Consider the following 57,529-nt stretch of genomic DNA (forward strand, 5'->3'; position numbering starts at 1 on the left):
GAATTGACGGCGTTCAGATCGAGGAGCCGGAAGGCCCCGTGGGGCCGGCGCGGAAGCTGGTCGAGCGCATGATCGCGCCGCTGGTCGGGGTTCTGAACCCGACCGACGCGTTGCTGGAGCGGACGATTCTGAACGTGAACGAGTTGCCGGGCGTGACGCGTGCGACGGTCGTTCCGCAGCCGTCAGGCCCGGAATCGCGGGGCGGACTGGTGCTGCATGTCAATGTCGAACGCGACCCGTTCGAAGGTGTTTTCTACGCCGACAACAGGCAGAGCCCGGCGATCGGGCGGGGCGTCATCGGCGGAACGATCGGGTTCAACTCGTACAGCGAATGGGCGGATACGACCTCCATCTCGATCTTCAACTCGTTCGATGTGTTGTCAGACAAGATTCCGGAAACCGGCGAAACCGACGCGGGCGGCGATTTCGACGAGCGTACGACCGTGCTGGTCGCTCACCAGCGGGCGGTCGGGACCGACGGTTTGACGCTTCAGGCCACGGCGCTCTACAGCCGCACAAGGCCCGGCGACGAGATAAAGAAGATCGGCATCCAGGGGCGGCAGGTCCAGGCGACGATCGGGCTTACCTATCCTCTCGTCCGCTCGCGGGCGTTCGAGTTGAACGGCGGGCTCGGCCTCGAATATCTCGATTCGCAGACCGATATCTCCAATGGCGTGTTCCGGGTGTCGGACGACCGGCAGCGCGTCGGCGTGGCGCGCATTGACGGGGTCTACCGCGATCCGCTCGGCTACACGACATTCGCGGCCTCGCTTCGGCAGGGGTTCGATGTTCTGAACGCAACCGCGCCCGACGATCTTGAGCGAAGCCGTTTCGATGGCCGGAGCGTGTTCACGCTGGCGCGCGCCGAGGCCGAACGGCTTCTGATCGTGAATGACGATCTCAATGCCTATTTTCAGATCGGCGGGCAGTATTCCCTGACGCCGCTTCTCGCGGCGGAGGAATTCGCGATTGGCGGCATCACTTTCGGGCGTGGGTACGACCCGTCGGAGTTCACCGGCGACAACGGCGTCGGCGTAACCGGCGAGCTGCGTTACGTGAGCGACCTGAACCTTTACGACGTTGCATTCACGATGGAGACCTACGGCTTCGGCGATTACGGCGTGGTCTGGAATCTCGGCAACGGCGAGCCGCGAATGCAGCGCCTGATTTCGGCCGGCGGCGGGGTGCGGCTCTACCTCCCCGAGCAGGTGTTCGTGGAGGCGGAGCTGGCGTTCCCGGCCAACCAGCCGCTGACGAGGGTCGGCCCGGACGGCGAGCAGATCACCGGCCCGCGTTTCTTCCTGACCCTGTCGAAGCGGTTCTAGGGCGATGACGGCGCGGCGAGACGCGATGAGGGCGACCCGCCGCGCCACGCTCCTCCTGGCGCTCGCACTCGGGTTCCCCGGCGATGCGCCGGCCGGGCCGAAGGGTGGCGTGGTCGCGGCCGGCGACGCGCGGATCGCGACCAGGGGCGCGCGCACCACGATCACCCAGGGCTCCGACAAGGTGGTGATCGACTGGCGGAGCTTCGATATCGACGCGGGCGAAGCGGTGAAATTCCTGCAACCGGGCAAAGGCTCCATCGCGCTGAATCGCGTTCTCGACGTGCTGCCCACGAATATTCGCGGCCAGTTGCTCGCGAACGGATCGGTATGGATCGTGAACCGGAACGGCGTCACCTTTCACGCCGGCGCGATGGCCGATGTCGGCGGGTTGCTCGCGACCACCGCGGATATCTCCAATGCGGATTTCATGGCCGGCGACTACCGTTTCGACCGGCCGGGCGCGCCCGATGCGAAGATCGTCAATGAGGGGGAGATCACCTTCGCCGAAGGGGGAGTCGCGGCCTTCGTCGCGCCGGGCGCCGAGAACCGCGGCGTCATCGCCGGCAAGGTCGGCAAGGTCGTGATCGCGGGCGCCGAGACCTTCGCTGTCGATCTCGCCGGAGACGGGTTCTACGCCTTCGCGCTGGAGGACGGCGCGGGCCGCGCTGGCAACACCGGCCGCATTCACAATCCCGGCGGTTACGTCCTGATCACGGCGACCTCCGCGAGCGGACTGGTCGACAGCCAGATCTCCGTCGGCGGCGTCGTCGAGGCGCAGACGGCGGAGAAGCGAGGCGGGCGGATCGTGCTCTCCGGCGATGGCGGCGTCGAGGTTTCCGGCGTTCTCGACGCCACGGGGGCCGCGCGGCGGGCGGCGGGCGGCGCTGTGGAGGTCGCGGGCGACAGGGTCCGGGTGGCGGAGAGCGCTTCCATCGACGTGACGGGCGCGGCGGGCGGCGGAGCGGTCGGCGTCGACGGCGCGCGCGTCCTTGTCGCGAAAGGCGCGACGATCCTGGCGAATGGTTCCGATGTGGGCGATGGCGGCGCGATCACGGTATGGTCGCGCGAGGCGACGGCCTTCTCGGGCCGGGTCGAGGCGCGCGGCGGCGCGGGCGGCGGCGATGGCGGGTTCGTGGAAATTTCTTCGGCGGGGCTTTTGCGGTTCGACGGCGCAGCGGATCTCTCCGCGCCGAAGGGCGCGCGCGGAGAGTTGCTTCTCGACCCCGTGAACATCGTGATCGGGGCGGCCGGCGCTGACGACGCGGAACTTGACGATAATGAAATCCTCTTTGGCGACCTCGATGGCGAGATCGCGGATCTCACGCTGAGCGCGGCGGCTTTGAGCGCCGCGACCGCCGATGTGACCTTGCAGGCGACGAACGACATCACTGTGGACGCCGCCGTATCCACCGGGTTCGGTCTGAGCCTTGAGGCGGGGCGCGACATCGTTCTCAACGCGGATATCGCCGCGGCGGCGCTGACGCTGAGGGCGGACGCGGACTTCACCGTGACCGGCGGGCCGGCGGCTGACGGCGCGGGAACGATCCGGTTCAACGGCGGCGGGCTATCCGGGGCCGATGTGGCGCTTTTCGCGGGCGAGGCGCTTACGCTCGGGCGGATCGCGGCGACGGGCGAATTCGCGGTCGCGACCGCCGCGGGAGGGATCGCCCAGGGCGCGGGAACGGCGCTTTCCATCGGCGGCGCGAGCGTGATCGACGCGCCCGGCCAGGCGGTGACGCTCGATGCGGCGGGAAACGATTTCGGCGGCGCCGTGGCGCTGAACGCCGGCGGCGTCGCGCTGGTCGATATGAACGAGGTGAACATCGGCGTCTCGGATGTCGCCAGCCTCGATGTCGGGGCGGGCGGCGCGATCGGCCAGAGCGGCGCGTTGACGGTCGCCGGGAATGCGGCGTTCGCGGCGACGGACGGGGCGGGGAATTTCGACATCACGCTCGCCCTCGCCAATGATTTCGGCGGGCGGGTGGACGCGGCCGGCGCCGCCGTGACGCTGAACGACATTTCGGCGCTTCGACTAGGCGCTATCTCGGCGCTGACGCTCGATGTCGCTGCGAGCGGCGCGCTGACCGATACGGCGGGCGCGGCGATTTCGGTCGCCGGAGCCGCCTCCTTCGCGGCGACGGGCGGCGGTGTTTTCGATCTGACGCTCGACAATGACGATTCTTCCGACCGCCACGGATTTGGCGGTGCGCTTTCGGCCGCCGGACGGGACGTGACGCTGATCGGCGCGGGCGGGATCCAGCTCGGCTCGGTTTCCACCGTCGCCTCGGGCGGCGGCGGGTCGCTCCTCGTCGGCGCGCGGGCGGGTTCGATCACCGATGGCGACGCCGGCGCGCTGCGCGTGGAGGGCGACGCCGCCTTCGAGGCGACCGGCGCCATCCTTCTCGACAACGCCGGGCATGATTTCGACAGCGACGGGGCGGATGACGGGGCGGATGACGGGGCGCCGGGGCGGGATTTCGTGACATTCCTCGCGGGCGGCGCCGCCACGATCGTGGATTCGAGCGGGCTTTTCGTCTTCGACAGCGCAGCCATGGGCGACCTGACGCTCACCGCTGCGACGGGCGACCTGTCCCTCGCCGAAGTGACGGGGGCGGCGCTGGTCGGAACGGCCGAGGGGGGAATATCGGCCGTCGACATTAGCGCGTCCGGCGCAACGTTCGGCGGTGCGGGATCGGTCGCCGGCGCCGCCGTCGCCGGAGCGGGGGCCGTCGCGTTGGAGCGGGCGATCATCGGGCCTGGCGGCCTCGGCGCGGCCAGCGCGCGCGAGGTCGCGCTCAACGATGTCTTCGCCGATGGCGCGATCACGGTGCGCGCGCCGGTCCAGCGCTACGTCTATCTCCGCTCGGCCGGACTCGCCGCCGGGACGCCGGGCGATTTCAACGAGGGGATCGCCGGGGCCGCCGGGGATATCGACTTGCTGACCCTCGACCGGATGCGTTTCGGCGGCGATATCGCCATCGCGGCGGGGGAGGTCCGTTTCGGCTTCCTCGACGCGGGCGGCGACCTGACGCTAAACGCCGTGGCCGGCGACGCCGCAAAGTTCACCGACGCCGAGATAGACTACACCGGCGCGGGAATGAGCGGCACCACCATCGCGCTTGGCCGTTCGGCGGCGACGATGCAGGCGGCGGACGCCAACGGCGCCTTCACCGAACTGGTCAGCATCGCGGGCGACGCCAGCCTCTCCGCCACGGGCGCTATCGTCCTGACCCGCGGATTCGACGCCGATGGCGGCGCCTTCCAGGCGCATATCGATGGCGCTCTGGCTCTCACCGGCGCCAGCGCCGCGGTCGAGGATTCACGCGGCCTCATGCTCGGCGATCTCGACGTGGCCGGCGACTTGGCGCTTCGGTTCAACGCCGATGAAAGCGCGGGCGCAGGCGAGGCGCTGAGCCAAATCGCGGGAGGCGCGGTGCGCGTCGGCGGGACGTTGAGCGCCATCGCGGGCGTTCATGGCGGACCGCTCGATACAGCGGAGCTTGGCGATATCATCCTCGACAACGCGGCGAACGCGTTCAGCGACGTGAAACTGATCGGCCGGGACGCAAGACTGCGGGATGCCGACGGGTTCGCCGTCACCGGCGGCGCGCTCGGCGGCGACCTGCGGATTGGCGCCCCGGAGGCGGCGCAGGCGGGCGATCTTGTCATCGCCGAACTCTCGGCTGGCGGGATGCTCGGCTTCTCCGCAACGGGGGCCGTCGCGCTCGATCGCCTGTCGCTCGGCGGCGCCGGACCGTTCGCGCTGGATGGCGCGGCGGATGGGGGCGTCGCGGCGACGGATATTCAGGCGGCTGGCGGCGCGCGGCTCGCGTCTGCGCGCGGCGCGATCTCTGTCGCGCGCTTCGATCTCGGTGATTTCGACATCGTCTCCGGCGGCGCCCTCGCGTTGAGCGAAGGCGACCTTGGCGCGGGGCGCGCTATCGCGGGGGCGGGCGCGGCGCTTTCCAATGTGAGCCTGGCGACCGGCGCGATTGAGGCGTCGGGAACACTGTCGGCCGATGCGGTGCGCGCGGCGGGCGAACTGGACCTCACCGGCGTGGATGTGCGGATCGGCGCCCTCGATATCGGTGGCGCGCTGGGCGCAACGGCGACGAGCGGCGCGATTGCGCTGGCGACTGCGCGGACCAACGCGCCGGCGGATGTGGAGATCGCGGGTCCGGGCGCGCCGGAGCTTGGGATCGGAACCGTCGGGGCGGGGGATCTGCGTGTGAACGACAATATCGACGCCGGGGCCGGGACGTCGATTTCGCGTGATGATTTCGACCGTCGCGTCGAAGTCGTCGGGCCTGCGACGCTCTTCGCGACCGGGGACATCATGCTGCCGCGCGAAGGCGCGGGGCTCGACGGGCTCCACAACCGCTTCGTTGGCGCCGTGGCGCTGAACGCGGGCGGCGATGCTACGCTCGCCACGGTCGATGCGCTGACTCTGGCGGCTGGCGCGGTCGGCGGGGCGCTGACGGTTCTGACCAACAGCGATAACGCCGGCGCCGCCAACGGGCTCGGTCAGGGCGGCGCGCTCGCGGTCGGCGGCGCGCTCTCGATCTCCACCGGCGATCATGGCGGCGCGCCGATCGCGTCGGCGGGGCGGCTGGGAGATGTCGCGCTGACAGATGCGGGCAACCGGTTCGGTGGGGCGGTGTCTGTGGTGGCCGATGACGCGGCGCTGGTCGCGGCGGAGGGATTCGCGCTGAGGGATAGCCGGCTCGGCGGGGCGTTGAGCGCGCGCGTCGCGTCGAATTCCACCTCCGCCGGGCTGAGCGTGACCGACATGGCGGCGGGCGGTCCGGTTACGCTGAACACGGCCGGCGCGGTCGATCTGGCGAGGCTGGCGGTCGGCGGGTCCCTGACGGCGGAGAGCCGGGGCGCCCGTCTCGACGCCAGAGACATCAGCGCCGGAGCGACGGCGCTCCGGGCGGCGGGGGCGGTCGCCCTCGACGACATGACGCTTGGCGCGACGGAAATCGCGGCTGGCGGCGCGGTCAGCGCGACGGACATTCGCGCCGGGACGGTGAAGATCGACGCCGCGCGCGCCACGCTCTCCCGCGCGGTGACCGGGGCGACGGCGCTGAAGGTCGCGGGGGTGGCGAATGTCGACCGGTTGATAGCCGACGCGACAGTGATCGAGTCCGAGGGGGCGCGCGTGACGAACGCCCGGATCGCGGGGGCGTTGACGCTCGACGCCGGCGGCGGCGCGGCCACGCTAAGGGATCTTTCGGTCTCCGGCGCGGCGCGGATCGAGGCGGCTTCGATCGGCTTTGGCGGCGACGCCGGCGCGCGCGTTCATGTCGGCGGCCGGATGACCGCGCTCGCCGATGGCGGGATCGACCTTTCCGATCTCTCGGTGGGTGGGGCGACGCGGATGGTCGCCGACGGGCGCGCGACGCTCGATGATTTCGATATCGGCGATTTGACCCTGACAGTGGGCGCGAGCGCCGATCTCGGCGACGGGCGCCTCGGCGCGCTGGTTCTGCGCGCCGGCGGCGCGGCGGCGCTCGACAATCTCCGGCTCGGGCGGCTGGACGCGCGGGCGGCGACCGGGATGCGGCTCGACGGGCTGTCAGCGGGTGGCGCGGCGACGCTCTTCAGCGCCGGCGGCGATATCGGTCTCGGCGCGGTCGCCGTGGCCGGACGGCTTCGCGCTTCGGCGCCGGAGGGCGATATCTTCACTCTCGACAGCGATTTCGCACTCGGCCGGGTCGCAATCGATGGGCCGGGCGAAGCCAGGGTTCCGGAGGCGGTGGCGGAGGGGCCGGACGCCGATGCGCCGCTCCCGCTCCGCGTCGCTCCCGCGGGCCAGACGATCGTTCTCGGCGCCGAGCGGACTGCGGGTCTGCTTCACGTCGCCGGCGACACCTATCTCTCCGCCGGCGGCGATGTCGCGCTGGTCGATGATGTGCGAGGCGTGACGGGCGACAATGATTTCGGCGGCGGTGTCTCCGTCCTCGCCGCGCGGAACGTCATGCTGAACGACGCCAACGACATTGCGCTCGGCGCGCCGACCGGTGTTGCGCTCCCCGGCGGCGGGCGGGCGACGCGGAGCGGGATTTTCGCCGCCGGATCGCTCCGCGTCGAGGCGGGTGGAAAGATCAGCGACGCCGCGCCGCCGCGCGCGCGCCTCGAAATCGGCGCCGACGCGCTCTTCCTCGCCGGCGAGGATATCCGGTTGAACAATGGCGGACATGCGATCGCCGGCGCGGTTGGCGCTCAAGGGCGCGACGTCATCCTGACCGAGGCCGGCTCGATCGACCTCGGGCCGATCCGGGCCGGGCGCGATCTGCGCATCGTGGCGGGGGCCGCCGGCGCGACCGGCGATGCGGCGATCCGGCAGGTCGGTGTTGTCGATGTCGTCGATATGGCGGCGGCGGCGCCTTCGGCGCTCGCCGCCGCGCCTGGCGCGGCTGCGGCGCGGCGCCGGGGCGCCATCCGCGTCTCCGGCGACGCGGATTTCTCGACCGGGCTCGACCCGGCGCGCGGATTCGGGATCGTCGCCGCCGGGGCGGAGCGCGATCTCGTTCTGGGCAACGCCGGGAACATCTTCAACGGCGTGATCTCGCTCCGCCGGATCGCCGGCGATGCGGTGCTGACCGAGGAAAGCGCTGCGCGCTCCGCCGGCGGCGTCGCGACGGCGCAGCGCCTCGCGAATTGGGAGGTTGGCGGCTCAACCCTTCTGACGACAACGGACGACGTTGTCTTTCTGGGGCGACTTACCGCGCTCGAGGACGGTGCGGGGCCGCCGCCGCGGCTCGCTCGACCGAACGCGGCGGCTCCGCGCCAGCAGGGCGAGGCGGCGTTGCCGGAGAACCTTCTGCGGCTCTATCTCAATTCGGGCGAAGAGTTCCGGATCGACACGACCGGCGGCGGCTTCGCCCCGCGCGGCGGTTTCGTGCGCTTCGATCGGCCGGTCGACGGGCTGAACGATGCGCCGCCGGTCGGCTCCGCCGCCATTGCGACGGAGCGCGGCGGGCTTGGTTCGCTCTCCATCGCCGCCGGGCGCGGCGCGGTGCGTTTTCGCGATTTCGTCGGCGCGGCGAACCCGATCGGCGCGCTCGATATCAAGGGCGGCGCCTTTTTCGCAGGGTTCACTTTCGCGGAAAGGACGCCCGGCGGTAACGCCGTGCGGACGCGGTTCCTCTTCGATCCGGCTTTCCCGGACGATTACTTCTTCAGCGGACCGATCCGCATCAACGTCTCGGGTCCGCTTCTTGCGGCGCCGCCGCCGGGGCAGGTGGACGCTTTCGTCTCTTCCGACAGCTATTTCGGGATCAATACGCCGGCTTTCACCTTCGGCGACCTGATCGCGCCAAGCTCGGCCGAAGCCTATGGCTTCATCGTCAACACCCGTCAGCGCGCCGGGGGACTCTTTCCTGTGCCTCCCAGCCGCTCGCGGGAGTTTCAGTTCAACGACTGCGTCATCGGCGATGTCGCGGATTGCACGAACGTGCCGACGCCGAATGTCGTCAACCAGGTGCTGATCGTCGCGCCGCCGGTTCTCGACATCGACGACCAGGAGTTGCTCGAGTTGTTCGGCAGCTTCGGCAACGAGGAGCTTTGGGGCGTGCCGCAGAGCTTCTTCTCGGATTTCGTGAACACCGCCGCGCCATGCGAAGAGGGAAGCACATGCTGAAATATCCTGTTTCGGTTCTCTCTGGGCTGGCGCTGCTCGCGGGGTGCGCGGCGCAAAAGTCGGACGACGCGGCGACGCCGCTCGCGCTTCTGGCGAACGACGAAGGCGCGCTCTGCGACAGGGTGGACGAATTGCTTCTGAAGGGGCAGCGCAACAGTTTCGGCCTTCGGTTCGCGGAGGCGGAGAACGCCTTTTCCGAGCTTCTCTCGATCTACAGCCTCGAGCCGGTGAACCAACGCTGCCCGGATCGGCCCTCGCAGGCCTTCGTCCTGATGAACCAGGCGTTGGCGCATTCCAGTCAGGAGCGCTTCGCGACTGCGGACGGGCTGTTCGCGCGGGCGGAGGGCCTGCTGCGCGACGGCGCCGAGGTCCCGCCCGAACGGCTGACGCGCGAGCGCACGCTCTACACCGCCTATCGGGCGCAGGATTTGCTGAACCGCTCCGCCGTCATCGGCGCGCGCGAATTTGCGGAGGCGGCCGCGAACTCCTTCCCGGAAGAGGGGGTCGGCGCCGCGTTCGGCGCCTCCTTCGACGACCTTCTGATCGGCGGGTCGGACGAGGCGCGCCGCTCGATCGTCGATGAAGCCTCCAACAGCCACGCGCGGGCGCATATCCTCCTCCTTGAGGGCGATCTGCCGGGCGCGACCGAGGCGATCAACTACGCGCTCGATCTGGTCAATCTCGTGCCGCGCTCCGCCGCCGTCTATCGCCCGCGCTTTCTCGCCGAACGCGCGCTGATCGATTACGAGAAACGCGACTACGATGCGGCGCGCGCGGATGCGAGGGAGGCGGCGGACAGTTTCGCCGCGCTCTTGCCACGCTCGCCGCTGGAGGCGCGGGCGCGCACCAGCCTAGGCCGCGCGCTCGCCGCGCTCGGGCGGATCGACGAGAGCCTGGAGGAATATGAACGCGGCTTTCGCGTCTATGAGGAAACGCCCGTTATCGTCGAGTTCAAGGCGCTCTGGCCGTTCTTCCGGCTGGGACTGGCCGAGGCGGAGAAGAACCCCGCGCGGCGCGAGGAATACGCCGCGCGGATGTTCCGCGCCGCACAGGTCATTCGCCGCTCGATCACCGCGCAGACGGTTTCGGGGGCGGCGGCGCTTCTGGGGCAGGGCGACGACGCCAAGGCCGGCGCAGTCCGCGCCTGGCGGACGGCTGAGGAGAAATACGCGACGCTGAAGGCGCTGCAGATCATCCAGTTGCAGGACCCGCTGAACCAGAGCGAGCAGACCGAGCGCCTGGCGCGGGAGGTCGCGGACGCCGGGGCGGAGGTCGAGCGTCTGCGCGCGGCGCGCGACAGGATCGCGCCGGAATACCAGTCCGCCATCGCCTCGCCGGTCTCGCTAGGGGAGGTGCAGACGGCGCTGAGGCCGGATGAAGCGATGGTGCAGATCGTCTCGGGCGAGCCGCGCTCGATGATCTTCGTCATCTCGAAGACCGGGGTGACGGCGCGCTCGATCAAGGCGACGGAGGGGCAGTTCGCGGTGCTCGTCGCGTCGCTCCGGCAGGCGGTGACGGTCGGCGCCGGCGGCGTCGCGCCGGTCTTTCGCGCCGATTTCGCGCATATCCTCTACAAGCTGATCTTCGGCGAGGTGACGGATGAATTGGCGGGTTTCGACAAGCTGGTCGTCTCGACCTCTGGCGCGTTGCAGAGCTTCCCGCTCGAACTTCTTGTGACGACGGCGCCGGGCTCTGCGAACGCGGCCGACTGGGCTCTCAGAGGCGATTACACCGGGCTTCGATGGCTGAGCGCGGACAAGGCGATCTCCTATGTGCCGAGCCCGCGCAATCTCGTCGATATCCGCTTGCGCGCGGGGCTCAGCGCGGCGCCGCGGGCTATCGCGGCCTACGGGAATTTCGCCCCCGGCGTCGATCCCGAGAAGGTGCTGCGCCTCAATGACCTGCCGCCCAACTGCATCGGTCTGGCGCGTGCGATCGACACGGTGGGGAGCCTTCCCGGAACAGAGGCGGAGGTCGCGGCGGTCGGGGCCATCTTCGGCGCGGATGGCGAGGTGGCGACCGGGGCCGATTTCACCGAAGAGGCGCTGAAGGCGGCTTCGGCCGCGGGCCGGCTGGCGGAGTTCAAGGTGCTGCATTTCGCGACGCACGGCATTCTCTGGCCGACGCCGGACTGTTTCACCGATCCGGCGCTGACCGTCAGCGCGACCGGGGATCCGGATAGCGACGGACTATTGAGCGCGACCGAGATCCGTGCGTTCAATCTCGACGCCCAGCTCATTGTGCTTTCGGCGTGCAACACGGCCTCGACCTATCTCGCCTCGCTCGGGCGCAACGCCGGCGCGCGCGGCGATGTGGGGACGGGCGGCGCCGGGCCGACCACCGCCGCGCGGATCATTCGGGAAAGCGGCGCGGGGGGCGAAAGCCTCTCCGGCCTCGCGCGGGCGTTCTTCAGCGCCGGCGCGCGCACCGTGCTGGCGACGCACTGGCCGGTGGCGGACGCCGAAACGACGCGGCTGATCGCTTTCTTCTTCGAGCGGTTGAAGGGCGGCGGCGTCAGCTTCGCGGAAGCCCTGCGCGAGGCGCAGGCGCGGCTGCGCGGGGCGCCGGCCACTTCTCACCCGATCTTCTGGGGGCCGTTCGTGCTGATCGGCGACGGCGGGCTGGGGCTGGGCGGCGCCGGGCGGAGTTGAAGGGCGCCGGCGGGTCAGTTCACCGAGGAGAAGCTCCGGGCGCAGCGGCGGGTCAAGAGGGCGGCGCGCTCGACGTCGAGGTCCTCCATCGCGACGACGCCGACGCAGGCCTCGACCGCCGCCTCGCCGGCCCCCGGCCGGCGCAGCGGGCTCGCGACGCCGACGGCGCCGGTCTGCAACTCCCCCCTCGTCACGCTGAACCCGTCGCGCCGCGCACACCGCACCGCCTCCGGATCGGTCGGCTGTTCCGGCCGCCCGGAAAGGATCGCGATCCCCGCCGCGCCGGCGTGGATGGAATGGCGCCCGCCCAGCCGATAGCCGACCCGGAACGCGCCATGTTCCGGCTCGGCCACTGCGATCACCACGCATTCGGCGCCTTGCGCCACCGTGAGGAACGATGTCGCGCCGGTGTCTTTCGCGAGCGCGGCGAGCCGGGGCTGCGCGACGGCGCGCAATTGCGGCTCGAACCGCGCCGCGAGCGCCGCCACCCCGCCGCCCAGCCTGACGCGCCCCCCGCTCGGGCGGGCGACGAGGGCCCGCGCCTCCAGCGTCGCGACGATCCGATAGGCGATGGCGCGGTGAACGCCCAGATGCGCGGCGAGAGCGGCGACGGTCACGCCCTCCGGGTTCCGGCTCACGAATTCGAGCGTCTCCAGCCCGCGATCGAGGGTCTGCAACATGGCTGCGCCATCCTCCGCAACACTCGCGCCGGCGTCGCACCGGATTGCGAATGGTTCCGAATATTGATAACATCTGTGCGATAATAGAGACAATAAGGAATCGCGTTCATGACCGATGCCAGCATCGGCGTCTGTCCGTTCGACGGCGCGGCGGTTTCGCCCGAGGCCGCCGCCTTCGACGTTTTCGGCGCGCCATACCAGGCCGACCCGGCGGAGGCGTTGCGTTGGTCCCGTGAGCAGGAGCCTGTCTTTTACAGCCCCAAGTTCGGCTACTGGATCGTCAGCCGCTATGAGGACGTGAAGGCGGTGTTTCGCGACAACATCCTTTTCTCGCCCTCCATCGCGCTGGAGAAGATCGCCCCGGCCTCGCCGGAGGCGGGCGCGGTCCTGAAGCGCTACGGTTATGCGCTGAACCGGACCATGGTGAACGAGGACGAGCCGGACCACATGGAGCGGCGGCGACTCCTGATGGGCGCATTCCTGCCCGAGAAGCTCGAGAAGCACGCGCCGATGATCCGCCGCCTGACGACGGCGCGGCTCGACGCCATCATCGACAACGGGCGGGCCGATCTGGTGAAGGAGGTGTTCTGGGATATCCCGGCGACGGTCGCGCTGCATTTCCTCGGCGTGGACGACGCCGATATCGCGGAGCTCAAGTCCTTCTCCGTCGCCCATACCGTCAATACATGGGGCCGACCGTCGCCCGAGGAACAGGTTCACGTCGCCGAACAGGTCGGGCGGTTCTGGGAGGCGTCGGGGCGCATCGTCGCGAAGATGCGCGCCAACCCCGATGGCGAGGGCTGGATGTATGACAGCATCCGGCGGAACGCGACGCACCCGGATATCGTCACCGACAGCTATCTTCACTCGATGATGATGGCGATCCTCGTCGCCGCGCACGAGACGACCGCCCATGCCTCCGCCAACGCGTTCCGGCAGCTGCTTTCGCGGCGTGAAAGATGGGATGAGCTTGTAGAGACCCCCGATCTCATCCCCAACGCGGTCGAGGAATGCCTGCGCTACGCCGGGTCGATCGTCGCCTGGCGGCGGAAGGCGACGGCGGCCTGCCGGATCGGTGATGTACCGATCCCGGAGGGCGCGAAGCTGCTGATCGTCATGGCCTCGGCCAATCGCGACCCGGCGCATTTCGAGAATCCGGACGAACTGGACCTCTACCGCGACAACGCCGCCGACCATCTGTCCTTCGGCTATGGCAGCCACCAGTGTATGGGCAAGAACATCGCCCGGATGGAGATGCGGATATTCATAGAAGAGTTTACGCGGCGCATTCCGGGCCTTCGCCTCGTCCTGGATCAGGAATTCGCCTCGCTGCCGAACACATCGTTTCGCGGCCCCACCTCGCTGCTGGTGGAGTGGGACCCGGCGCAGACCCCCGAGCGGCGGGCGAAAGCGCGGCGCGCGACGAAGGACTTCGCCGTCGGCCCGCCGGTGCGGAGCGAGATTCTGCGCACGCTGGAAATCGCCGAGGCGCGGCGCGTTGGCGGCATCCTGTATCTTTCGCTTCGCGATCCGCGCGGGCGTTCGCTGCCGCGCTGGAGCGCCGGCGCGCATCTCGACCTGATCCACGGCGGGTTTCGCCGGAAATACTCGCTCTGCGGCCAGTCCCCCGATCGCTACGATGTCGCGGTGCTGCTGGAGGCCGAGGGGCGCGGCGGTTCGCGCCATTTCCATGAATCCCTGAGCGTCGGAGACGCGGTGCGCGTCGCCGGGCCGCGCAATCATTTCCGCCTGGACGAGCGCGCGCCGCGCTATGTCCTACTCGCCGGCGGCATCGGGATCACGCCGATCATCGCCATGGCGGATCGGCTGAAGGCGCTTGGGAAACCCTATGCGCTGCATTTCGCCGGCCGCGCGCGCGGCGCGATGGCGTTTCTCGACCGGCTGGAGCGCGAGCATGGCGACGCGCTGACCCTGCACGTCGCGGAAGAGGGGGGGCGCGTCGATCTCGCGACGCTGGTCTCCGGCCTTCCGGACGACGCGGAGCTTTACGCCTGCGGGCCGGAGCGGATGCTGGCGGCGCTGGAGGCGGAGTTTGCGGGCAAGCGTTCGGACGTGTTGCGCTCGGAGCGGTTCTCCTCCGCCGCCGCGGCGCTCGAACCCGAAAAGGAGCACGGGTTCGAACTCGTTCTACGCGACTCGGACCTTCTGCTGAAGGTCAGGCGCGATCAGACCGTGCTCGACGCGCTGGAGGAGGCGGGCGTCGATGTCGCCTGCGATTGCCGGGAGGGGCTCTGCGGCTCCTGCGAGGCGACGGTGCTCGAGGGAGAACTCGACCACCGCGACAATGTGCTGACCGCGAGCGAGCGGGCCAAGGGCGATCGTATCATCACCTGTTGCTCGCGGGCGAAGGGTGGGAGGATCGTGCTTGCGCTGTAGGCGACGGGCCGGCGGCATGCGGGGGCGCGTCGAAGATCCGGCGCGGCGAAGCAGAGGCTGTTATTGTGGCGGCGCGCGTCGTAAAGGCGTTCAATGGCCGGAAGCGAAGCAGCCAGACAAGATCAGGACGCAAAGGGAGAGGAACCCATGACATCCAGTTTCAGACTCGGCCTCGGCGCAATCGCCGCGGCCGCCGCCGCAGCTGCGGGAATGGCGACGCAGGCCGCGGCTGAAACCACGCTCAAGCTCAGCCATTTCCTGCCGACCGTTCACGGCATCCACACGGATTTCATCAAGCCCTGGACCGAGCAGGTGACCGCCTGCACCGATGGCGAGGTGCAGTTCGAGATCTTCGCCGCGGGCTCGCAGCTCGGCAATGTCGCGCGCCAGCAGGAGCAGGTCATGGCCGGCGTCGTGGATATCGCCCACGGCCTCCACGGCATCCCGCGCGGCCGCTTTCCGCGCACCTCGGTCATCGACATGCCGTTCCTGACCGACGACGCCGGAGCCGCCACCCACGCGCTCTGGACGATGCTTCCGGACGAGTTGGCGGAGGAATATGATGGCCTCAAGGTGCTGGCGCTTCACGCGCATAATGGCGGCCTGATTCACACCAGCGAGAAGAAGGTGGAGACGATGGAGGACCTCGACGGCCTCCGCATCCGCACACCGAGCCCGGCCGTGTCGGAGATGCTTACCTTCCTCGGTGCGACACCGCAGGGCCTGCCGCCGGGTCAGGTCTATGAGAGCCTGCAGCGCGGGGTCATCGACGGCACCGTGTTCCCGTGGGATCCGGTTGCATCCTTCGGCCTGAACGAGGTCTTGAAATATCATCTTGATGCAGGCGCTTACACAGTTTCGTTCTTCTTCGTGATGAATGAGAATTCGTACAACTCCCTCAGTGAGACGGCGCAGGCTTGCGTTGACAAGTATTCGGGCGACGCGCTGGTTTCGAATTTCGGCGACTGGTGGGACGCATGGGACGCGCCGGGCCGTCAGGGGGCGATCGACGCCGGCCACGAGATCACCGAGCTTTCCGACGAGGAGAGAGAGCGCTGGCGCGAGACGCTGGCCCCGATGATCGACGGCTATCTCGAGGAGCTGAAGGCCGACGGCGTCGACAACGCGCAGGAGATCTACGCGCGGATGCAGGAATTGGTCGCCGAATACGCGGCGTCCAACTGACGGTCGAATCCGACGCGCCGATGGATCGGGCGAGAGCCGGCCGAACCATCGGCGCGCGGAATCGAGAGGGGACAGATTGGTCATGAGACGGGTCGCGCATTGGCTCCGCCGCTTTCTTCGCGCGATAGCGGGGTTGGGCGTTCTCGCCTATGCGCTGGCGGCGCTCGTCACCGTCGCGGACATTCTCGGTCGCCAGGTCGGCGTCCCGATCGATGGCGTCGTCGACCTGGTGCAGCTCTTCGTGATGGCGGGGGCCTGGTTGGTGATGCCTTACGCGTTCATGGCCGGCGCCCATGTCGGCGTGGATTTCCTCGTCGGGGCCCTGCCGGCCGCGCCGGCGGCGGCGCTGCGGCTCATAGCGGCGACGCTGGCGTTCACCCTCCTCGCGCTCATGCTCTGGCAGGGCGTGCTGACCTACGAGACGCGCACGATGTTCGGCGACCGCTCGCAGCAGCTCGGCATACCGATCGCATGGTACTGGTGGCCCTTGCTCGCGGGCCTTGCGTTGTCGCTGCTGGGCGTCGCGCTCGCGGGCGCGGAAAGCTCCGATGCGAAGGCGAAACAATGAGCGCGGCGTGGCTCGGAGTTCTGGGGTTCATCGCGACATTGGGGCTGATCGGCCTCGGGCTGCCGGTCGCCATCGCGATGGGCGTGATCGGGACGCTGGGCTACTGGTGGCTCAACGGCTGGACCGGCGTCGCCTTTGTTCTCGGCTCGACGCCGTTCGAGTCGCTCTTTCCCTACTCCTTCAGCGTGATCCCGCTCTTCGTGATGATGGGGGTCTTCGCCTCCCATGCCGGGTTGTCGCGTTCGCTTTTCGACGTTCTCAACGGGTTTTTCGGGCACAGGCGCGGCGGGCTCGCGGTCACGACCATCGGGGCTTCGGCGATTTTCGGCGCGATCTGCGGCTCGTCCCTCGCCACCGTCGCCACGATCGGTCGCGTCGCCATGCCGGAGATGGAGCGTCATGGGTACGATCCGTCCCTCGCCTCGGCGACGGTGGCGGCCGGGGGGACGCTTGGCGTGCTGATCCCGCCGTCGATCCTGCTGGTGATTTACGGGCTGCTCACGCAAAGCTCGATCGGCGCGCTCTTCATCGGCGCGCTGCTGCCGGGGCTGCTCGGTGCGGTGCTCTACGCCGCCGCGGTGAAAATCCGCGTCGGACTGAAGCCTGAGCTTGCGCCGAAAGCCGAGCGCACCGGCTGGCGCGGACGCGCGGCGCTGATGGGGCGCATCTGGCCGGTGGCGCTGCTGTTCTGCGTGGTTATCGGCGGCATCTATCTCGGCTGGTTTTCGCCCACCGAGGCGGCGGCGGTCGGCGCCGTCGGCGCCTTTCTGCTTGCGCTTCTGAGCCGTAGCCTGACGCGGGAAAACCTGCGCGCCTCGGTCTACGAGACCGCCGCGTTGACCGGCATGATCTTCTTCATCCTGATCGGCGCCGCGATCTTCAACTTCTTTCTGGAGAACACCGGCCTGCCGCAATTTCTTATCGCCGCTATCGAAGGCGCCGGCCTCTCTCCGCTTGCCGTCATGGTGCTGATCCTCGCGTTCTATATCGTCCTCGGCTGTTTCATGGATGCGATGTCGATGATCCTGCTGACCGTCCCACTTCTCGCCCCGGTGGCGCTGGACATGGGGTTCGACCTCGTCTGGTTCGGCATCCTCGTGGTGACGGTGGCCGAGATCGGCCTGATCACCCCGCCGGTGGGCATGAACCTATTCGTGGTTCAGGGCACGTCGAAGAATCTTACACAGGGGGTGGTGGTGCGCGGCATCCTGCCTTTCATCGTCGCGGATATCCTGCGTCTTGCGCTGCTGGTCGCGTTTCCGGCGCTGGTTCTCTGGTTGCCGGGCGCCGGGCTCTGAACAGCCGGGGGCGCGTCAGTTGACGCGCCAGCGCTCCAGCACGTCGCGCCGGACCTCGACGCCGAGGCCCGGCCCATCCGGTACATGGGCGACGCCATCCTTCACGCGCACCGGCTCGACAAGCAGGTCCTGGCGGAAGGGGTGCGGGGTCGAATCATATTCGAGAAGCGGTTGGTGCGCGCCAAGACCGGGGGCGGAGGTGGGCAGTACGGCGAGAAGCTGCATCGCGGCGGCGAGGCCGATCCCGGTGCCCCAGACATGCGGCTGGTGGCGTGCGCCATGCGTCCAGGCGAGGTCGGCGATGCGTTTCGCCTCCGTCAGTCCGCCGCAGGAGGCGGTGTCGGGCTGGATGATGTCCATCGCGCGGGCGTCGAGGATGCGGCGGAAATCGTGCCGCGTGAAGCTGCACTCGCCACCGGCGATCGGGATGGAGGTGAACCGGCGTATCTCGGCATAGCCTTCGAGGTCCTCCGGCTCCACCGGCTCCTCGAACCAGCCGATATCCAGCGGCTCCATCGCGCGGGCGAGACGTTTCGCCTGCACGAGATCGCAGCCGTGATTGGCGTCCACAAAAAGCTCCGCGCCGCCGATCGCGCCGCGCAGCATCTCGACGAGGGCGATGTCGTCGGCGAAGCCGAACCCCACCTTGGTCTTCATCGCGGTGAACCCGGCCGCGAGATAGCCCTCCGCCTCCGCCTTCAGCATGACGTGGTTCTCCGCCCGGTCGTTCGTGCGGCGATAGAGCCCGGTGGCGTAAGCGCGGACGGAGGAGCGGACCGGGCCGCCCATCAGGCGGTGGACGGGCTGGCCGTAGGTCTTCCCGCGGATGTCCCAGAGCGCGATGTCGATGGCCGAGAGCGCCTGAATCGCCAGGCCGCGCTGGCCGTGATCGCGCCAGCCGTTGTAAATCTCCTCCCAGATCGCCTCACCCGCCAGCGGGTCGCGCCCGATCAGGCGCGGGGCGTAGAGCGTCTCGATGATCGCCGCGATGGCGAGCGGCGGGCCATAGGCGTCGCCCCAGCCGGTGATGCCGGAGTCGGTCTCCACTTCAAGGACGAGGCCGACGCGACGGTCGACCCAGGACTGTGAAAATGCGAAGGGCCGGTCGATGGGCGCTTCCAGGGCGTGCGCGCGGACCTTGATGATCTTCATTCCGAATCCACTGGGCCGAGCAACTCCATGCTCGGCATCAGGCCGAGAAGGTGTTTCGTGTATTCATGCGCGGGCGCGGCGAAGAGCTGTTCTGTCTCCGCAATTTCGCAGATCGCCCCATGGCGCATGACCGCCACCCGATCGCACATCTGGCGGATGACCGGCAGGTCGTGGCTGATGAACAGCATGGTGAGGCCGAGTTCCTCCTGCAGATCTTTCAAGAGGTTGAGGATCGTCGCCTGCACCGAGACGTCGAGGGCGGAGGTCGGTTCGTCGCAGATCAGGATGCGCGGGCGGCAGGCGAGGGCGCGGGCGATGGAGATGCGCTGGCGCTGGCCACCGGAAAATTCGTGCGGATAACGCAGCGCCGCGGCGGCGCCGAGGCCGACATGGTCGAGAAGATCGTCGATGATGCGCCGAACCTCCGTTTCCGATCCGGCGGTGCGATAGAAGCGGATCGGTTCTGCGACGATATCGAGGACGCGCATCCGGGCGTTGAGCGATGAATACGGGTCCTGGAAGATCATCTGGAGCGCGCGGCGGGCGGCGCGGGCTTCGGGCGCTTTCGGGCGGCTGCTGACGTCCTGCCCGAGAATGCGGATGGCGCCGGAATCAGGCCGGTGAAGCCCGGCGATGAGGCGGGCGACGGTGCTTTTCCCGGAGCCGGATTCGCCGACGAGGCCGAAGGTCTCACCCTCGCGGATGGTCAGCGTCACATCATCCACCGCCTTCAGCATCCTTCGGTTCTTCGGCAGGACCGCCCGTTGGAGGATGAAGGAGAGGTCGGCGTTCTCGATCTCGATCGCGGCGCCGCCGCCCCGGTGATCGGCCGAGGCGCCGAGCCAGTGATTGGCGATGTCGATGCGCCGGAAGGGCGTCGCGTCGCCTTCGATATAATCGACGGAGGTGAAACGATGGAGGCGCCGGTCGGCGCGCGGGACGGCGGCGATCAGGCTCTTCGTGTAGGCGTGGGCGGGGGCGCCGAGGATTTGCGCGACCGCGCCGGTCTCGACAATCTCGCCGCGATACATCACCGCGACGCGGTCGGCGATGGTGGCGATGACGCCGATATCGTGGGTGACGATGATGACGCCGAGCTCTCGCTCGCGGCAGAGCTGTTTCAGAAGGTCGAGGATCTGCGCCTGAATCGAGACGTCGAGCGCCGTCGTGGGTTCGTCCGCGATGACGAGATCAGGATCGCCCGCGAGGGCGAGCGCGATGACCACGCGCTGGCGCATCCCGCCGGAGAACTGGTGGGGATAGGCCTTGAGCCGGGCGCGGGCCTCGGTGATGCCGACATGTTCGAGCAATTCGATGGCGCGGCTGGTGGCTTGCGGGCCGCGCACGCCCATGGTCTTCTCGATGGTCTCGACAAGCTGGTCGCCGATGGTGAGCAACGGGTTGAGAGAGGTTTGCGGGTCCTGAAAGATCATGCCGATCCGGTCGCCGCGGATGCGACGCATCTGCGCTTCCGACTTGCCGCGCAGCTCCTCCCCCTCGAAAACGATGGAACCGGCGGAGACGCGCCCGGGGCGCTCCAGGAGGTCGATGATCGCGGCGCCGATGGTGGATTTGCCAGCGCCGGATTCGCCTACGAGGCCGAGCACTTCGCCGGGGTTCACGCTGAGATTCACGTCATGCGCGGCCCGGATCAACCCGCGCCGCGTCGGAAATTCGACGCCGAGGCCGGTGATTTCGAGAAGCGCGCTCACCGGAGCTTCGGGTTGAGGGCGTCGCGCATCCAGTCGCCGAGGAGGTTGACCGCGAAGACCAGGATGACGAGCGCGATGGCGGGAAAGAAGGTGATCCACCAGAGGCCGGAGAAGAGATATTCGTTCCCGACCCGGATCAGCGTGCCGAGCGAAGGCGTCGTCGGCGGAATGCCCTGGCCGAGAAAGCTCAGCGTCGCCTCAGCGATGATCGCCAGCGCGAGGCCGATGGTGGCGATCACCAGCACAGGGCGCAGCGTGTTGGGGAGAATATGGCGCGTCATGATGCGCCAGCCGGGCAGGCCGATGATCCGCGCCGCCTGCACGTACTCGCGGCTCGTTTCCACCAGCGTCGCGCCGCGGGCGACCCGGGCGAATTGCGGCCAATCGGTCAGCCCGATGGCGAAGATGACGACATAAATCGCGAACTCTTGCCTGAGCTCCAGGGGCAGCATGGCGCGGCCGATCCCGTTGATCAGGATGGCGAGGAGGATGCCGGGAATGGTGAGCTGCACATCGGCGGCGCGCATGATGACACTGTCGACGCCGCCGCCGACATAGCCGGCGATCAGTCCGAGCGCGACCCCGAGCACCATGCCGAACGCGACCGCGGCCATGCCGACAAGGATCGAGAGCCGCCCGCCATAGAGCAGCGTCGATAGCATGTCGCGGCCCTGATTGTCGGTGCCGAGCAGATAATCCGGGTTGCCGCCTTCGACCCAGACCGGGGGAAGCTTGCCGTCCCAGAGCGAGATCTCCGCCGGGTCGAACGGATTGTGGGGGGCGATGAGGGGCGCCGCGAAACAGGCGATGATGGCGGTGATCGCGATCAGCGCGGCGACCATCGCCGAGGGGGTGGTGATGAAGGACCAGAATATGTCGTTGTCCTTCAGCCGCGCCCATCGGGTCATGGGCGGGGCGATGCCGGGTTCGTCCGTGGCGCTCATGATCCCCCCAGACGGATTCGCGGGTCGATGACGAAATAGAGGATATCGACGATGAGATTGATGGTGACGAAGAGGAGTGCGACGAAAACAAGATAGGCCGCCATGATCGGCACGTCGACGAAATCGACCGCCTGGATGAACATCAGTCCGGTGCCGGGCCACTGGAACACCGTTTCGGTGATGACGGAGAATGCGATCAGCCCGCCGATGTTCAGCCCGATGATGGTGATGACCGGCACCAGCGTGTTGCGCAGCGCATGGACGAAATTGATCGAGCGTTCCGCGAGGCCGCGCGCGCGGGCGAATTTGATGTAGTCGGTGCGCATCACCTCCAGCATCTCGGCGCGCACAAGCCGGAGGATCAGCGTGAGCTGGAAGAGCGAAAGCGTGATCGCCGGAAGGATGATCGAGCGCCAGCCGTCCGCCGTCAGCAGCGAGGTTTGCCAGAACCCGAGGTCGACGACGCCGCCGCGCCCGGAGGAGGGCAGCCAGCGCAACAGCACCGCGAAAAGATAGATCAGTGCGATTCCGATGACGAAGGTCGGCAACGAAACCCCGACCAGACTGATCGAAAGCGTGGCGCGGCTGAGCCAGGTGTCGCGTTTTATGCCGGTATAGACGCCGAGCGACAGGCCGAGGACGAGGGCGATGATGGCGGAGACGAAGACAAGCTCGATCGTCGCCGGCAGCCGCTCGAAAATGAGCTCGCTCACCGGGCGCCTGATCCTGTAGGAGAGGCCGAAATCACCCGAGAGCGCGTTGCCCATGAAGCGGACATACTGGGTGATGATCGGATCCTCGAGGCCGAGCTGGACGCGGATCTGCTGGCGCTGTTCACGCGTCGCCTCCTGGCCAACCATGTTGTTGACCGGATCGCCGACGAAATTGAACAGCGAGAAGGAGATGCCCGAAACGACGGCCATCACCAGAACCGACTGCGCCAGCCGGCGAAGAATGAACGAGATCATCGCGTGACGATCCGGCCGGAGCGCGCGGAGGCGCCCCGGCCGTTCGGCCTATTTCGCGACGATGTAGCGCGGACGGAGCGCGTCGTCTGCACCGATCGGCACGTCGAACTTGTCCGAGATGCCCCAGGCGATGACCTGGTGGTGGATCGGCGCGTAGGGCGCGTCCTCCTTGATGATGGTCCACGCCTCGTCGATCAGGGCGGTCCGCTTCTCCACGTCCATTTCGGTCGCGATCAGGTCGGTGATCTCGTTGACGCGGGGATTGGAGTAGCCGGTGGCGTTCCAGGAGCCTTCACCGTCAACCAGGTAGGCGAAGACATAGTGGCTGTCGAGCGTCGGCACGCCCCAGCCGAGCATGTAGAAATCCGTCTCCCGGTTCTGGAGCTTCGGGAAGTGCTGGGATTTCGGGATCGCCTCGAGGTTCACCTTGATCCCGACCTTGGCGAGCATCGCGACCGCGGCCTGGCAGATCTTCTCGTCATTGTTGTAGCGGTCGTTCGGGCAGTCGAGCTGAACGGTGAACCCGTCCGGGTAGCCGGCCTCGGCCAGCAGGGATTTCGACAGTTCCGGATCAAAGGAGTAGGGGGGGTCGTTCTCGGGTGTGTTGCCGAGCACGCCCGGCGGCGTGATCATGCCGGTGGGGAAGGAAAGCCCCTCCATCACCACGCGCTTGATCGCCTCCTTGTCGATCGCATGGTTCACCGCCATGCGCACCTTCACGTCCTTGAACGGGTTCTTGCCTTTCACGTCGGAGGAGCGCAGCTCGTCCGAGCCTTCGTCCATGCCGAAGAAGATCGAGCGGATCTGCGCCACGGTTTTCACGCCAAGCCCATCGGTCGCCTTGATCCGTTCGAGATCCTGGAGGGGCGGGTCGAGGACGAAATCCAGCTCTCCCGAGAGGAGCGCGGCGACGCGGGTCGCCGCGTTCTTGATCGGCCGGTATTCGATCCTGTCGATATTGCCGGGGAATTCGCTGGCGCCCCACCACTCCTTGTTGCGTTCGAGAACGGTCAGCTCGTCCGGCGCGCGGCTCACCACGCGGAAGGGACCGGTGCCGTTGGCGTTGCGGACGGCGAAGGTCTCCTCGCTCGCGGCGTAGTCCTGCGGCGTCTCGACGTCATGCTCCTTCGACCAGTCCGAATCCATCATGTAGAGCGATGTGATCTCGTTCGGCAGAATCGGGTTCGGCCCCTTGGTGATGACCTTGACAGTGTGGTCGTCGAGGATCTCGACATCCGCGACGGAGGAGACCTGCTCCTTGTAGTCGGAGCTTTCCGCCATCGCCCGCTTGAAGGAGAACGCCACGTCCTCGGCCGTGAAATCGGCGCCGTCGTGGAATTTCACCCCCTCGCGAAGATGAAAGACCCAGCCATCGTTCCCGCCCTCCCACGAGGTGGCGAGTTCGGGTTGAAGATTGAGCTCCGGGTCGCGGGTGACGAGCGATTCGTAGATCTGCCCGTTCATCGCGATCGTCGGCCCTTCGTTCTGCGACATCGGGTCGAGCGTAAGCGCGTCGCCTTGGCTGGCCCAGCGAAAGACGTTCTCGGCTGCGGCCGGTGTGGCGGCCGCGAGCGCGGCGGCGAGCGCGAGCGCCGAGGCGCCGGTTAGCTGGATTCTTCGCATCAGTCTCTCCTTGTCGGTTCCGGCCGGGTTCAGCGGCTGGCGCCGCCCGGCTCTGCCGGGAATAGTAGGCGCTCGTGCGGCTGCGTCCAGCAATGAATGCGCCAGCGCGGTAAAAGTAGCGGGAGGTCGAAATGGACGAAGTTACAGTCGAGTGGCGGGCGGGGGAGACGCCGGACGCCGGTCGCATCGCGGTGGTGCGGTTCGATCGCGGCCATCGGGCGAATCCGTTGGCGCTCTCGACGATGCGGGCGCTGACCGAAGCGGCGCGTGGTTTCGAGGGCGATGCGCGGTTGGCGGCGGTGGTGCTGACCGGGCGGGCGGAAAATTTCTGCCTCGGTTTCGACCTGAAGGACGCGGAGACGGCGGCGCTCCTCGACCTGTCGCTGGCGGAGCGGCGGGAGGTTCTGCGGACCGGGCGGCGCATGTGCCGGGCGTGGGCGGAGATCGAGGCGCTGACGATCTCCGTGATATCGGGCTGGTGCGTCGGCGGCGGACTGGCGTTGGCGGCTGCGACGGATCTGCGCGTCAGCACTTTGAAATCAAATTTTTACGCGCCCGAGATCGAGCGCGGCATGAACATGAGCTGGGGCTCGATTCCGCGGATTGTCGATCTGGTCGGACCGTCGAAGGCGAAACGGCTCCTGATCCTCGCCGAGCGTATCGACGCGGAGCGTGCGGCGGCATGGGGGCTTCTCGACGAAATCGCTGAGAACCCGATGGAGGCCGCGCTGGCGATGGCGGCGCGCGCTGCGGCGATGCCGGCGGCGCCGGCGCGGATGATCAAGCGCGGAATCGACGCTTACGCCTCGGCGCTGGCGGAAAGCGCTAGTCACGCCGATTCCGACCAGTTCGCCCTGGCGCAGACCGGGCCGGATTACGCGGAGGGAGTCGCTTCGTTCATCGAAGGCCGCCCGCCCCGATTTCCGGGCTGAGGCGCACGGAAGAAGGCCCGGCCGCCGAGGGACTGGCGCCGGGCCTCTTCCCCCGTGTCGCGCTGGGGTGGAGCGCGCGCCTGCGGGTTGACCCCCTAATAGACGAATTTTCCGCAAACACAATTCAAAAGTGATTATCCGATAAAATTCTCTTACCATAATCTAGTTTATCTACAGTATGTTCTCATGTTTTCTTCAATTGAAGTTGAAGGAAGAGCCGTGCGCGCAGATGATCCGTTCGATCTCCGCCCGCGCGCCGCGGATCAGCGGAAGCGCGGCGCCGCATGCGTCGTCGGAGGTGATGACGATGATGTTCTCGTCGTTCACCAGATTCGCCGGGCCGGTATAGTTGAAGGAACCGATGACCAGTGTCGCTTCGTCGATCACCATCATCTTGTGATGAAGCTTGTTGACGCGGCCGTAGTCTTTCTTCACCCGCTTCAGATCGGCGCCCTCCTGGATCAAGCGGCGGGTGGGAGCCCACGCCTGGTTGCCCTGCATCCCGTCGAGTGCGCCGGCGATCTTCACTCCGGCGCGCATCGCCATCTCCATCGCGTCGTCGATGGCGGAGGATTGCGAGAAGGTGAAGATCGCGAAATCGATGCGGTCCATCGCCTTGTTGATGCGTTTGGCGATCTCCATTTCAGGGTTGTGCTCGGGCGCGAAGCAGATCTTGAAACGCACGCCGTCGACGACAATTTCGGGCGGATGGTCGCTATGGGTCGAGTCCCGGCCGAAATTTCCCTTCGCAATATCACTGAATTCCCGGCTGTAAATCTTTGCAATCTCACGAGATTCGATCGTTATCACGTGATTGAGATTGCCGCCCTGGCGGGCGCGGCCGACCCCGGTCGGGGTGAAGTTGGTGGAGCCGGTAAGCACCGACTCGCCGTCGCGGATGATGAATTTCTGATGGAAGATATGCGGGTTGAAGTCCGAGCGAAGCCAGATCGTGGTGCGCAGCGCGGCTGCGGCGAGGAGGCGGTTCGCTTCGCGGGGGCCGGCGCTTTCGAAGGCTTCCGCGACTGTCTTCGGGCGTCGGTTGGCGACGAGGTAATCCGCCTCCAGCACCATGCGGACCTGCACCTTGCGTTCGATCTCGGCGCGCAGGATCGCCTCCAGGATCGGCCGGCTCTCCAGTTCCTGCACCGCGATGTCGAGCCGTTTCGTCGCCCCGTCGATGAAGTCGACGATCGCCGCCTCGAGATCGTCGAGGCCGGGAGCGGCCGTGTCTGGGCCGAGATGGAATTTGATACGGTCGCCGATTTCGATAGGCATGGTGTGCTTCCCCTCGTTGCGGGGCGAACGCTAGCATGAATTCGCGTTACGGGAGAGGGGGACGCCGCCATCCGGCATCGCCTCGCTGCGTCTGGCGAGCGGCGTGGATCTGGGCGCGAGGCCTGCGGAGAACGCCGTGAGCGCGGAGGGGCTCCGCAATACACGCGGCGGCAATCTCGGCGCTCGATACAAGCTGTGCGGGTCCATGGCCGCGGCGGCCGGGGCCGAGCCCGGTCATCCGCCATGATGTGGACGTGCGCGATCGCACATGTCGATGGCCTGAACAGACAAGAGTCAGAACGCCATCTTTCAATATCATTCCTGATAGGTTATCTAAAAATCAGTGTGTTTCGTGTGTGTGGGTTGTTCCTGCGGCATGTTCGGCCGCGAAACTGTGGGAATCTACTCCATAAGTTGAGCTTGCGGCCCAAGTGGCGCGGAATAGTTGAATCTGTTCTTCGCTCCAGGGTGGCGAATCCGAAGTCCTTCCCGCATTGCGGGAAATTGGGGAGAATGAACGTGAATATCAAACATCTCTTGGCGGGCGTTGTAACCGCCGCTGCGATGGTGGGAAGTGCGCATGCCGCGACCTTCTCGATCGACATCTACAATTTCGACGCTAACGGCATCGAGGCGGACGCCGCCGCGACGGCCGCCAATGTGGGGGCGCAGACGCTTCTCGAAACCGTCAGCTACTCCGGCCCGCTCGATTTTTCGGTCGACGCGGCGAACGGCCTTTCGACGATCGGTGATTTCTTCGCTTCCGGTTCGGGTTCGGTTTCCGGCCTCTCAGCCGGCGTCGCCGGTCTGACGCTCAGCTCGGGCGCCGGCAGCAGTTCGGCGGTTTTCCGGACCACGACCTTCCTCGACATCACGGCGAACTTCGCGAGCGGGTTCTACGGCGACATCATGCACGATGACGGCATCAGCCTTTTCGATGACGGCATTCTCGTCACTGCGGCGTCGGCGCAGCCGCCGACGACCCAGATCACGACGGCCTACTCGTTCGATGGCGGGGCGTTCCGTCTGATTTACGCGGCGGCGAATGGCGACCCCTCGGTCCTCAACGTCTCGCAGGTTCCGCTTCCGGCCACCGCGCTTCTGCTCGTCGGCGCGATTGGCGGCCTCGGCTTCGTCTCGCGCCGTCGGCGCGCGGCCGCGGCCTGAAGATGAACTGGCGGCGCGTGGGCCGAAAGGTTCTCGCGCCGCTGCTCCGACCGGGCCGGGCGCAGGCGCCCTTTCCGCCCAACCGGTCCGACGATCTGCGGTTTCGCCGGATCAACGGCGAAGAAGCCCGCTCCGGATCACTCCCTTCGCTCGCCATCTCCTGAAGCGCATCTGCGCCTCGAACCTTTTCGCTTCACATTTCGCGCAGATCTTTCGCCCCCGCAGACGAGGTTATCCGTCAACCTGTCGCGAGGCGGCGAACGCGAAGGCGTGGTTTCGCGTTCAGATGCTGGTTTTCTTGAAAACCTGTTCGGGGATCGCGCAGATGATCGTCATTACCAGACGCCATATCGGCTTCACATAGACGACGTTCCGGTTTTTCGTGAGCGCCCGGACGACGCGATCGGCGACCTCTTCCGGCTCCGCCGTCAGGCGCGGGGGCAGGTCCATGCCCTCGGTCATCCGGGTCCGCACGAATCCGGGCTTCACCGTCATCACATGCACGCCGGTCCTGGCGAGGCGGTTCCGCAGCCCCGAAAGGAACGCGCTGAACCCGGCTTTCGCGGCGCCGTAGACATAGTTCGAAGCGCGGCCGCGATCGCCGGCGACCGAGCTTACGCCAACCAGCGCGCCGCCGCCCCGCGCCTCCATCCGGTTGGCGAGGATGGCGAAGATCGCGGCCGGCCCCTCGAAATTGCTGCGGATCACGCGCGCCGCCGCGCCGAGATCGATCTGACTCTCGGCCTGGTCGCCCATGAACCCGACGACCGAGACGGCGATGGCGGGCGGCTCAGGCAGGCCATCGACAAAGGCTTCGAGGGCGTCCGTCGCGAGCGCATCGTAGCTGTGAAGCGTTACGGAGATACGATGCCTGATCTCGATATCGCTCCGGTCCGCCTCCAGCGTGTCCGGCTGGCGCGCCGCGAGCTGGATCGCGCGGCCATCCATGGCGAAGCGATGCGCGAGCGCGCGGCCGATATCCGAGCCGGCGCCGAGAATGAGAACCGGTCCGTCATTCATAAGCCAAGCCTTTCCGATTGAGCCGAGGCGAAACGCCCGACGAGCCCCGCCGCTTCGCGCTGCTTTCGAAACGCTGCGGCGCGCTGGTCCGAGCACCGTAGCGTACGCGCCGAGATGCGGGCGTCCTTCGCGAGATAGAAGCGCCCACCATGCTCGACGGTGATCCGGTCGAGACGCTCGAGAAACGCGAGCGCCGCAGGGCTCGCGGGAAAATCGAGCGCCAGCGTGTATCCCTCCATCGGGAATGAAAACGCGCTCTCCTGCGGGCCGAAGCGTTTCAGCACCGCGAGAAAGGAGCCGCTGCCGGCGGTCGAGGTCGCCTCCAGAATCCGGGTCAGCCCGTCGCGCGCGCTCGCCAGCGGGATGACGCACTGGAACTGCACGAAACCACGCCGCCCGTAGATCCGATTCCAGTCCAACACCGAATCCAGCGGGTAGAAATAGCTGTCCCAGTCGATCAGCGTCTCGCCCCGGCTTTTCCCGCCCTTCTTCCAGTAAAGCGCGTTGAAGGCGCGGACGGTGAAACGGTTGAGCGCCCAGCCGGGCGCGTCGAACGGCGCGCGGAGCCGACGGCGGGCGGGTGTTTCGAACGGACGGTCGCGCCGGTCGGCGCTCAGGTCAGCCGGCGCCGCGTGTTCGCCAAGCATCAGAAGCGAGCGGCCGAGCGCGGCGCCTGTCGAAAGGCAGTCGATCCAGGCGACGGAATAAGTCCGGTCGGAGGTGGCCTCGAAAGCGTCCATCGCCGCGTCGAGATTGGCGACGACGAGGGTTTCCTGACGGATCCAGCCGCTCTTGACGGGAAGGAGCCGGATCGCCGCCCTGAGAATGACGCCGGTGAGACCCATGCCGCCGATCGTCGTCTCGAAGAGCGCCGGGTTCTCCGCCTTCGAGCATCGGCGTACGCCGCCGTCCGGCCCCATCAGGTCGATCCACTCGACGAATTCGCCGAACGCGCCCGCCACGTGATGATTCTTGCCATGGACATTGGCCGCGATCATGCCTCCGAGCGTAACGAATTTGGTGCCCGGCGTCACCGGCGGGAACCAGCCGCGCGACAGGAGCGCCGTTATGACATCCGCGAGCACGACGCCGGCCTCCGCCACCAGCAGGCCGGTCGCATCGTCGAAGGCGAGAAAGCGGTTCATGCGGCGCATGTCCACGACCGCATTGCGGTTCAGCGCGCTGTCGCCATAGGAGCGGCCCATGCCGCGGGGAATGATGGGCCATTCCTTCAGGGCGGCGGCCACGCCGGCCTCGTCGCGCGGGCGAATGACCCGGCAATCGATGGAGGGGAAGCGGCCCCAGCCGGATAGTTTCATGGCTGGGCCCGCCGTTCGGGGCGCGCCATCCCGGTTCTGAAGACGAAACGCAGATCAAGCTGATATTTGATGACATAGCCGATCGCCAGCCCGATGACGGCGCCCAGTTCACGCATCGGGTCGGTTCGCCAGATCAGCCAGAAGGCTGTCTCGAAGCCCCAGAACACCAGCGTCGTCACGACCCCCATGATCGTGTAGAGCGTGAACTTGCGGCCATGCGCGGCGAGGCCGGTCGAGCGGTCGTCGAAGATCCACCGCTTGTCGAGGATGTATTTCAGCACCAGCCCGGCCCCGGTCCCGGCGATCACCGCCATCGCGAAGCCGATCTCGCCATCCACCGCCGCGAGGACGAGGCGCTGCGCCGCGAGATTGGCCAGCGTCGCCAGCACGGCGAAGACTGAATAGCGGAAGACCAGCGTGGCGCGGGTCACAGCAGGCTGCCCGCGAGGACGAGCGCGCCAACGACGCCGCCGCAGAGCCGGCTGACCCGGTCGCGGACGGCGAAGACGATCGGATCGTCATCCATCTGCCCGCGATGCGCCCGCATCGCCATCCGGCTGACCCAGTAGAGCAGCACCGGTAGGACACCCCAGAGCAGAAGCGGTTGCGCGTAGAGCGTCCGAACCACCGGCGAATTCAGATAGAGCGCCAGAAGCAGGACCGAGCCGTAACCGGCGGCGATCGCCATCGTCGAGACAATGGGCAGATCGTCGCCACGATAGGCGCGCCCGGCGGCGCCCTCGCGGCCCGAGGCGATCGTATCGACGAGTTCCGCCTGCCGCTTCACAGCCGCCAGAGACAGGAAAAAGAACACCGAAAAACCGAGGAGCCATTCCGAAAGCGGAATGCCGGTCGCCGCGGCGCCGGCGATGATGCGTAGCGTATAGAGCCCGGCGAGGGTGCATATGTCGATCACCAGCCGGCGCTTCAACGCCAGGGAGTAGGCGGTGGTGAGAACGTAATAGGCGAACATGGCCGCCAGAAACTCCCACCGGCCAGGCAGAAAGGCGACGACGATCCCGGCAAGGAGCAGCAGCGCCGCCGCCATCGTCCCCCGTGACAGCGGCAATCTGCCGGAGGCGAGCGGCCGCTCGCGCTTGCGTGGGTGCGCCCGATCCGCCTGAAGATCGAGAAGGTCGTTGAGAAGATAGACGCTGGAGGCGACGAGGCTGAACGAAACGAAGGCGGCGAGCGCGGCGAACCAGGTCGCCGGCGTGAAATCATGCGCGGCGATGGGCGGCAGAAAGACGAGCATGTTCTTCAGCCACTGATGCGGGCGCATCGCTTTCAGATAGACGGCGGGCCCCGCCGGGGTCCGTTCCAGGTGACGGATCTCTCCGCCTGCGGTCGCGACCTTGCCGCGTGAGCGCCGGTCGAGACCGACGGCGATCGCGCGCCTGGCGCTGCGCCAGACCGGAAGGTCGGCGGCGGAATCGCCGATGTAGTCATAGCCGCCCGCGCCGTAGCGTTGGACGAGAAACCGCGCCTTCTCCTCTCCCTTGAGATTGCGCTCTCCGTCGGAGCCGTGAACTTCGTCGAAAAGGCCGAGATGGGCGGCGATGGCGTCGGCGTAGCCCTGGTCGGATGCGGTGCAAAGGACGACCGTCGCGCCATCGTGGCGCGCGGCGCGCAGAATTTCGAGAACCTCCTCGTCGTAGGGAAGGCGCGCAGGGTCGAGGTCCGTCGCGGTCCGGAGGCGCTGTTTCAGCGCGGCGCGGCCGTGACGGAGTTCGACGATGGCGGCGCCGGCGGCGCGCGGCTCGGCCGCGGCCGTGCGCCAGAAGGATTCGTAGAGAAGATCGGTCCGGATCAGCGTGCCGTCCAGATCGACGACCAGCGGCGTGTCGGCGGGCGAGGATGAAGGAACAGTGGTTTCGGTCATCGAATTCTCCCGAGCCATGTACCCGCCGGGCGCCGGGCGACGAAGCGCGCGCGTCCGATGATGACCGGCTGCGAGCCGGGCGTCGAGGCGCGAGCGGGATCAATACGCGAGGCGGCCGCGCCGCGCCAGTGCGGCGCCCGGTTCGGGCCGTGAACGCTGGGCGCGCGTCTCTTCACCGGGCGCTCAAGCGATGTTCACGGCGCCGCCGGGTCGAACGGGGCGTACGCGCCCGTCGCCCAGTCGAGGATCAGGATGCGGGTGAAATCCTTCGGATCGAATTCCGCGACGATGGTCGGCCCGAACTCCACATCGGGGGTGTTGCCGGCCGCCGGCCCGGTGGAGACGCTGGCGTCAGGAAACTCGTAGACGATCTCGCCGCCGCCGGGCAGGGCGCGCCGCGCCCCGTTCGCGGCGAGATCGGCGCGGTCGTCGGCCCAGAAGACCAGGAACCGGGCGCAGTCCGGCAAGGTCAGCGTTACGCGCACCCGGCCTGCGGCGCTGGGCGCGACATCCGGCGCCGGCGCGTCTTCCCCCTCGACGCAGCCAAAGATGCGCGCCAGGTAGGTCATCTCGCCCGGACGGCCCCAATGCGACATGAGCCAGCGTGGCGCGGGCCCGGTGACCGGCGCGTGGATCACCAGGAGCCGGTCGTTCGCGTTCGGAGGGGCGCTTTCGACAGCCGCCTGCAGCGCGGCGAAGATGCGCGGCTCTGGCTCGTTCGCGGCGCGCTTGATGTTCCGGAAATCCGCGACCGCCAGACTGCCGACGAACGCGGTGAGCGCGATCGCGGCGATCGGCCGGACAACGCCGCTGAAGGCGGTCGGCGCGCAGGCCAGCCGGGCGAGCAACAGGAGGAGGAAGGGATGCAGGGCGGCGGCGAAGCGCATCTCTGCGGCCACGAGCATGGCGAGGCCGGTCGCGCCGAGGGTCCAGACGACGATCAACCCGTCCGCATCCGAGACCCGGCCGCGGACGAGCCGGGTCAGCGTCCAGAGCGCCATCCAGGCGATGAGCGCGTCGAGGAGGAGATTCAGCGTAACCGCGAACGCCGCTCCGGGATGCGTCAGGATCGCGCCGGGGCCGGTTTGGAGCAGGTCGGTTGCGAACGCCTTGATGTCCGCAGCTCTCGCGATTCCGGTCGGAAAGATCGCCAGCCCCCGCGCGAGGCTTGTCGCCAGGCCCGTCAGGCCGTCGCCGGCGACGGCGTAAGCCCCGCCGGTGAGCGAGCCGAAGACCGCGACGCGCAGCGCGGCCCAGATGACGAGCGGGGCGATGACCAACGCCGCCCCGCGCAAAGAGCGCGCGAAGATGACCGCCCATAGCGCCGCCGCGAGCGGGGCGAAAAGGGCGATCTCCTTGGTGAAGACGGCCACGAGCAGCAGGAGCGAAGCGATGAGCCACCGCCGCCTCAGGCAGGCGAGCGCCGCGAGGAGCGAGAGCGCGCCCGCGAGGGCGTCCTGCTGGAAGGTGACGTAGAGCAGGCCCGGCGGAATCCATGCCGGCCCCAGCAGGATGACGACGCCGACGGCGTAGCGCGCCACGGGACCGAGGCCGAGCTCCGCGCCGAGCGTGACGGCGGCGCCGGCGGCGAGGCCGAGGACGAGGTAGACCGGCAGAAGATAGAGACCATAGGACGCCCCGAATACCAGATGGTCGAACCACATGAGAGCCTGCGAGACCGGGCGGAGAAAGTTGTAATCGCTCCCCTCGAAAAACTCGCTGTAGCCTGTGCCGATCCAGTATCCCGGCCCGAAATGGCGCGCCGTCTCGAATAACGCGACATCGTCGTGGCTAAGGGTCTTGCCGGTAAAGAATGCGGGATAGAGCGCGGCGTAGCAAAGGAGGCCGAGCAGGACGAAGAGGCCCGCATCACGAATTCCGTTCGACATTCTCAGCCTGTCTCCCCAACACAATGGCGCGGAAACTCGCACAGGGGGCGGGCCGTGTCGAGCCGGTTCCCCGGCCTCAGACTGATGCGCGCGCCAGTTTGCGGCGGATAATATTCCGGCTTTTCAAGTTCTACCCGAAGCAGCCGCACGCCAGGGCCGCGACCGAACACGGCGGCGGGGCTTGCGGTAGGGGATCTGCTCCGGTCGCGCCCGACGGCGGGGCGTCGGGTGCGCGCGCCCGGAACGAAACTTGCGTGCGCCGCGTTTTGGAAAAAGGGTGTCTGGCGCCGACCATATGGAAGCGCCTCGAACGGCGGGCGTAGGGATTCGAGCGGAACTCCACCGCATCGAGCATATATATTTGTCTGACGGGCGACGATTGGAAAGGTTGCCCGGCGGTCGCGGTGATCTGCGATTTTCGGTTCGCGGTGCGACAAGGCCGCCGGCGCCATGCGCGGAAGGGAAGCCAGAATGTCATTCAGAAGCCGCTATCTCACAGCTCCGATCATGCGCTGGGCCGAAGGCGCGTTGCCGCCGCTCTCCGACACCGAGCGCGAAGCGCTGGAGGCTGGCGACACTTGGTGGGATGTGGAGCTCTTCTCTGGCTCGCCGGACTGGTCCGTGTTGCTCGATACGCCCGCGCCCGTCCTGACGGAGAACGAGCAAGCCTTTCTTGACGGACCCTGCGTCGAACTTTGCGGCATGCTGGACGATTGGGCGATCACCAACGAAAACCGCGATCTTTCTCCGGAGGTCTGGCGGTTCATGCGCGAAAAGCGGTTCTTCGGCATGATCATTCCCGAAAATCGTGGCGGTCTCGGCTTCTCCGCCTATGCGCAATCTGAGGTGATCCGGCGCATTTCCACCCGCAGCATCACCGCCGGGGTGACGGTGATGGTGCCGAATTCGCTCGGGCCGGGCGAACTCCTGATGCAATACGGGACCGACGCGCAGCAGGATTGCTGGCTGCCGCGCCTCGCCAGCGGCGAGGAGACGCCCTGTTTCGCCCTCACCAGCCCGGAGGCCGGCTCCGACGCCGCCGCGATGGTGGACGACGGCGTTATCTGCAAGGGCGAACACGAGGGTGAGAAGGTGCTCGGTATCCGCCTTAACTGGCGCAAGCGCTATATCACGCTGGCCCCGGTGGCGACGGTGATCGGCCTCGCCTTCAAGCTCCGCGATCCGGAGGGGTTGCTCGGCGGCGCCGAGGATCGCGGCATCACCGTCGCGCTGGTCCCCGTCGATACGCCGGGGGTCGTCACCGGGCGCCGGCATGTGCCCTGCGGTCAGGCGTTTCAGAACGGGCCGACCGAAGGGCATGACGTTTTCGTCCCCCTGGATGCGATCATCGGCGGCGAAGAGCGGATCGGTCAGGGCTGGATGATGCTGATGAGCGCGCTCGCCGCCGGCCGCGGCATCTCGCTCCCCTCGCTCGGCGCCGCCGCGATCGCCTTTGGCGCGCGGACGACCGGCGCCTATGCGCGCGTCCGCCGGCAATTCGGCATCCCGGTTAGCAAATTCGAAGGCGTGGCCGCGCGGCTCGGCCGGCTCGCCGGGCTTTCCTACCAGATCGACGCCGGGCGGCGGCTGACCTGCGCCGGGCTGGACGGCGGGCGCAAGCTGGCTGTGATCTCCGCGATCATGAAGGCGCACGCGACCTTCCGGATGCGCACCGCGGTCAACGACGCGATGGACGTTCATTCCGGCAAGACGGTGATCGACGGGCCGAAGAACTATCTCGGCAATCTCTACCGCGCGATCCCCATAGGCATCACCGTCGAGGGCGCGAACATCCTGACCCGCAACCTGATCATCTTCGGCCAGGGCGCGATCCGCTGCCATCCGCATCTCCTGGACGAGATGCTGGCGCTGGAGGAGCCTGACCGGAAGCTGGCGTTGGAGCGTTTCGACAAGGCGTTCTGGGGCCATGTCGGCCATGCCTTCGCGAACGCTGGGCGCGCCTTCGTGCGGAACTGGAGCGGCGGGCGGATCGGACCGGTTCCGCCGGGCGCCGGAGCGATCGCGCGACATTACCGGCGCGTCGCCCGCTACGCCGCCTCGCTCTCGCTTGTCTCCGACCTCGCGCTCCTGACGCTTGGCGGAGGGCTGAAGCGCAAGGAGATGATCTCGGCCAGGCTCGGCGACGTGCTCTCAGAGCTTTACCTGATGACAGCGGTTCTGAAACGGTTCGAAGACGAGGGCCGGCAGGAGGCCGATATCGTCCTCGTCGACTGGTGCATGGCCTCGGGCGCGGCGATGGTCGAGAAACGCTTCGCCGAGGTGTTGCGGAACCTGCCCTCACGTCCGGCGGCCTGGCTGGCGCGCATCGTCATCGGCTCCTTCGGCGCCCGCGCGCGCGGCCCGGACGACGCGACCGTGCTGGCCTGCGCCGCGCTGCTGACCGAGCCTTCCGCGGCGCGCGAGCGCCTTACGGCGGGCGTCTATTGCGGCGCCGGGGGTGACGAGGTGAAGACGTTGGAGACCGCTTTCGATCTCGTGGTTGAAACCGAACCGCTTCGAAAACGAATGGCCGAAGCGAAAGTCGCGAGCCCGGACGAAGCCGAGGCTCGCGGCGTGCTTTCCCCGGACGAGGCGGCGCGGCTCCGTGAGGCTGACGCCGCCGTCGCCGAGGTGGTTGAGGTCGATTCCTTCGCGGCGCAGGCGCTCGCCCCGTCGATCGATATCGAAAAGGAACGCGCTGCCGCGGCGGGGGCGGCATGAGCCGCCCGGTCCATGTCGCCGATGACGCCTGAACGCCAGGCTCAGCCGTTCGGCTGCGATACGCGGGATCGCGTCAGCCTCGACATCCGCCTCCCGGTCGGCGCACTCTCTCCGAGTGCGGCTGAGGGCGCCCATGCCGGAATCGCCCAGCTGGTTGCGCGATCGGGTCGCGGCAGGTTGGCGCGGGGCTCATGCGGGGGCGCGGGAGTTATGAGTAAGACGAAGACGACAAGTCGAAGAAGCAGACATGAGAGACCGGCCGATCGCGCCGGTGTTCAGCGCCGCCGCCGCGCGCCTGCGTGACGGCGTGGCCGTGAACGCGGATATGGTCTACGCGGCCGGTGAGACGCTTCAGTCGCTGAAGGCGAAGCATGGCGAGCGTTTTCGTCCCGATCCGGGCGTGGATCGCCTCCGCGCGCGCGCATGACGGCGCGACCGGAGCGCCATGATGACGCGCGTCGTCTCGCCGAGCGGATCATCGCGCAGACCGGCGGCGATGTCAGGCTCGGCCTGCCGCTCGGCCTCGGCAAGGCGCCGCATGTCGCCAACGCGCTTTTCGAGCGGGCGCGCGCGGACCCATCGGTTCGGCTGCGCATATTCACCGCGTTGACGCTGGAGGCGCCGTCGGGCGCTGGCGATCTCGAGCGCCGTTTCGTCGAACCGATGGCGGAGCGGCTCTTCGCCGGTTGGCCGCGCCTCGCCTATGTCGATGCTTTGCGGGGCGACGGGCTGCCGCCGAATATCGAGGTCAACGAATTCTTTCTTCAGGCGGGCGCGTGGCTTTCCAGCGCGCGGGTCCAGCAGTCCTACACCTCGATCAATTACAGCCGCGCCGTGGCGATGCTGCGCGCGGTCGGGATCAATGTCGTCGCACAGCTCGTGGCGCCCGACCCGGAGGGTGGCGACCGGCTGAGCCTGTCCTCGAATCCGGACCTCACGCTGGATATGCTGGACGTGATGCGGGCGCGGGGCGGCCCGTGCCTGCTTGTCGGGCAGGAAAACGCGGCGCTGCCGTTCATGCCCGGCCCCGCGGCGCTGGAGGCGACAGAGTTCGATCACCTTCTCGCCGGCGAATCCAGCGAATTCCCGCTCTTCGCGCCGCCGCACGCGCCTGTCTCCGCCGCGGAGCATGCGATCGGGCTTCGCATCGCCGGGACGGTTCCCGATGGCGGCACGGTGCAGATCGGCATCGGCTCGATCGGCGACGCGCTCGGCGCGGCGCTGATCATGCGCCATCAGGCGCCGGCGCTGTTTCGCGAGACGCTGGACCGGCTCTGCGGCGGGCCGGCCGGCGCGCTTCGCCATGACGGGCCGTTCAACGAGGGCCTCTATGGCGTGAGCGAGATGTTCGCGCCCGCATTTCAGGCGCTCTTTCGCGCCGGCGTCCTGAAGCGGCGCGCAAAGGATGGCGCGGTGCTCCACGCCGCGTTTTTTCTCGGCCCGGAGGCGTTTTACCGTCAGCTTCGAGAGGCGCCGCCGGAAGAGCGCGCCCTTTTCCAGATGCGGCCGATCTCTTTCACCAACACGCTGGATGGCGACAGGGCTGCGAAATCGCGCGACCGGCGCGACGCGCGTTTCGTCAACAATGCGATGGCGGCGTCGCTTCTCGGCGATGTCGCCTCCGATACGCTCGAGGATGGGCGGGTGGTCAGCGGCGTCGGCGGCCAGCACGATTTCGTCATGCAGGCGCTGGACCTGCCGGACGCCCGCGCGATCATCGCGCTGACCTCCACGCGTTGGGCGAAAGGGGCGATCCATTCCCGCATCGCGCTGAGTTGTGGGCGCGCGACGCTGCCGCGCCATCTTCGCGACGTGATCGTCACCGAATACGGGCTCGCCGATCTCAGGAACCGGTCGGACGCGGACTGCGTGGCGGCGATGATCGCCATCGCCGACGACCGGTTCCGCGCAGGACTGGCCGACGCCGCCGCGCGCGCCGGCAAGCTCGCGCCCGGCGGCGCGGGCGAGAGGGTCGCGCCAAACACGCCCGATCGTATCGAGGCGGCGCTCGCCCCCGCCCGGCGCGCCGGCTGGTGCGCGCCGTTTCCCTTCGGGACGGATTTCACCCCTGAGGAATGCCGGCTTCTGGGGCCGCTGAAACGGCTGCGCGGCGTCGCGGCGCGCCCCCTGGATCTGGCCCGCTTCGCCGCCGCCGCCGTTTTCGAGCGCGCGCCGTCGGAGGAAGAGGCCCCGCTGCTGAAACGTCTGTCGCTCGACGGCGCCTGGACGCTGCGCGAACGGCTCATGGCGCGCATGGTGTTGCGGGCCGTGCGGGCGGAGGCGACCGGCCAGACCGGATGAGGGGACTTGCGCGGCGGCGGCGGCGGGATTAGCCCGTTGCGGATGATCGGCGGGAGCAGGACGATGGCGGAAGTGAAACCGGCGGGCGGCGCGAAGGCGAAGCGGGATATTTTCGCCGGAGACGACCCGTACGCGCTGGCGCGGGCGTGGCTGACGGAAGCGGAGGCGACGGAATTGAACGACCCGTCCGCGGCGGCGCTCGCCACCGCGGACAAATGGGGCCTGCCGAACGTGCGGATGGTGCTGTTGAAAGAGATCGAGGCGAACCAGGCGAAGGGCGGCTTCGTCTTCTACACCAACCATGAGAGCGCCAAGGGGCGGGAGTTGGCGGAGAACCCGCAGGCGGCCCTGGTGATGCACTGGAAGTCCCTGCGCCGGCAGGTGCGCGTGAGGGGGCCGGTGGAGCCGGCGCCGGCTGCGATGTCGGACGCATATTACAATTCCCGCGCCTATCAGAGTAGAATCGGAGCCTGGGCTTCACGTCAGTCGCGCCCGCTAAGAAGCCGCGCGGCGCTGATGGCGGATGTGGCGAAATACGCCGCGCGCTTTCCGATGAAGCCGCCGCGCCCGCCGCATTGGGGCGGCTACCGCATCCGACCGATCGAGATCGAGTTCTGGGCCGACGGGGATTTCCGGCTGCACGACCGGTTCCGCTGGACGCGGGTCGGCCCGAAGGCGACCGAGTGGAAGGTCGAGCGGCTGAACCCGTGACGCGGCGGGCCTTCGCGCCTATCTTGACGGCATGATGGATGACCTGACCCAGCCGACGATCCCGTTCGACAACAGCTACGCGCGGTTGCCGGAGCGGTTCTTCACCCGGCTCGACCCGACGCCGGTGAAGGCGCCGGCGCTGATCCGGGTGAATGAGCCGCTTGCGGCGGAGTTGGGGCTTGACCCGGCGCAACTCGCCGCCCCGGGCGGCGTCGCGGCGCTTTCGGGGAACCGGCCGCCGGCGGGCGCGGCGCCGCTCGCCCAGGTTTACGCCGGGCACCAGTTCGGCGGCTGGTCGGCGCAGCTTGGCGACGGGCGGGCGATCCTGCTTGGCGAGGTCGTGGACCGGGCCGGGCGACGGCGCGACATTCAGCTCAAGGGCTCTGGCCCGACGCCCTATTCGCGGATGGGCGACGGGCGCGCGCCGCTCGGGCCGGTTTTGCGCGAATATATCGTTTCGGAGGCGATGGCGGCGCTTGGCGCGCCGACCACGCGGGCGCTCGCGGCCGTCGCGACCGGCGAGACGGTGCTGCGCGAAGATGGCCCGCTCCCGGGCGGCGTGATCACCCGCGTCGCCGCGAGCCATATCCGCGTCGGCACGTTCCAGTATTTCGGCGCGCGGCGCGACGAGGACGCGCTGGCGCGGCTGGTCGATTACTGCATTCGACGCCACTGGCCGGAGGCGACGGGCGCGGCGGGGCTCCTGGAGGCGGTGATCGCGGCGCAGGCGCGGCTGATCGCGAAATGGATGAGCCTCGGCTTCATCCACGGCGTGATGAACACCGACAACATGGCGATCTCCGGCGAGACGATCGACTATGGGCCCTGCGCCTTTCTCGACGGGTTCGATCCGGCGAAGAAATTCAGCTTCATCGATCGGCAGGGGCGCTACGCCTACGCCAACCAGCCGGGGATCGGGCACTGGAACCTCTCGCGGCTGGCGGTGGCGCTGATCCCGCTGCTGGGCGAGACGGAGGAAGCGGCGGTGAATGTCGCGCAAGGGGCGCTCGACGCTTATCCAGGCCTCTTCGAAGCGGAATGGCGGCGGCTCTTCGGACTGAAGCTGGGGCTTGAAGGCCCGGATGCGGGGCTTGCGGAGGAACTCCTCGCGCTGATGGCCGCCGAGGGTGTGGATTTCACGCTGACGTTCCGGCGGCTCGCCGATGCGGCCGCGGGCGAGGAGGATGCGCTTCGCTCGTTGTTTGCGGACGGCGCGGCGCTGGACGCATGGCTCGGGCGCTGGCGCGCGGCGCCGGGAGCGCGGGACGCCGCGGCGATGCGCGCCGCGAACCCGCTCTACATCCCGCGCAACCATCTAGTGGAGCAGGCGATACGCGCTGGTTATGCAGGCGACTACAGGCCTTTCGAGGCGCTTCTTGAGGTGTTGTCGAACCCGTTCGATATGCAGGAGGGGCATGAGCGTTACGCTGCGCCCCCGGCGCTGGATGAAGTGGTCGCCAACACTTTCTGTGGAACCTGAAAACGACCGGAGTGGAGACGAACGGCGGTGTTCGCGGCGCGCTCCGCGGCTTGCCGCCGCCCCCGGCCCGCCCTAGACTCGGCTCAGCGACGGGCGCGCCCCGCAGCCGAGCCCGTGACCGTCCTGGAGGCGCCCCATGCCCGACCGCAAGACCCTTCTCCTGACCGGCGCCTCGCGCGGGATTGGACATGCGACCGTGAAGCGGTTTTCGTCGGCCGGCTGGCGCGTCATCACTTGCTCGCGCCAGCCTTTCCCGGAGGATTGCCCCTGGGAGGCGGGAGAGGAGGACCATATCCAGGTCGATCTCGCCGACCCGAACTCGACCATCGAGGCGGTGGAGGAGGTCCGGCGGCGACTGAAATCCGGCAAGCTGGAGGCGCTGGTGAACAACGCCGGGATCAGCCCGAAAAACGAGGACGGCGGGCGGCTCGACACGTTCTCCACCGATCTCAGGGCATGGGGGCAGGTCTTTCACGTCAACTTCTTCGCTCCTGTCGTGCTGGCCCGCGGGTTGAAGGCGGAGTTGGCGGCGGCGAAGGGCGCGGTGGTCAACGTGACTTCGATCGCTGGCGCGCGGGTCCATCCGTTCGCCGGGGCGGCCTATTCGACATCGAAAGCCGCACTGGCGGCGCTGACGCGGGAGATGGCGCATGATTTCGGGCCGCTTGGGGTCAGGGTGAACGCCATCGCGCCGGGCGAGATCGAGACGGATATCCTGTCGCCGGGGACCGAGAAGATCGTCGAAACGTTGCCATTGCGCCGGCTTGGCAAGCCGGAGGAAGTGGCGCGGACGATCTACTATCTCTGCACCCCGGAAAGCTCCTATGTCTCGGGCGTCGAGATCGAGATCAACGGCGGTCAGCACGTATGACGGCTTGCCAAGCGGGACGAGACGCCCGATCCTGCGCCTAGCGGCGGAGAAACGTCGAGACAGGGAGCGGCGCAGATGCGCGGACGATTCGAACTCATCACGCTTTGCGGAGCGACGATCGGGGCGATTTACCTGCTGAAATCACATTTGGATGGGATTCCGCAGATCAGAACACATCACGCGACGATGGCGATCGCCTTCGTCGCCATCGCCTATGCGCTCGCACATGTGCTGGAGCAGATATCGAGGCGGGATTGAGAGCGCTCCTTCTGAAGATCGGGCGGCTCGCGCCTTTTCGCAATTTCGTCACCTTTCCCGGGCTGATCAGCCTTTCCGGCGTCGTGATCGCGGCGGCGACGGTGTGGGCGGACACGCATCTGATCGAATATGCGAAGAGCCTCGGTCTCGCGATGTTCTCGGCCGCCGTCGCGCAGACGGTGCTCTCCACCCTCGCCGGCGCGGCGATGACGGCGCTCAGCCTCGTCTATTCCATCGTGCTCGTCGTCTTCACCCTCGCTGCCGGGAATATCGGGCCGCGGCTTCTGGAGCGGTTCTCACAGGACCGTGTCAATCAGATCGCCGTCGGCGTGCTTGGCGCGCTTTTCCTTCATTCGCTCATCGCGCTCGCCTTCACCGAAAACGCGGACGGTTTCTTTTCCGTCGCCGCCGCCTGCATTCTGGCCGTGCTGGCGTTGCTTCTTCTACTCGTCTTCGTCGACAAGGTGTCAGGCCGGGTGACGATAGACGAGGAGATCGCGCGCATCGCCACCGATCTCGACAAGCAGTTCGCGCGGGAGGACGCGCGGGTCAGCGGCGTCGCCGCGGCCAGTCTTGTCCGGATCGACGGGCCAGAGACGGCGATCACGGCGCGCAAATCGGGTTATATCAACCGCATCGCCGTCGAGGCGCTGGTCACGCGCGCCGCCAGTCTCGATTCGTACGTCGATTTCAGCGCCCGAGCCGGCGATCATGTGCTGAAGGGGGATCGCATCGGGGTCGCGATGGCCGGCGATCACGCGACGATGGCGGAGACCGCCGCCGGGGCGCTCACATTTGGTTTGCGTCGCACGGCGGAGGGTGATCTGCGCTTTTCGGTCAATCTCCTAATCGAGATCGCGCTCCGCGCTCTCTCACCTGGCGTCAATGACAGCTATACCGCGATCGCCTGTATCGATCGGCTGACCGCTTCCTTCGCACGGGCGGCGGAAGGCGGCGTGCATTCCGGCGTCTATTGCGACGCGGCGGGTGCGGCGCGGGTCTTCGTGCCGCGCAGCGGTCTCGGCGACCTGATCCGGGCGAGTTTCGATCCTCTCAGGCGCGCCGCGCGCGGAAATGGTCTGATGCAGGAGGCGCTCATCCGGGCGCTCGGCCGGCTTCGCCCCTATCTTTCCGAAACAGCGCAACGCGAGACCGAACGGCAGATCGCGCTGGTCGTGGAGGAGGCGGAGGCGTCCGACATGTTGCCGGCCGATATCGGAAGCCTGACGGCGCTGGCCGTGGCGAGCGGCGACGGCGAAAGAGGTTCCCGAGTCGAATCTGACCGCCACGGCTGAGGGTGTCCGGACGGCGCGCCACACGTTGATTGGCTCGCGGATGGCGAAATTGGGTGTCACCTAGCGCGATGCGAGCAGCCGAGGACGGCGTCGCAGGCGTGACGCTCTTTCCGCATGGCGGCGTCGACCTGACGTGATGCGAGAATTCCGGCGATGCGGCCGCGCCGAAACGCATCACCTCCGACCGTCCCCGGATGCGACGAAAAACGGGATGCGCCGCAGGCACGATGCGTTCATCGCGCGCCAACGGGACGTTTCACTTTCTCACGCCGAGTTCAGACGAGTTGTGTGGCGTCGCACATTCCGGCGCGCATGATGGACGCGGATTTGAAACCGAAGACGCGAAAATGGCCCGCCGGCCATCCGCATAAGGGAGAGAGAAAATGAACCAGTCCGGTGCACTCGCGGTCGCGGCGGCCGCTTTTACTCTGATCGGGTTCGCCGGGGAGGGGCGGGCGGCGGATTGCACGGCGCCCGCCGATCCCTACGACCTCAGCCATGAGCAGGCGAACGCCGTGTACGAATGCCTCAAGGATGATCTTTACGCGGGTTATCAGCAGGGCGACAAGGGTTGGATTCCATCCGAGATGGTGAGCGGTTATCGCAAGTGGGGCGCGGCCACGACAGCGCCGGCGAACCCGGGCTTTCATGGCGGCAGGTTCCTTTTCACATATGTGAACGAAACCGGTTTCGACGCCTACACCGAATACGCCGAAGACCCTGATATTCCGGCGGGAACTAAGATCGCGAAGGAGAGCTTCACGATCGGCGAGGATCTTTCTGTGAAGCCAGGGCCGCTTTTCCTGATGGAAAAGGTCGCCGCCGGCGTCTCGCCGGAGACGAATGACTGGTATTACATGATGGTCGCCCCCAACGGCGCGCCGCAGGCCATCGACGTCGAGACGGCATGCAGCGCCTGCCATATGGAGAATTACGGCTTCCAGGGCGGACTTGGCTATCCGATCGAGGACGTGCGGCTGCCGAAGTGACGCCGCGCCGCGCGCGCGATCTCCGGCCCGCGCGTCAGCGCGGGTCCAGCGGCTTCACCCGCAATTTGGTGATGCGATGGCGCTCGCGGGCGAGAACCTCGAAGCGGAAGCCGTGGAACGAGAAGATCTGGCCCGCGTCGGGGATCGTCTGGGCTTCGTGAATCACCAGCCCGGCGACGGTGGTCGCCTCGTCGTCGGGAAGGTCCCAGTCGCCGAAACGATTGAGGTCCCTGATGGTCATTTCGCCCTCGACCTCGATCGAGCCGTCGGAGCGTTTGGCGAGCGTCGCCTCCTCCGGATCATGCTCGTCTGAAATGTCGCCGACGATCTCCTCCAGGATATCTTCGAGCGTGATCAGGCCCTGAAGATCGCCGTATTCGTCGACAACGAGCGCGAAATGGCTGCGCCGACGCAGGAACTCCCGCATCTGCTCGTCGAGCGAAGTGGTGTCAGGAACGAACCAGGGCTCCATCGCCACCGCCATGACGTCGAAGTTGTCGAGCGCGGCGCGGCCCGGCGCAGCGGCGCGGGCGAGGCGGTCGACTTCGCGTAGCAGATCCTTCGCGTGGATCACGCCGACGATGTTCTCCGGCTCGTCGCGCCAGACCGGGATGCGGGTGTGCGACGAATTGAGGAAGAAGGCGACGATCTCGTCCGGCGCGGCGTCGGCGTCGATCGTTTCGATGTTGCGCCGGTGGCGCATCACCTCGGAGACCTCGCGCTCGTTCAGGTCGAGCGCGGCGAGAAGCCTGTCGCGGTCGTCCTTCTCCACGCCGCCCTCGGAGTGATGGAGGTCGATGGCGCCCCTGATCTCCTCGTGCGCGCCGAGGATGCGGGCGTCGGGATCGGCGCGAACGCCGACGACACGGAGCGCGCCGCGGGCGAGAACCCGGATTACGCCGACGACCGGAGCGAAGAGCCGCACGAAGATCGAGATCGGTTTCGCGACCCGAAGCGCCGCGGTCTCCGGGCTGGTAATCGCATAGGTCTTCGGCGTGACCTCGGCGAAAACCAGAACGAGAAACGTCATCACCAGCGTCGCCCAGGCGACGCCAGCCTGCCCGAAATGCCGGGTGAAGAGATGCGTCGCGAGAGAGGCGGCGAGGATATTGACGAGGTTGTTGCCGAGCAGGACCGCGCCGATCAGCCGTTCGTTATCCTCTGTCAGTTTCAGGGCGCTCGCGGCGCCGCGCTCGCCTCTGCCGGCGAGCCGGTGCAGAGCCGCGCGGCTGACCGCCGTCAGCGCGGTCTCCGAGCCGGAAAAGAATGCGGAAAGCAGAAGAAGACCGATAATCGCGGCCACCGTCCACAATGTCGCGGGGTCCATTGAATTCTCCTCGGCGGGGTCAGACCCGCGATATTAGGCGTGGGAACGACGCGATCAAGCGGCGGTGCCCTTCGGTCCAGTCGTCATGGATGCGAAAACCCGATCCCATGCGCACCCTCTAGCGCGGATCGCCGACGCTGGCGAGAGCCCCGCCCGGCAAGCCGGCGAGCGCGAACGCCGCGCGTCTTGACGCGCGCGGGCGGGGGGCGCCTGATGTGCGGAGAGACGGATTGGGAGACGATAATGGCCGAAACGGTGCTGCTGGTCGGATGCGGGAACATGGGGCGGGCGATGCTGGCCGGGTGGATGGCGGCGCGGCCGAACCTGAACGCGCATGTGGTGGAGCCGGACGCGGGGTTGCGCGACCAGGCCGCAGCGCTCGGCGCGGCCGCGGTCGCGGCGCCCGGCGATCTGCCGACGGATCTTGCGCCCGAGTTGGTCTTCCTCGCGGTGAAGCCGCAGGTGATGCCGGCGGTGCTGCCGGATTACGCCCGTTTCGGGGGCGCGAGCTTCGTCTCGATCGCGGCGGGAACCACCGTGGCGACGCTGCGCGACGGGCTCGGGGCCGGGGCGGCGGTGATCCGCTGCATGCCGAACACGCCGGCGGCGATCGGCGCGGGGATGATGGTCTGCTACCCGACGCCGGAGGTCGGCGCGGAGGCGAAGGCGCTGACGGCGGCGTTGCTGTCCGCGTCCGGCGAGGTCGACTGGATCGACGACGAAGCGCTCATGGATGCGGTTACGGGGGTTTCGGGCTCCGGCCCCGCCTATGTCTTTTATCTGATCGAAACGCTGGCGGCTGCCGGGGCCGCCGCGGGCCTGCCGGAGCCGCTCGCCGCGAAACTGGCGATGCAGACCGTGATGGGCGCGGGCAAGCTGGCGGCGGATAGCGGGATCGCGCCGGGCGTGTTGCGCCAGCAGGTGACCAGCCCGGGTGGCACCACGGCGGCGGCGCTCGACGTGCTGATGGCGCCGGACGGGTTGCAGCCGCTGATGACGCGCGCGGTCGAGGCGGCGCGGGCGCGGGGGGCCGAACTCGCGAAAGGGTGAGGGAGACCGGACTTCAGGATGCGGGCTTGTGCGCGCCGGGGTGAATGTGGAATGTCGGCGCATGACGGACGAAGAGAGGAGACCGCGATCATGAAAATCACCTGGCTTGGCCATTCCGGTTTTCGCATAGAGGCGGCGGATCAGACTCTCCTTATTGACCCGTGGCTCCGCGGCAACCCGAGCTTCGACGAGGCGGATTTTGACGCTGCGATCGAAGGCGCGACGAATATCCTGATCAGCCACGGCCATGGCGACCATTCCGGCGACGCGGCGGAGATCGCCCGCGCCACCGGCGCGCCGGTCGTCGGCATCTACGACTGGACGACCTGGCTCGAGGAGACGGAGAAGGTGAAGGTCGTCGGCATGAACAAGGGCGGCACGGCGAAGCTGGGCGATGTCGCGGTCACGATGGTGAACGCGACGCATTCATCCTCGGTGATGGTCGAGGGGCGCCCGGTCTACGCTGGTCATGAATCCGGCTTCATGATCGCCGCCGAGGGCCATGTGATCTATTTCATGGGAGATACCGATGTGATGGCGGATATGGGGGTTTTCGCGGAGCTTCATCAGCCGGATATCGGCATTGTCCCGATCGGCGGACATTTCACGATGGATCCGCCGCGCGCCGCCTTCGCCTGCCGGAAGTTCTTCGAATTCAAGACGATCATTCCCTGCCATTATCGAACTTTTCCGCTCCTTGCTCAATCGGCGACGGACATGGAAGTGCCCGGCGCCAACATCGTCGAGCCGGAGGTGATGAAGGCGATTACGATCTGAACGCAGCCCCAACGATTGCGCGCTCCGGACGTTGCAACGAACAGGCGATCGATCCATCATCGATCCTGAGGAGAGCCGAGATGAATATGCGTTCCCGACTGCCTGTCCCGCTTGTACTGTTCGGAGCGCTGTTCGCCGCGGGCGCGATCGCGCAGACGGCCATCGAGACCGATGAACTGACGCCCGCCGGCGAGCGGGTGGAGATCGGGGGTCCGGTCGGCGGCCCCGAAACATCGCCTTTCCTGACGCCGGGTTTCGACGCGGGCGTATACAGCAAGCCGCGCTACGGGCGGTATGGCGACTCTTCAGACCGGATCGGCGCGGCCAATGATTTTGACTTCGATTCGCTTCTGACGCCCGGCGCGCGCGGCTCCAAGCGCAGCATGGCGGGGCGCGGAACCGATCTGCGGTTCGATGTCGATCGCTAGAGCGGCGCGCGCAGGGTCGACTCTCCTGCTCATTCTCTTCATGGCGGCGCCCGCCGGCGCGCAGGTCGTTGAGGGCGAGGCGCCCGGCGGACCGGACGCCGGTGTGGCGGGCGCGCGCCCCGAAGCGCCGGAGCCGGATACGGATCGGCGACTGAATCGTGACGAGACTCCGACTGAGCGGCGCGCGCGAGAGACCCGTGCGACTGTCTTCGACGAGCACGGCCGGCACCGCGATCCGCGCGAACAGAACTCCCGCGGGAGCGGGGTGGCGGTGGACCGTCTGCGCCGCGACCAGCGCCCAGACTACAGCGTCGGTCCGGGGGTGAACATCATTCGCCGGCAACCCTGAGCTGAAGGCGCTCCTGTCAGGGCTCACGCTCATGCCGGGCCGCGCGAGAGGGGGCGATTCCGGACTGAGCCGAAACGCTCTTGCCGCGACGCTCGCGGAAGAAGCGGCGTAGCAGCGTGGCCGATTCCGTCTCCGCCACACCATCGTAGATTTCGGGCTTGTGATGGCAGGTCGCCTGCGAAAAGAAGCGCGGGCCGGAAGCGACGGCGCCGCCCTTCGGGTCGGTCGCGCCGTAGTAAAGCCGGCTGATCCGCGCGAAGGAGATCGCGGCGGCGCACATCGCGCAGGGCTCCAGCGTCACATAGAGATCGAGACCGGGCAGGCGCTCCGACCCAAGCGTCGCGCAGGCCGCGCGGATCGCCAGGATTTCGGCGTGGGCCGACGGGTCGTTCAACTCGCGTGTGCGGTTGCCGGCTGCGGCGATGATCTTCCCGCCCGGCTGCACGATGACCGCGCCAACCGGCGTCTCGCCCCGCGCCGCCGCCGCGCGCGCTTCTTCCAACGCCGCCTGCATGTGGGAGGTGAAACCGGTCATCCTGCGCTCTTCATCGACGAGATGATTTTAGTCGCTTCGTCGATTGGCGCTTTCACTTCCTTGCCAAGCGGCACGTTGTCGGGCGCCAGCGCGGCCGTCGCGCGCTTCAACTGGTTGAGATCGCCGTCGGCCAGGACGAGCGTGCAGGCGCGCGAACGATAGAAGGCGGAAAGCCGGAGCGCGTAGCGATAGAGGTTCAGGAGGGCGGTGGCGAGAAACAGCAGGACGAAAATGATGCCGAACCGCATCAGCCCGGAGGCGAGAAGAGCGTTGCGCTCCCGACCTTCGGTGCGAATGGCGGGTTCCTTCAGGCGTGCTTCGGCCAGTTGCGAACGAGCCCGCTTGAGCGAGCCCACATCCGTCGCGCCGCGCATCGTCTTGATCAGCTCCTGCTGCGCGTTATGGTCGGTGTTGAGGGCGCTGATCCGGGCGTCAATTGACGCGAGTCGGACTGTCCGCGCCTCCGCAGCGTCGGCGCCGCCCGGTTTCCTTGTGCCGAAGATTTCCGACATCTCACTGTAGGCCGTTTCGATTTTCTTCGACAGTTTCGCGGCCGACGCCTCGGCCAGGTCAAGCGGCGTCTGCGCTTCGCGGACCAGAACCTGCGCCTGTGCGCCGCGGTCGAAGGCGGCGTTGCAATGGCCTTTGAAATTCGTTTCGAATGTCAGCGCCGGATCGGCTCTCAACGCCATGACGTTTGTCGTGGCGCTGGCCGGGCTAGCGTGATCCGGGGCGGCGCGACCCGGCGCACAGAGATATGATAGCCGAATGCCCGAAATGGCGGTCAGTAGTATTTCAAAAAAATATGACCACTCCCGCTGTGGGTGTCGATCAGCATCTCCAAATAGAATGAGCGGATCGTAGCGACTTGAAGATAATTTCAAAAGCAGAACTATGATCAATACAATCAATAAAAATGTCCATAATCGCCTTTCGTTTGAAAAGAATATTGGTATTTTTGACCAATATACGGCAAGCGCGGCGATATTGATGGCCATCAGGGGAATCGGCGGGACGGATATCACCACACCATTTGACGGGAGATTTACATTGAAAGCGACGCTGGGCGTCACCAGAACGCCGGCTGCGATCCGGATTATCGGCGCCCGGATCGTCAGCCAGATCCGTTTTAGAGCTTTCATTGTCCCCCCGGGGAGCCTATGCGGCTGAAATGCAGCAGGATGACGATAACACAAGCGAACGGATCGCGAAGCGGCTGGCGCGGGCCGGCGTCGCCTCGCGCCGTGAGGCGGAGCGGATGATCGAGGCCGGGCGCGTGCGCGTCAACGGCGAACGGATCGACAGCCCGGCGCTGAATGTGACGTTGAGCGACCGGATCGAGGTTGATGGCGCGCCGCTCGCGGCGGCCGAGCCGCCCCGCCTCTGGCGTTACCACAAGCCCGTCGGGCTGGTGACGACGGCGCGCGACGAGAAGGGCCGGGCGACAGTGTTCGAGAAGTTGCCGGAGGATTTGCCCCGCGTGATGAGCGTCGGGCGGCTCGACATCAATTCCGAAGGGCTCTTGCTGCTCACCAATGACGGCGAGTTGAAGCGGCGTCTGGAGCTGCCGTCCACGGGCTGGACGCGGCGCTATCGGGCGAGGGCGCATGGCCGGATCGATGAGGCGGGCCTGGAGCCGCTTCGGCGCGGGATCACCATCGAGGGCGAGCGCTTTCAGCCGATGGTGGTCTCCGTCGAGCGGGTGCAGGGTGGCAATCTCTGGCTCTCCCTCGCGCTGAAAGAGGGGCGGAACCGAGAGATCAGGCGGGCGCTGGAGGCGGTCGGGCTGGCGGTGAACCGGCTGATCCGGGTCTCCTACGGCCCGTTTCAGCTCGGCGATCTGGCGGCGGGCGGGGTCGAGGAGGTCAAGTGGAAGATCCTGCGCGATCAGCTTGGCTTGAAGCGTGACCCCGATACGCTGCGCGGACCGGCGGCCAAGACGCCGGAACCCGATGTGGAAACGAAACGCGGGCGCAAGCCGGGCGCGAGATCCGACGCCAAGCCCGGACGCGATGGTGGAGCAAAGCGCCCGCCGGGGGCCGGCCGCGGTCCGAAGCCGGGCGGCGAGACCGGCGGGAAATCCGGCGCTAGACCCGCATCTCGGCGCGGTAGCCCGCGCGGAGCGCCGCGAGGGTCGAGGCGGGGGTGAGAAGCGTCAGCGGCGCTTTCGGCGCGGCGGGCGCATAGCCGGTGAACGACCAGCGATGAAAACCGGATCCGTCGAACAGGAAGGCGTCGCCGCCAGCCGCGACCATTGCGCCGGGGGCGAGATCGGCGTGCGCGACGGTCGGCCCCTGCGCACGGCGTTCCATCTTCAGCACCGCGTCCATTTCGTCGGCCGTCACGCGCGCGCCGCCTCGCCCGGCCGCCCATGCGGCGGCGAAGGCCTTCGCCGCATCGCGGCGACACTCGTAACAGGGGCGATGACCGGCGGCGAGCGCGGTCGCCTCGTCGAGAAAGAACAGTTCGGTATAGCCGTCGCCCATCACCGTCCGGCGGCGCCCCTTGAATTCCAGCCGGCATATGATCCAGCGTGGCGAGGCTTGACGCCGCACGATCCGCCAGTCCCGATGGATGCGCCCGCCGCGATTGCCGAGCCAGCCGCCTTGCGCGGCGGCGGCCACGATCTCGCCAAAGGGCGTGACCCGGTTCGGCAGCGGCGAGGGACGGCTGGACATGGTGCGAAGGCTCGTCGAAATACGGGTGAATGACCAGTCCAAATCATAACGCACGCCGCCTGGGCCAGCCCGACATGGTGGTGATCCATTACACGGGCATGAAAACCGCCGCCGCCGCCCGTGCGCGGCTCTGCGATCCGGGAGCCGAGGTTTCGGCGCATTGGTTGATCGACCTTGACGGCGGCTCCGAGGCGCTCGTGCCCGAGGACCGCAGGGCGTGGCATGCCGGGGTTTCATCCTGGGAGGGGGAAAGCGACGTCAATTCCCGCTCGATCGGGATCGAACTCGTCAACCCCGGCGTGGAACACGGATATCACCCGTTTCCCGAGCCGCAGATGGCGGCGTTGGAGCGGCTACTGGCCGGGATAATGGCGCGCTGGTCGATCGAGCCGCGCAATGTCGTCGGTCATGAGGACGTGGCGCCGGGACGCAAGATCGATCCGGGTGAGAAATTCGACTGGGCGCGGCTGGCGCGGCGCGGGTTATCGGCCCGAACCGGCGTGCGCGTGTGAGTTTCGTCGGGCTGGTCGTCCTCGCGGCGACGCTGGCGGGGGCGGGGCTGTTTCTCTCGCCGTGGATGCTGCGCTCGGAGCTCTGGCGGGCGACGGTGACGCCGCTCGCCTCGATCATCGGCTCGGGCTTTCTGGTGCTCGGCCCGATCCTCGCACACGCGTTCGGAATGTGGGCGACGACGGCGATGGCGGCGCTTTGCATTGCGGCGTGGGGATTCGGAGCGGCGATCCGTTACAACATCGCCTACGCCGAGCCGCTACCGGAGGGTGAAGATGTTCTGGTCGATCGCCTGGAGACATTTTCCGGCGCGGCGCTGGCCGGCGCCTATATCGTGTCGGTCGCCTATTATCTCAACCTTTTCGGCGCGTTCGGCGTCAGTCTAACGCCCTTCAACGGTGCTTTCGAGGGGCGGGCGCTCACCTCCGCCATGCTGATCGGTCTGCTCGCGCTTGGCTGGTTCAAGGGCTTCACCGCGATGGAGAAGGTCGAGATGTTGACCGTGGCGATCAAGCTGGCGGTGATCGCCGGGCTGGTCGCGGGTCTCGCGGTCTACTTCTTCGATCGCGCGGGCGCGGGCGCGCTGAAATTCTCCGCCCCGCATCTGGGGCCGTGGGCCTCGTTCACGCTTTGCCTCGGGCTGATCGTCACCGTGCAGGGGTTCGAGACGGCGCGCTATATCGGCGGAGCGCACACGGCGCCGGTGCGCATTCGGGCCATGCGGCTGGCGCAGGGCCTCGCCGTGGTGATCTACCTCGTCTACACGGTATTCCTCTCTTTCAGTTTTTCCGTCGATCCTGGCGCGCTTTCCGAAACCGCGATCATCGACATGATGGCGGTCGTGGCGCCGCTCCTGCCGTTCCTGCTGGTCGCGGCGGCTTTGGCCGCGCAGGCGAGCGCCGCGATCGCCGACGCCGGCGGGGCCGGCGGGCTCGGCGCCGAGCTGACCGGCGGACGGCTCTCGCCGAAGGCGTCCTATGCGGCGCTGGTTGCGGCCGGGCTGGCGCTGACCTGGGGGTCGGACATTTTTACGATCATCTCCTACGCCTCGCGCGCCTTCGCGTTCTATTACGCGCTGCAGGCGACGATCGCCTGCCGTTTGGCGCTGAGGCGGGACGAGCGGCCGAAAGCGATGATTTTCGGGCTGATCGCGGCGCTCGGGCTCGCGGCGGCGATTCTGGGCGCCCCGGCGGAAGGCAAGGCTGGGTAGCGCGCAGTGCGTTGACCGCGCCCTCGGCCAAGGCTATCTGAACGGCGCGGATGGCTGGATAGCCGCGCCCCTTCGGGGGTGAGGAACGTCCGGGCAGCATGGAGAGACGGCGCCGGGCAACACCCGGCCGGGGCAACCCGAGGGAAAGCGCCACAGAGAAGAGACCGCCCATGTTCCCGGCTCGCCGGAGGCGTGCGGCAAGGGTGAAACGGTGGGGTAAGAGCCCACCGCGCCCCCGGTGACGGGGGCGGCATGGCAAGCCCCGCCGGCTGCAAGATCGAATAGGGTCGGCTGCGCCGCCGCAAGGCGGGGCAGGGGGTCTCCGCCCCGCCGACCGGGTTGATCGCATGAGGCGCGCGGCGACGCGCGTCCCAGATGAATGGCTATCTATCGCGCGAAAGCGCGGGGACAGAACCCGGCGTAAAGGCCATCCGCGCCTTCCCCGCCCCGGACGGGTCAGAGGCCCGCCAACAGCATCTGGCCGGGCGCCGCCACCGAATGAGCGTGAAATGAAAGCGCCATGAAGGCCGCAACCATGAGCGCGGCGAAGGCGGCGGTGCGTAAGCTCATGCGTCCGTTCCCTATCGTTCACGAGGGTTTTCGCAAAATTCGGGGCATGTGCGGAAGTGCAGGATGGCACACGGCGCGCGGGCGCGGCTCGATGCGTTATCCGGGCAAGGTCAGCCGGAAGACTGCGCCCGTCCCGTCGCTCGCCTCCAGCTCCAGTCGGCCGCCATTGAGCGCCGCGAGTTCGGCGGCGATGGCGAGGCCGAGGCCGGCGCCGCCCCGCCGCGCGCCGCCGCGAAAGGGCTGGAAGAGATTATCGAGCGCCTTTGGCGGAAGGCCGGGCCCGTCGTCCGCTACGGTGAGCGCGACGCCATCTACGGTCGGTTCGGCCGAAACGAGGACGCGCCCGGGGCGGCCCGTAGCCTCGATCGCCTGGCAGGCGTTGCGGGTGAGATTGGCGAGAATGCGGAAAAGATGATCGGCGTCGACCGTGGCGTAAAGCGCGGCTGGCGTTTCGTTGACGAAAGTGATCGGCCCGGCTTCGGGGACGACCGCGTCGCCGACATCGGCGGCGATGCGGCGGAGCGCGAGGCGACGCGGGGCCGGCGGCGCCTCCTCCGCCCGACCATGCTGGAGGGTCGAGACGCAGAGCGTGACGGCGCGATCGAGCGAACTGATCAGCTTGGGGCCGACGCGGGCGACCACCGGATCGCGGCTTCCCGCCAGCCGGTCGGCGAGAAGCTGCGCGCTGGCCAGCATGTTGCGCAGATCGTGGCTGATCTTGGCCACGGCGCCGCCAAGATCGGCGAGGCGCGACTTCTGCCTCAACGCGGCCTTCAGCTCCGTTTGCATCTCGGCCAGCGCCGTCTCGGCGTTGGCGATCTCCCGCAGGCGGGAGCCGGAGGGTTGGATCGGCGGCGTGCGTTCGGGGTCTTTCTGAAACGCGAGCATGTTGCTCACCACCCGCTCCATCGGCCGCACGATCAGCCGACGGGTGACGACGAAGACCAGCCCGCCGGTGACTGTCGAGATCAGGAGCGAAAGCAGAAGGATGCGGCCGGCGTAATCGATCACCGCCTCGCATAGCGGGGTCTCGGCCATGGTGATTTCGATCTCCACCCCGCCGCCTTTCATCGGCGCGCCGATCACCCGGATCGTGCGCGGCTCCGGCCGGACGAGGACGGCGAGCGCGTCGTGAATGAGCGTCATCGCGTCATCGACGCGCAGATCGTAGGTCTGATCCACCATCGTGTCGCCCGGCGCCTGAAGGATGAGCTGCCGGGAAGAATCGCGCCGCAGCACGATAGAGGAGACGCCGGCGTTCTTGAGCAGTTCCGCCTCCAGCGTCTCCTCAACCATGTCGTCCTCGGACGCGAGCAGGACAAGCGCCGCGATCTCGGCGAGATGCAGACGCTGAAGGAGGTAATCCTCGCGGAAGCGCGCGACCGAAGGCAGAAAGACCAGCACTTCGGTCATCATCACGATGCCGACGGTGAGAAGCAGCAGCCGGCCGGAAAGCGAACGCGCGAGAGGCATGAAGGTCCTGAACCGGGCCCGCCCGCTGCGGGCCTCGTCGAAACCTATCCTCTCAGCCGAGTTTCGCAAGCAGTCGAACAACCCAGGGGATCAGATTGCTCTGGAAAAGGCGCGGCGCAAAATAGGCGCTGGCGACGCTCTTCGCCAGTTCGCCGTAGGTGGGGTAGGGCGCGACGAAGCCGGCGACATCGCCGATCTTCAGCCCTTTGGAGATCGCCAGCGCCCAGATCGAGATCAGATCGCCGGCATGTGCGCCGACAATGGAGGCGCCGACGGGGCGACCCCTGACGATCATCACCTTGGAGAAGCCGGCCGTGCGGTTCTCGGTCAGCGCGCGGTCATTGGCGCCATATTCGGCGCGGTGAACCTCCAGCGCCGCGCCGTGCTTCTCTCGCGCATCGGTTTCCGTCAGGCCGACCTGCGCCAGCTCCGGATCGGTGAAGGTCGCGCGGGGGATCATGTCGGAGCGCGCCTGGACGGGTAGGCGGAAAAGCGCCGAACGAATGACAAGCCCGGCCTGATAGGCAGCGAGATGGGTGAACTGCGCGCCGCCTGCGGCGTCGCCGATGGCGTAGATGCGGCGATTGGTCGTACGCAAGCCCTTGTCGACCTTCACACCGGTCTTGGAGCGTTCGACCCCCGCGGCTTCGAGGCCGAGATCGTCGATCTCGGCGCGACGGCCGGTCGCGACGAGAAGGGCGTCGGCGCGGAGCGTCTCGCCGTCCTTCAGGCGCAGGAGGGTCTCATTCCCGACCCGATCCACAGCAGAAATCGTTGCGCCTTCGCGGATCTCGACCCCCTCGGCGCGAAGCGCGCTGACGACGACGGCCGACAGTTCGGGGTCTTCGCGCGACAGCGCGGTCGCGGCTTCCAGAACGGTGACCTCGCAGCCGAGACGGCGATGCGCCTGCGCCATCTCCAGGCCAATCGGCCCGGCGCCGATGATGGCGAGGCGCGCAGGGCGGTCGCGCAAACCGAAAATCGTCTCGTTGGTCAGATAACCGGCTTCCTCCAACCCCGTAATCGGCGGCGCGGCTGGGCGCGAGCCGGTGGCGATGACGAAGCGGCGGGCGCGGATGCGATTCTCGCCGGCCTCGACCTCGCGCGGGCTGGTGAAGCGGGCCATCGCGCGGATCACGGTGACGCCGAGGCCGGTGAAGCGCTCCTCGGAATCATGTGGCGCAATCGCGTCGATCGCCGAACGGACGTAGTCCTTCGCCGCGGCGAAATCGATCTCGGGGGCGACGGGGTGGACGCCGAATTGGGCCCCGGCGCTCATCGCGTGGGCGGCCTTGGCGGCGGCGAGGAGCGCTTTCGACGGGACGCAGCCATGGTTGAGGCAGTCACCCCCCATTTCCGCGCCCTCGATCAGAACGACCGAGGCGCCCATCTGCGCCGCGCCGGCGGCGACGGATAGGCCGCCGGAACCGGCGCCGATGACGCAGAGATCGGGTTCGACTATCGTCATCGGCTGTCTCCAGGGCGTTGTCGTCGGATCAGCCGAACGAAGATCGGCAGCGCCGAGAGCGCGGCGAGTCCGAGCAGGGGAAGAAGCACTTGCGGCTCGAAGATCAGCCCGAGATCGGGCGTTCCGCCGGCCTCGAACACCACGCCGAGGCCGGCGCCGACAGAGGCGTAGACGAGGGCGCCGGGGATAATGCCGACAAACGTCGTCCAAGCGTAATTGAACGTCGTGGCGCCGAGAAAAGCGGGAACAAGATTGGCGGCGAAGAAAGGGATGGCTGGCACCAGCCGCATCATCAACAGAAAGCTGATTTCGTTGGCGCGAAAGCCCTCCTCGGCCTTCTTGACCCAGCCGCCCGCGCGGGCGCGCAGCGCGTCGCCGAGCCCGGTTCTGGCGGCGAGGAAGATCGCGAGCGCGCCGGCGGTGGCGCCGGTGACGGCGAGGACCGCGCCGATGAAGGGCCCGAAGAGGAAACCGCCGGCCAGCGTCAGCGCAAGCCCGCCGGGAAAGGAGAGCGCGGTCGCGACGGCGTAGAGCGCGGCGTAGGTGAGAGCGGCGAGCGCATAATGCGCGTCGCGCCAGGCGAGAAGCGTCTCGCGGTTGTCGCGAAGCGCGTCGAAGCTGAGATAGTCGCGCCCGAAGGCGTAGAGAAGAATTGCGCCCAGAAACGCCAGCGCGAGCGGCGCGGCGCGTCTGAGCGAGAGCGTGGCGTTGGTCTCTTTCATCTTGGCTCCGCGCTACGCTGGATCGGACGCGCAGGCCAGTGGCTTTCGGCCCGACTGACACGAGCGTGATGCGATGTCATCCGCGCCGCCACGGTTTGCGCGACGCCTTCGCCACGGTGGAAGGCGGCGACGAGCGGAAGGGCGTCCTCCAGCCGTTCGGGGCCGAGGGGC

The 57,529-nt window shown here is 67.7% G+C and carries 43 protein-coding genes, 1 other RNA gene and 1 pseudogene (1 of these 45 only partly in view); 26 read left to right on the plus strand and 19 right to left on the minus strand.

Features of this window, described 5'->3' with window-relative positions; translation table 11 throughout:
- The 3 genes in view from G5B40_RS00550 to G5B40_RS00560 are tightly spaced (at most 25 nt apart) and all read left to right on the plus strand, a layout consistent with a single transcriptional unit that may run on beyond the window.
- Positions 1-1,325: the 3' portion of a ShlB/FhaC/HecB family hemolysin secretion/activation protein gene (locus G5B40_RS00550; RefSeq protein ID WP_165093709.1), read on the plus strand. 403 nt of this gene lie to the left of the window's left edge; only the last 1,325 of its 1,728 coding nucleotides appear in the window; its start codon lies beyond the left edge, outside the window; the stop codon is at positions 1,323-1,325.
- 25 nt (positions 1,326-1,350) lie between these two features.
- Positions 1,351-8,970, plus strand: coding sequence for a two-partner secretion domain-containing protein (locus G5B40_RS00555; RefSeq protein ID WP_165093711.1), 7,620 nt, complete (start codon positions 1,351-1,353; stop codon positions 8,968-8,970).
- The gene (locus G5B40_RS00560) at positions 8,964-11,621 is read left to right on the plus strand and encodes a CHAT domain-containing protein (RefSeq protein WP_165093713.1); all 2,658 of its coding nucleotides are present in this window, start codon (positions 8,964-8,966) and stop codon (positions 11,619-11,621) included. Before G5B40_RS00555 ends, G5B40_RS00560 begins: the two co-directional genes overlap by 7 nt.
- Before the next feature lie 14 nt (positions 11,622-11,635).
- On the opposite strand, the gene G5B40_RS00565 is transcribed toward G5B40_RS00560, so the two are convergent.
- Positions 11,636-12,301: an IclR family transcriptional regulator gene (locus tag G5B40_RS00565; RefSeq protein ID WP_165093715.1), complete on the minus strand. Its 666-nt coding sequence runs from the start codon at positions 12,299-12,301 to the stop codon at positions 11,636-11,638.
- Positions 12,302-12,409: 108 nt separating this feature from the next.
- Between G5B40_RS00565 and G5B40_RS00570 the strand changes: the two genes are divergently transcribed.
- The 4 genes from G5B40_RS00570 (at position 12,410) to G5B40_RS00585 (ending at position 17,749) form a co-directional block, all read left to right on the plus strand.
- Complete coding sequence (locus G5B40_RS00570) at positions 12,410-14,698, plus strand: cytochrome P450/oxidoreductase (RefSeq protein ID WP_165093717.1); 2,289 nt, start codon at positions 12,410-12,412, stop codon at positions 14,696-14,698.
- Between the two features lie 147 nt (positions 14,699-14,845).
- On the plus strand, positions 14,846-15,883 hold the full coding sequence (locus G5B40_RS00575; RefSeq protein ID WP_165093719.1) for a TRAP transporter substrate-binding protein: 1,038 nt from the start codon (positions 14,846-14,848) through the stop codon (positions 15,881-15,883).
- An 82-nt stretch (positions 15,884-15,965) separates the two neighbouring features.
- Entirely contained in the window at positions 15,966-16,451 is a 486-nt protein-coding gene (locus G5B40_RS00580; RefSeq protein ID WP_165093721.1) for a TRAP transporter small permease, read from the plus strand.
- A complete protein-coding gene (locus G5B40_RS00585) occupies positions 16,448-17,749 on the plus strand; it encodes a TRAP transporter large permease (protein WP_165093723.1) in 1,302 nt (433 codons plus the stop codon). Before G5B40_RS00580 ends, G5B40_RS00585 begins: the two co-directional genes overlap by 4 nt.
- Before the next feature lie 15 nt (positions 17,750-17,764).
- On the opposite strand, the gene G5B40_RS00590 is transcribed toward G5B40_RS00585, so the two are convergent.
- Genes G5B40_RS00590 through G5B40_RS00610 form a run of 5 tightly spaced genes read right to left on the minus strand, consistent with a single transcriptional unit; the run spans position 17,765 to position 24,148 of the window.
- On the minus strand, positions 17,765-18,901 hold the full coding sequence (locus tag G5B40_RS00590; protein ID WP_165093725.1) for a mandelate racemase/muconate lactonizing enzyme family protein: 1,137 nt from the start codon (positions 18,899-18,901) through the stop codon (positions 17,765-17,767).
- Positions 18,898-20,613, minus strand: coding sequence for a dipeptide ABC transporter ATP-binding protein (locus tag G5B40_RS00595; RefSeq protein ID WP_165093727.1), 1,716 nt, complete (start codon positions 20,611-20,613; stop codon positions 18,898-18,900). The genes G5B40_RS00590 and G5B40_RS00595 overlap by 4 nt, the downstream gene beginning before the upstream one ends.
- Positions 20,610-21,557 carry an ABC transporter permease gene (locus G5B40_RS00600; RefSeq protein WP_165093729.1) on the minus strand — a complete coding sequence of 316 codons (948 nt, stop codon included), beginning with the start codon at positions 21,555-21,557 and terminating at the stop codon, positions 20,610-20,612. The genes G5B40_RS00595 and G5B40_RS00600 overlap by 4 nt, the downstream gene beginning before the upstream one ends.
- Complete coding sequence (locus G5B40_RS00605; protein WP_165093731.1) at positions 21,554-22,525, minus strand: ABC transporter permease; 972 nt, start codon at positions 22,523-22,525, stop codon at positions 21,554-21,556. The genes G5B40_RS00600 and G5B40_RS00605 overlap by 4 nt, the downstream gene beginning before the upstream one ends.
- Positions 22,526-22,573: 48 nt before the next feature.
- On the minus strand, positions 22,574-24,148 hold the full coding sequence (locus G5B40_RS00610; RefSeq protein WP_165093733.1) for an ABC transporter substrate-binding protein: 1,575 nt from the start codon (positions 24,146-24,148) through the stop codon (positions 22,574-22,576).
- A gap of 131 nt (positions 24,149-24,279) precedes the next feature.
- On the opposite strand from G5B40_RS00610, the gene G5B40_RS00615 reads away from it, so the two are divergent.
- Positions 24,280-25,080 carry an enoyl-CoA hydratase/isomerase family protein gene (locus tag G5B40_RS00615; RefSeq protein ID WP_165093735.1) on the plus strand — a complete coding sequence of 267 codons (801 nt, stop codon included), beginning with the start codon at positions 24,280-24,282 and terminating at the stop codon, positions 25,078-25,080.
- Positions 25,081-25,275: 195 nt separating this feature from the next.
- On the opposite strand, the gene G5B40_RS00620 is transcribed toward G5B40_RS00615, so the two are convergent.
- Entirely contained in the window at positions 25,276-26,358 is a 1,083-nt protein-coding gene (locus tag G5B40_RS00620) for a phospholipase D-like domain-containing protein (protein WP_165093737.1), read from the minus strand.
- A gap of 513 nt (positions 26,359-26,871) precedes the next feature.
- On the opposite strand from G5B40_RS00620, the gene G5B40_RS00625 reads away from it, so the two are divergent.
- The gene (locus G5B40_RS00625; RefSeq protein WP_165093739.1) at positions 26,872-27,525 is read left to right on the plus strand and encodes a VPLPA-CTERM sorting domain-containing protein; all 654 of its coding nucleotides are present in this window, start codon (positions 26,872-26,874) and stop codon (positions 27,523-27,525) included.
- Between the two features lie 282 nt (positions 27,526-27,807).
- On the opposite strand, the gene G5B40_RS00630 is transcribed toward G5B40_RS00625, so the two are convergent.
- The 5 genes from G5B40_RS00630 to G5B40_RS00650 all read right to left on the minus strand — a co-directional run bounded on the left by G5B40_RS00630 (position 27,808) and on the right by G5B40_RS00650 (position 33,635).
- The gene (locus G5B40_RS00630; RefSeq protein ID WP_165093741.1) at positions 27,808-28,545 is read right to left on the minus strand and encodes an SDR family oxidoreductase; all 738 of its coding nucleotides are present in this window, start codon (positions 28,543-28,545) and stop codon (positions 27,808-27,810) included.
- Entirely contained in the window at positions 28,542-29,864 is a 1,323-nt protein-coding gene (locus G5B40_RS00635; RefSeq protein WP_165093743.1) for an FAD-binding oxidoreductase, read from the minus strand. Before G5B40_RS00635 ends, G5B40_RS00630 begins: the two co-directional genes overlap by 4 nt.
- The gene (locus G5B40_RS00640) at positions 29,861-30,295 is read right to left on the minus strand and encodes a GtrA family protein (protein ID WP_165093746.1); all 435 of its coding nucleotides are present in this window, start codon (positions 30,293-30,295) and stop codon (positions 29,861-29,863) included. The genes G5B40_RS00635 and G5B40_RS00640 overlap by 4 nt, the downstream gene beginning before the upstream one ends.
- On the minus strand, positions 30,292-31,746 hold the full coding sequence (locus G5B40_RS00645) for a UbiA family prenyltransferase (protein ID WP_165093749.1): 1,455 nt from the start codon (positions 31,744-31,746) through the stop codon (positions 30,292-30,294). The genes G5B40_RS00640 and G5B40_RS00645 overlap by 4 nt, the downstream gene beginning before the upstream one ends.
- Before the next feature lie 194 nt (positions 31,747-31,940).
- On the minus strand, positions 31,941-33,635 hold the full coding sequence (locus tag G5B40_RS00650; RefSeq protein ID WP_165093752.1) for a hypothetical protein: 1,695 nt from the start codon (positions 33,633-33,635) through the stop codon (positions 31,941-31,943).
- Between the two features lie 471 nt (positions 33,636-34,106).
- On the opposite strand from G5B40_RS00650, the gene G5B40_RS00655 reads away from it, so the two are divergent.
- From G5B40_RS00655 to G5B40_RS00695, 9 genes are all read left to right on the plus strand, one after another.
- On the plus strand, positions 34,107-36,356 hold the full coding sequence (locus G5B40_RS00655) for an acyl-CoA dehydrogenase (protein WP_165093755.1): 2,250 nt from the start codon (positions 34,107-34,109) through the stop codon (positions 36,354-36,356).
- 247 nt (positions 36,357-36,603) lie between these two features.
- Complete coding sequence (locus tag G5B40_RS00660) at positions 36,604-36,783, plus strand: hypothetical protein (RefSeq protein ID WP_165093757.1); 180 nt, start codon at positions 36,604-36,606, stop codon at positions 36,781-36,783.
- Entirely contained in the window at positions 36,780-38,657 is a 1,878-nt protein-coding gene (locus tag G5B40_RS00665; protein WP_165093760.1) for an acetyl-CoA hydrolase/transferase C-terminal domain-containing protein, read from the plus strand. Before G5B40_RS00660 ends, G5B40_RS00665 begins: the two co-directional genes overlap by 4 nt.
- A 63-nt stretch (positions 38,658-38,720) precedes the next feature.
- Entirely contained in the window at positions 38,721-39,368 is a 648-nt protein-coding gene (gene pdxH / locus G5B40_RS00670; RefSeq protein WP_165093763.1) for a pyridoxamine 5'-phosphate oxidase, read from the plus strand.
- Between the two features lie 34 nt (positions 39,369-39,402).
- On the plus strand, positions 39,403-40,848 hold the full coding sequence (locus G5B40_RS00675) for a protein adenylyltransferase SelO (RefSeq protein ID WP_165093765.1): 1,446 nt from the start codon (positions 39,403-39,405) through the stop codon (positions 40,846-40,848).
- Between the two features lie 136 nt (positions 40,849-40,984).
- Positions 40,985-41,719, plus strand: a complete 735-nt coding sequence (locus G5B40_RS00680; RefSeq protein WP_165093768.1) for an SDR family NAD(P)-dependent oxidoreductase — start codon at positions 40,985-40,987, stop codon at positions 41,717-41,719.
- A gap of 75 nt (positions 41,720-41,794) precedes the next feature.
- Complete coding sequence (locus tag G5B40_RS00685) at positions 41,795-41,977, plus strand: hypothetical protein (protein WP_165093771.1); 183 nt, start codon at positions 41,795-41,797, stop codon at positions 41,975-41,977.
- Positions 41,974-43,272: a DUF2254 domain-containing protein gene (locus G5B40_RS00690; RefSeq protein WP_165093774.1), complete on the plus strand. Its 1,299-nt coding sequence runs from the start codon at positions 41,974-41,976 to the stop codon at positions 43,270-43,272. The genes G5B40_RS00685 and G5B40_RS00690 overlap by 4 nt, the downstream gene beginning before the upstream one ends.
- Before the next feature lie 383 nt (positions 43,273-43,655).
- Complete coding sequence (locus G5B40_RS00695) at positions 43,656-44,261, plus strand: cytochrome P460 family protein (RefSeq protein ID WP_165093777.1); 606 nt, start codon at positions 43,656-43,658, stop codon at positions 44,259-44,261.
- 34 nt (positions 44,262-44,295) lie between these two features.
- On the opposite strand, the gene G5B40_RS00700 is transcribed toward G5B40_RS00695, so the two are convergent.
- The gene (locus G5B40_RS00700; RefSeq protein ID WP_165093780.1) at positions 44,296-45,588 is read right to left on the minus strand and encodes an HlyC/CorC family transporter; all 1,293 of its coding nucleotides are present in this window, start codon (positions 45,586-45,588) and stop codon (positions 44,296-44,298) included.
- 213 nt (positions 45,589-45,801) lie between these two features.
- On the opposite strand from G5B40_RS00700, the gene proC reads away from it, so the two are divergent.
- The 4 genes from proC to G5B40_RS00720 all read left to right on the plus strand — a co-directional run bounded on the left by proC (position 45,802) and on the right by G5B40_RS00720 (position 48,192).
- Positions 45,802-46,638 (plus strand): pyrroline-5-carboxylate reductase, encoded by an 837-nt coding sequence (gene proC / locus G5B40_RS00705; protein ID WP_211907387.1) that lies wholly within the window; start codon positions 45,802-45,804, stop codon positions 46,636-46,638.
- A gap of 90 nt (positions 46,639-46,728) precedes the next feature.
- Positions 46,729-47,415, plus strand: coding sequence for a metal-dependent hydrolase (locus G5B40_RS00710; protein WP_165093783.1), 687 nt, complete (start codon positions 46,729-46,731; stop codon positions 47,413-47,415).
- 80 nt (positions 47,416-47,495) lie between these two features.
- Positions 47,496-47,843, plus strand: coding sequence for a hypothetical protein (locus G5B40_RS00715; protein ID WP_165093785.1), 348 nt, complete (start codon positions 47,496-47,498; stop codon positions 47,841-47,843).
- The gene (locus G5B40_RS00720; RefSeq protein ID WP_165093787.1) at positions 47,830-48,192 is read left to right on the plus strand and encodes a hypothetical protein; all 363 of its coding nucleotides are present in this window, start codon (positions 47,830-47,832) and stop codon (positions 48,190-48,192) included. Before G5B40_RS00715 ends, G5B40_RS00720 begins: the two co-directional genes overlap by 14 nt.
- Positions 48,193-48,208: 16 nt before the next feature.
- On the opposite strand, the gene G5B40_RS00725 is transcribed toward G5B40_RS00720, so the two are convergent.
- Entirely contained in the window at positions 48,209-48,727 is a 519-nt protein-coding gene (locus G5B40_RS00725; RefSeq protein ID WP_165093789.1) for a nucleoside deaminase, read from the minus strand.
- A complete protein-coding gene (locus G5B40_RS00730; RefSeq protein ID WP_165093792.1) occupies positions 48,724-49,725 on the minus strand; it encodes a hypothetical protein in 1,002 nt (333 codons plus the stop codon). The genes G5B40_RS00725 and G5B40_RS00730 overlap by 4 nt, the downstream gene beginning before the upstream one ends.
- 173 nt (positions 49,726-49,898) lie before the next feature.
- On the opposite strand from G5B40_RS00730, the gene G5B40_RS00735 reads away from it, so the two are divergent.
- Positions 49,899-50,876 carry a pseudouridine synthase gene (locus G5B40_RS00735; RefSeq protein ID WP_165093794.1) on the plus strand — a complete coding sequence of 326 codons (978 nt, stop codon included), beginning with the start codon at positions 49,899-49,901 and terminating at the stop codon, positions 50,874-50,876.
- Here G5B40_RS00735 and G5B40_RS00740 read toward each other — a convergent pair.
- On the minus strand, positions 50,815-51,405 hold the full coding sequence (locus G5B40_RS00740; RefSeq protein ID WP_165093797.1) for a hypothetical protein: 591 nt from the start codon (positions 51,403-51,405) through the stop codon (positions 50,815-50,817). The two genes, G5B40_RS00735 and G5B40_RS00740, sit on opposite strands and share 62 nt — an antisense overlap.
- Positions 51,406-51,434: 29 nt before the next feature.
- On the opposite strand from G5B40_RS00740, the pseudogene G5B40_RS00745 reads away from it, so the two are divergent.
- The 3 genes and pseudogenes from G5B40_RS00745 to rnpB form a co-directional block, all read left to right on the plus strand.
- Positions 51,435-51,893, plus strand: a pseudogene (locus G5B40_RS00745) (N-acetylmuramoyl-L-alanine amidase); the annotation flags it as partial.
- A 20-nt stretch (positions 51,894-51,913) separates the two neighbouring features.
- Positions 51,914-53,125 (plus strand): APC family permease, encoded by a 1,212-nt coding sequence (locus tag G5B40_RS00750; protein WP_165093802.1) that lies wholly within the window; start codon positions 51,914-51,916, stop codon positions 53,123-53,125.
- A 46-nt stretch (positions 53,126-53,171) separates the two neighbouring features.
- Positions 53,172-53,564: RNase P RNA component class A (gene rnpB, locus G5B40_RS00755), an RNA gene on the plus strand.
- A 227-nt stretch (positions 53,565-53,791) separates the two neighbouring features.
- Here rnpB and G5B40_RS00760 read toward each other — a convergent pair.
- The 3 genes from G5B40_RS00760 to G5B40_RS00770 are packed head-to-tail and all read right to left on the minus strand — an operon-like array spanning position 53,792 to position 57,358.
- A complete protein-coding gene (locus G5B40_RS00760) occupies positions 53,792-55,168 on the minus strand; it encodes a sensor histidine kinase (RefSeq protein ID WP_165093805.1) in 1,377 nt (458 codons plus the stop codon).
- Between the two features lie 52 nt (positions 55,169-55,220).
- Entirely contained in the window at positions 55,221-56,636 is a 1,416-nt protein-coding gene (locus tag G5B40_RS00765; protein ID WP_165093808.1) for a dihydrolipoyl dehydrogenase family protein, read from the minus strand.
- Entirely contained in the window at positions 56,633-57,358 is a 726-nt protein-coding gene (locus tag G5B40_RS00770; RefSeq protein WP_165093810.1) for a TVP38/TMEM64 family protein, read from the minus strand. The genes G5B40_RS00765 and G5B40_RS00770 overlap by 4 nt, the downstream gene beginning before the upstream one ends.
- Between the last annotated feature and the right edge of the window lie 171 nt (positions 57,359-57,529).

Origin of the sequence: Pikeienuella piscinae (genome assembly GCF_011044155.1) — a bacterium.
Lineage (GTDB): Bacteria > Pseudomonadota > Alphaproteobacteria > Rhodobacterales > Rhodobacteraceae > Pikeienuella > Pikeienuella piscinae.

Bases quoted from the DNA above. Each gene is read 5' to 3' on its own strand.
- G5B40_RS00685 (WP_165093771.1), top strand. From the start codon at position 41,795: ATGCGCGGACGATTCGAACTCATCACGCTTTGCGGAGCGACGATCGGG.
- G5B40_RS00610 (WP_165093733.1), bottom strand. From the start codon at position 24,148: ATGCGAAGAATCCAGCTAACCGGCGCCTCGGCGCTCGCGCTCGCCGCC.
- G5B40_RS00570 (WP_165093717.1), top strand. From the start codon at position 12,410: ATGACCGATGCCAGCATCGGCGTCTGTCCGTTCGACGGCGCGGCGGTT.
- G5B40_RS00760 (WP_165093805.1), bottom strand. From the start codon at position 55,168: ATGCCTCTCGCGCGTTCGCTTTCCGGCCGGCTGCTGCTTCTCACCGTC.
- G5B40_RS00620 (WP_165093737.1), bottom strand. From the start codon at position 26,358: ATGCCTATCGAAATCGGCGACCGTATCAAATTCCATCTCGGCCCAGAC.
- G5B40_RS00580 (WP_165093721.1), top strand. From the start codon at position 15,966: ATGAGACGGGTCGCGCATTGGCTCCGCCGCTTTCTTCGCGCGATAGCG.
- G5B40_RS00650 (WP_165093752.1), bottom strand. From the start codon at position 33,635: ATGTCGAACGGAATTCGTGATGCGGGCCTCTTCGTCCTGCTCGGCCTC.
- G5B40_RS00725 (WP_165093789.1), bottom strand. From the start codon at position 48,727: ATGACCGGTTTCACCTCCCACATGCAGGCGGCGTTGGAAGAAGCGCGC.
- G5B40_RS00735 (WP_165093794.1), top strand. From the start codon at position 49,899: ATGCAGCAGGATGACGATAACACAAGCGAACGGATCGCGAAGCGGCTG.
- G5B40_RS00575 (WP_165093719.1), top strand. From the start codon at position 14,846: ATGACATCCAGTTTCAGACTCGGCCTCGGCGCAATCGCCGCGGCCGCC.
- G5B40_RS00715 (WP_165093785.1), top strand. From the start codon at position 47,496: ATGAATATGCGTTCCCGACTGCCTGTCCCGCTTGTACTGTTCGGAGCG.
- G5B40_RS00615 (WP_165093735.1), top strand. From the start codon at position 24,280: ATGGACGAAGTTACAGTCGAGTGGCGGGCGGGGGAGACGCCGGACGCC.
- G5B40_RS00645 (WP_165093749.1), bottom strand. From the start codon at position 31,746: ATGACCGAAACCACTGTTCCTTCATCCTCGCCCGCCGACACGCCGCTG.
- G5B40_RS00565 (WP_165093715.1), bottom strand. From the start codon at position 12,301: ATGTTGCAGACCCTCGATCGCGGGCTGGAGACGCTCGAATTCGTGAGC.
- G5B40_RS00630 (WP_165093741.1), bottom strand. From the start codon at position 28,545: ATGAATGACGGACCGGTTCTCATTCTCGGCGCCGGCTCGGATATCGGC.
- G5B40_RS00675 (WP_165093765.1), top strand. From the start codon at position 39,403: ATGGATGACCTGACCCAGCCGACGATCCCGTTCGACAACAGCTACGCG.
- G5B40_RS00590 (WP_165093725.1), bottom strand. From the start codon at position 18,901: ATGAAGATCATCAAGGTCCGCGCGCACGCCCTGGAAGCGCCCATCGAC.
- G5B40_RS00635 (WP_165093743.1), bottom strand. From the start codon at position 29,864: ATGAAACTATCCGGCTGGGGCCGCTTCCCCTCCATCGATTGCCGGGTC.
- G5B40_RS00720 (WP_165093787.1), top strand. From the start codon at position 47,830: ATGTCGATCGCTAGAGCGGCGCGCGCAGGGTCGACTCTCCTGCTCATT.
- G5B40_RS00695 (WP_165093777.1), top strand. From the start codon at position 43,656: ATGAACCAGTCCGGTGCACTCGCGGTCGCGGCGGCCGCTTTTACTCTG.
- G5B40_RS00730 (WP_165093792.1), bottom strand. From the start codon at position 49,725: ATGGCCATCAATATCGCCGCGCTTGCCGTATATTGGTCAAAAATACCA.
- pdxH (WP_165093763.1), top strand. From the start codon at position 38,721: ATGGCGGAAGTGAAACCGGCGGGCGGCGCGAAGGCGAAGCGGGATATT.
- G5B40_RS00700 (WP_165093780.1), bottom strand. From the start codon at position 45,588: ATGGACCCCGCGACATTGTGGACGGTGGCCGCGATTATCGGTCTTCTT.
- G5B40_RS00660 (WP_165093757.1), top strand. From the start codon at position 36,604: ATGAGAGACCGGCCGATCGCGCCGGTGTTCAGCGCCGCCGCCGCGCGC.
- G5B40_RS00655 (WP_165093755.1), top strand. From the start codon at position 34,107: ATGTCATTCAGAAGCCGCTATCTCACAGCTCCGATCATGCGCTGGGCC.
- proC (WP_211907387.1), top strand. From the start codon at position 45,802: ATGTGCGGAGAGACGGATTGGGAGACGATAATGGCCGAAACGGTGCTG.
- G5B40_RS00765 (WP_165093808.1), bottom strand. From the start codon at position 56,636: ATGACGATAGTCGAACCCGATCTCTGCGTCATCGGCGCCGGTTCCGGC.
- G5B40_RS00740 (WP_165093797.1), bottom strand. From the start codon at position 51,405: ATGTCCAGCCGTCCCTCGCCGCTGCCGAACCGGGTCACGCCCTTTGGC.
- G5B40_RS00605 (WP_165093731.1), bottom strand. From the start codon at position 22,525: ATGATCTCGTTCATTCTTCGCCGGCTGGCGCAGTCGGTTCTGGTGATG.
- G5B40_RS00560 (WP_165093713.1), top strand. From the start codon at position 8,964: ATGCTGAAATATCCTGTTTCGGTTCTCTCTGGGCTGGCGCTGCTCGCG.
- G5B40_RS00680 (WP_165093768.1), top strand. From the start codon at position 40,985: ATGCCCGACCGCAAGACCCTTCTCCTGACCGGCGCCTCGCGCGGGATT.
- G5B40_RS00600 (WP_165093729.1), bottom strand. From the start codon at position 21,557: ATGAGCGCCACGGACGAACCCGGCATCGCCCCGCCCATGACCCGATGG.
- G5B40_RS00585 (WP_165093723.1), top strand. From the start codon at position 16,448: ATGAGCGCGGCGTGGCTCGGAGTTCTGGGGTTCATCGCGACATTGGGG.
- G5B40_RS00710 (WP_165093783.1), top strand. From the start codon at position 46,729: ATGAAAATCACCTGGCTTGGCCATTCCGGTTTTCGCATAGAGGCGGCG.
- G5B40_RS00555 (WP_165093711.1), top strand. From the start codon at position 1,351: ATGAGGGCGACCCGCCGCGCCACGCTCCTCCTGGCGCTCGCACTCGGG.
- G5B40_RS00665 (WP_165093760.1), top strand. From the start codon at position 36,780: ATGACGGCGCGACCGGAGCGCCATGATGACGCGCGTCGTCTCGCCGAG.
- G5B40_RS00770 (WP_165093810.1), bottom strand. From the start codon at position 57,358: ATGAAAGAGACCAACGCCACGCTCTCGCTCAGACGCGCCGCGCCGCTC.
- G5B40_RS00625 (WP_165093739.1), top strand. From the start codon at position 26,872: ATGAACGTGAATATCAAACATCTCTTGGCGGGCGTTGTAACCGCCGCT.